Raw genomic sequence first — 56,704 nt, 5'->3', positions numbered from 1 at the left:
CGCCAAAAGCTCAGCCCTGCGATAACCAAGGTTGAATTTGCGCTTTTGGTATGAGGTTTGCAGACCCAACAACCCCGCCATCTGATGTGGGGCGCCTTCCTTGTCGACCAGAACTTCCCCCAATGCCATGTACCCCCCGCATTCACCATGCACGGGCCGCGTTTCCGCGTGTTTACGCAGCCCCGTCAAGAAGGTATCTGCTGCCGCCAATGTTCCTGCGTGCAGCTCGGGATAGCCCCCCGGTAGCCAGACCAGTTCAGCGTCTGCGGTTGGGGCTTCGTTTGCCAGTGGCGAAAAGGGCAGTATTTCTGCACCGGCGCTGCGCCACCCTTCCAGCAGATGCGGGTAAGTAAATGAAAACGCTGCATCACGGGCCAGTGCGATCCTCTGCGCCGGGGGTCGCGGCAACGCGGCTGACGATGGCCCAGCAGGGCCTGAGGAGGCCGCCCGTTTGATCGCATCCAGATCGACATGTTCACGCAGGAATGCGGCATATCCGGCGATTGCCGTTTCCAGATCCGGATGCTCAACCGCCTGGATCAGGCCTAGATGTCTTTCGGGCAGAGTCAGATCACCTCGGCGCGGAAGAACGCCCAGAACCGGCAATCCAGCCCGTTCCATGCCCAGCCGCGTCAGCCGCTCATGTCTTGGGCTGGCACAGCGGTTCAGGATCACCCCGGCAAAAGGTAGATCGGGGTTATACATCCGAAAGCCAAGCGCGGTCGCCGCCGCCGATTGCGCCTGTCCTCCGACATCCAGGACCAGAACGACCGGCCATCCCATGCGCAGCGCCGTTTCAGCGCTCGACCCATGCCCCAGCTCTCCGGGTTTGGCGACACCATCAAACAGACCCATCGAGCCCTCGGCCACTACAATATCCGCGCCCGTCGCCTGCTCAGAGATCGCGCTTAGCAGCGTCTCCCCCATCGCCCAGCTATCCAGATTGAACGAGGCACGGCCTGCCGCAGCCCGGTGAAAAGCCGGGTCGATGTAGTCCGGTCCGCTTTTGAACGGTTGTACGGTCAAGCCGTCCTCGGCCAGCGCCCGGAGCAATCCTAGCATGACTGTGGTCTTGCCTGTACCCGATGACGGAGCGGAAATCAGTATTCCGGGGGGGTTAGTCATCACCATGGCTCCAGCTCGACCACGGACTGTCGGCGCTTTGAGGGCGATAGCGGCGGTCATATGTCTTGGAATACAGACAGCTTTCGTCAAACCCTTCACCTGCAAGCGCCGGACCAACCATGATCAGTGCGGTGCGCGAGATGCTGTTGTCCAGTGCCTCCTTCAACGTGGCAAGCGTTGCGCGGATGATCTTCTCATCCGGCCAACTAGCGCGGTAGACCACGGCGACCGGGCAGTCTGTCCCATAGGCAGGTGTCAGGTCGGCGATGACGTTATCCAGATTTCCGATCGAAAGGTGGATAGCCAAAGTCGCACCTGTTTTAGCGAAGTTTTTCAGTGTCTCGCCTTCCGGCATCGAAGACGCACGCCCGGGCGTGCGGGTCAAGACCACTGATTGCGCCAGACCGGGCAGTGTCAGCTCGGTCCCGAGCGCTGCAGCCGCAGCCGCAAACGAGGGTACACCGGGCGTGACGCTGACCGGGACACCCATCTCTTTCAGACGTCTGATTTGCTCACCCATCGCCGACCAGACCGAGAGGTCCCCGGAATGCAGCCGCGCCACGTCCTGTCCAGCTTTATGCGCTGCTTCGATTTCGGCCATGATCTGATCCAGATCCATGGGTGCGGTGTTTACGATCTTCGCGCCTTCGGGGCAGTGGCCCAGAATCTCCTCGGGTACCAATGAACCCGCATAGAGGCACACCGGGCAGGAGCCGATGATATCGCGCCCGCGCAGGGTTAGCAGGTCGGCGGCGCCCGGTCCGGCGCCGATGAAATGAACGGTCATGTCTGTCCTCCGATGGCGACGGCGCAGGTTGCAAGCCTGTCGTCCGAGATTTGTCTGGGTGAAATCAGCCGCGCGCCATGTCCGGCGGCAGCAAGAGCGGATGCTTCGGCCACGCTGCCGGTGCCATATGTGGCGCGACTGCGGGCTGAGCAAGTAAGTGTGCGTTGTTCGGCAAGATCATTTGCCGGAATGAAATGTATCGGCAGCTCAGTTGCTTCTGCAAGCGCGGCAAGTGCGGCGTGTCCGTCCTTGTCCGCAACGGTCGCAAGGGCATCGACAGTTTTTCCTGTCGAGGCAAGCTCGAAAGCGGCACGAAGACTGGCCAGCGTAGCAGAGGATGAGAAACCTAACCCCGCGACGATCATAACGTGAGGCTCCACTGCACCACTGGGTAGGCAGATTTCCAGCCTCGCCGTGGACCAAGCGCAGCTGCCTGCGCCAGTTCGATGCGCAGCAGGTCTCCGCCGAGCTTGTCGTGCCATTCAGCTAGTAACGCTTCGCTTTCCAATGTCACCGCGTTGGCGATCAGCCGCGTGCCGGCCTGAAGATTAGCGTGTAGCCAGTTCAGCAGATCCGCACTCAGACCGCCACCGATGAACACCACATCGGGTCGGTCAAGATCAGCCAATGACTCTGGTGCCGAACCGTGCACAACGCACAACCGATCCTGCCCTAACGTATTGGCATTGCGGCGAATGCGTTCGGCCCGATCAGCACGCGGCTCGATAGTCGTTGCAGTTAGCGTCGGATCGCACATCAGCCATTCGATGCTGATCGAACCGGTGCCGCCGCCAATATCCCACAGATGCTCACCCCGCTGAGGGGCAAGCGCCGACAGGGTTAGCGCGCGAATGGGGCGCTTGGTGATCTGGCCGTCGGTTTCAAAGATGTCATCGGGTTTTCCCGAGGCTTTGGGAAAGGCACGCCCAGTACCCGCGACATCAAGACCGACACAAACCGGATGTTCGAAGGTTCCAAGCAACGCCGCGGTCAGCGACATGCTGCGCGCGCGTTCACGGGGGCCACCGAGCGCTTCCATGACGTGTAGAGTGCAATCGGCAAAATCGGTTTCGCCCAGATAGGTCGCAAGCTCGGCTACGGCTTTGCCATCGCGCAGCAAGAGAATCGCGCGCAGGCCGGGTGCCAAGTGAGGGCGAAGGCGCGTAAGAGGCGCGGCATGTAGCCCGAAGGTCAACGTGTTTTCAAGCGGCCAACCAAGCCGCGCAGCAGCAAGCGAAAAGGTCGACTGGCCGGGTAGGGCAATCCATTCGTTCGTTCCGAAATTGCGCGCGATAACGGACCCGGCCCCGAACCAGAACGGATCACCCGAGGCCAGCACAACGGTCTGCCGACCGCGCAATCCGGTCAGAATTGGCAGGCCATCGGCAAATGGGACCGGCCATTCAATCCGTTCCGCCGCGCTGTCTGGGATCAACGACAGGTGGCGTGTCGGACCCATGACAATCTCAGCGCGGTCCAGCACTTGACGGCTTGCAGGGGACAGGCCATCCAGTCCATCTTCGCCCAAACCCAAAACAGTCAGCCACGGAGTTTCAGACATGCCCAACCTCCTGATTCTTGGTGGCACGACCGAGGCGAATGCTCTGGCAAAATCGGTTGCCGATCAAGGCATTCCCGCTACATATTCCTACGCTGGACGTGTCGATAACCCGCGCTCGCAACCCGTGCCGATGCGCGTGGGCGGGTTTGGTGGTGCAGCGGGACTGGCGCGGTACATTCACGAGCACGGCGTCAGCCATGTTGTCGATGCGACTCATCCCTTTGCGGCACAGATGAGCCGAAATGCGGTGGAAGCCTGTGCGGGGGGCGCAACGCCCTTGGCCGCTTTGACGCGACCTGCTTGGGTCGCGCAAGACGGGGACAACTGGCAGCACGTACCGGATATTGAAGGTGCGGTTGAAGCTCTGGCCGGTCCAGCCCGCCGTGTCTTCCTGGCAGTTGGCCGCATGCATCTTCATGACTTCGCAGCCCAACCTCAGCATCACTATCTTTTGCGGCTTGTAGACGATCCGGACGCATTGCCGCTTCCGAAAAGCGATGTGATCGTTTCGCGGGGCCCGTTTTCTGTTGAAGAGGACCGGGCCTTGATGGAACGTCACCATACGCAATTGATTGTATCCAAGAATGCGGGTGGCACCGGCGCGCGGGCCAAACTGGATGCCGCAAGGGCGCTGGGCTTGCCGGTTCTGATGATAGACCGTCCGACCCTGCCGAAACGGACCGAGTTGGCAAATGTCACGCAGGTCTTGGACTGGCTGGCGCATACTTAATCCTTGGCCAGCGTGAATCTCGGGGTGTAGACGATCGGGGCGCTGTTGCGCTCGACTATGCGTGTCAGGGACGAGCCGACGATGACGACGGTCTGCATGTCCGCCATATCTGCCGTGGCTTCTTCCAGAGTTGAAATCCGCAAAGCCTCATCCTCGCGGGATACAGCGCGTGCGAACAGGATCAGGCGTTCCGGCTCACATTCCTCCCGCAGGATTTCCAGCGTTTTTTCAAACCCTTCCGGTCGAGACTTCGAGCGAGGGTTATAGAACGCCATGGCGAAATCGCCCTGCGCGGCAAGTCGGAGGCGCTTTTCGATCAGTGGCCATGGCTTCAGGTTGTCGCTCAGGTTGATGGCGCAGAAATCATGCCCTAACGGTGCCCCAGCGCGGGCCGAAGCCGCCAGCATCGCAGTGATCCCGGGCAACACTTCGATCTGTATGTCGCGCCAGTCATTCGGCCCGTTTTCAAGCGCTTCAAACACCGCTGCGGCCATCGCAAACACGCCGGGATCCCCTGACGAGACTACAACGACGCGCTTACCGTCGGCCGCCATTTGCAAAGCGTGCTGAGAGCGGTCGATCTCGACACGGTTATCGCTGGCGTGCAGGGTCAACCCCTCTCGCTCGGCCACCCGAGCAACATAAGGGATGTAGCCAACCACGTCCGTCGCTTCTGCCAGCGCGGCAGTGACTTCGGGAGTGACCAGTGCTTCGTTTCCAGGCCCAAGGCCAGCGATCTTGACCCAACCGCTCATGGTCGGCGTCCCTGTCCATGAACCAGAATGATTGAGAAATAGGGCGTGATCCCTTCGCAATTATCAGACAGTTTGCAGACCCGTTGGTTCGGCATCTGAGCGTATTCGACGATCCACGCGCGGTCATACAGCCCGGCCTGTTTCAGCGCGCGCTTTACCTTGTCGAAGTTCCGCCCGATCTTCATGACAACCAGCGCGTCGGTCTGGGTCATGCGTTCAGTCAGAGTATCCTCGGGCAAGGTTCCAACAAGAACCGTGAGGACATCGTCGCCCCAAGTTATCGGGTCACCGGTTGCGGTCCAAGCGCCGGACATGCCGGTTATGGCAGGTACGACTTCGACTTCAGATATGTCTCGTAGTCGATTGTAAAGGTGCATAAATGATCCATAGAAGAACGGATCGCCTTCGCACAGAACCACTACATCCTCACCATTTTCGGTAAGTGATTTCAGATGTGCGGCACAGTCTTCGTAAAACACCGAAAGGAGTTCATTATACCTTGGATCCGTCACCGGGATTTCGGTTGTTACCGGATACTCCATTGGAATCTCGATGGCATCGCCGGGGATCATTCCATTGACGATCTTGCGGGCCTGACCTGTGCGGCCAGGTTTGCGAAAAAACGCCACATGGCGGGCATTGCGCAGCAGGCGGTCCGCACGGACACTCATCAGGTCCGGATCGCCGGGGCCGAGGCCCACGCCGTATATTTTACCCCCGCTCATTCCGTGCGGCTCGCGATAGCATTGATGGCAGCAACTGTGATCGCACTGCCTCCCAAACGGCCTTTGACGATACAGGATGGTACTGGCTGCGCTTCCCACAAGGCATCCTTGGACTCGACCGCTCCGACGAAGCCCACCGGGCAGCCGATAATGGCAGCGGGGCGTGGGCAGTCGGGATCTTCCAACATGTTCAGAAGGTGGAAAAGCGCGGTAGGGGCGTTACCGATCGCGACCAGTGCTCCTTGCAGATGCGGACGCCACAGCTCTAGCGCGGCGGCAGAGCGCGTGTTGCTCATTTCGGCAGCCAGAGGGCGCACGCGCTCGTCATGCAGGGTGCAGATCACTTCGTTATCAGCGGGCAGGCGAAAGCGGGTGACGCCTTCGCTGACCATGCGGGCATCACACAGGATCGGCGCGCCATTTTCCAGCGCGGAACGCGCTGCCGAGACAAAACCGTCCGAGAAATGGACGAACTCTTCCAGCCCGACCATCCCTGCGGCGTGGATCATCCGAACGGCGACCTGTTCTTCATCGGCATCGAACCGGGCCAGATCAGCCTCGGATCGGATGGTGGCAAAGCTCTGCTTGTAGATCGCCGCGCCGTCGGTTTCGTATTCATAGGGCATCAGGTGAAGTCCATGGTCATGAGTGTTTCTTCGGTCAGGCCGCGTTGGCAGGGCTCATCCCCCGCACGGCCTTGTTTGACAAGGTCAAATCGTCCGGAATTGCCAACCAAAGTGACATCGGCCGGACCCATTCGGGCGCATCCCTTGGCGCAGCCCGATACATGCAGGCTGCCTGCAACGCGCGCGGCCAGGGCGCGCGCCACACCGCGGGTTTCGACCTGCGCCTGCGGGCAGTATGGCGCGCCGGGGCAGGCGTCGGTTGTTCTCAGCGGGTCGGTGCCATCTGTGACAAAGTCAAGGGCGGGTATCGCCGTCCCGCCTTCCAACAGGAACAGCCGCCATGGTGTGACCCGCAGGGCAGTGGCGTTGCTGTTTTCGATCAGCAAATGGAGTTGCCGCGCCGGTAGCTGCCCAAAGGCAGCGCCATAGAGTGTCCCCTGCACGCAGGCTCCCGGCTGAAGAGGCACGCCAATGGGGCCGGGCGCGCTGCCTTGCCACTCGCTGGGCAAACCATATGTGGCAACGGTCCGCGCCATGCGGCGGGTCTCGGTTGTGTGGGTTTGCGCAAACCACTGCGCCAACGCGATCATTAGGTCGATGGCTTGGGCTTCGCTTACCGCTCGCCCGGTTTCAGCCCCGTCCGCGCGCAAGATCAGGCCGCCTGAACCGAGTTCAAGCCGGATATCAGCCGAGTCATCGGCCAATAAACGCTCGGAACCTGTGTCGATTGCAAAGCCGAACTTGGCAGGTAAATCCGGAAGCTCGGCCAGACGCTGGATCAATTCCTGTGTCAGCCGAGCGGTCAGATCACCGGCTTCATAGAGTGGCGAGACCAGAATGTTGCGGCGAATTTCGATTCCGGGTTCGGCGTCCAGAAGGTTCAGCGAGGAAAGCGCGGCCAACAAGGATTGATGGTCGGTTTCCTTTACTCCACGCAGCTGAAGGTTGGCGCGGTTGGTAAGGTCGATCGTGCCATTGCCGAACCGTTCCGCCAATTCGCACAGCCCTATCGCCTGTTGGGCATCCAGGCGCGCCAGCCGAGGGCGCACACGCACGACCAGCCCATCACCGGACATCATCGGGCGATGGGCACCGGGGCACCAGCCCTGCACGATGGGCGCACTCATCCCAACCCCTCCAGTTCGGCGCGGATCGAGTTCCGGCGGGTATGCCATAGCCCTGCCTCCAGCAGTGCCCGGAACCGATCCTGCATGGCCTGATGTGCTTGCGGGTTTGCCTGTTGCAGGAAGGCGTCGACCTCTTCATTGCCCAGCGTGGCGTCGTGGTACAGATCGAACAGATGCGGTGCGACTGTGCCGGACAGATGCGCGAAAGATGCCATATGATCCAGCGTCGCCGCGATTTCAGCGGCACCCCGAAACCCGTGCCGCTGCATTCCGGCAATCCATCCCGGGTTGGCGGCGCGGGCATAGACGACGCGGCTGATTTCCTCGGGCAGGGTGCGGGCGCGCGGGTTGTCCGGGTTGGTATTGTCCAGATGATAGAGCTGTGCGGTACCGCCGGTGATTTTCTTGGCGGCGGCAAATCCGGCCTCGTGCGTGGCATAGTCGTTGGCCAGCAGCAGATCGGTTTCGGTCAGGTCCTGTAGGTGCACAAAGCTGTCGGCATTGGCGACGCGCTGAGAGATGCCGTCCTTATCTTGCGCTATATGCTCGCCTTCCAAAGCGAAGGAACTGGCATCAAGCCAAGCCTCACCCGCTTGCACGCGTGCCTCATCCGTATAGATTTCGGACAGATGAGTCATGTTCAGACCATAGCTGCCGGGGGCTGGCCCATAGACCCGCGCCGCAGGCTCCTGACCGGCGTAAGGATTCCAGTCGGGTGCTTCATCTCGTTTGGTCAATGCGCGAACAGCCTGACCGTACAGCGCTGAAAGCGTCGGGAACACGTCCCGGAACAGGCCAGAGACGCGCAATGTTACGTCCAGACGCGGGCGGCTGAGATCGGTGATCGGCAACACTTCGATGCCCGAGACCCGCTCAGACCCTTTATCCCAAACCGGCTTCACTCCCAGCAGGTGTAGCGCCATGGCGAATTCCTCGCCCGCTGTGCGCATAGTGGCCGAACCCCATAGATCGACGATCAAGCCCTTGGGGTAGTCGCCTTCTTCTTGCAGGTGCCGCCGAACCAGTTCCTCGGCGAGCTTGACGCCTTGTGTATAGGCCGCGCGCGTGGGAACCGAGCGTGGGTCGGTCGTGTAAAGATTCCGCCCGGTCGGCAAAACATCCGTACGCCCGCGATAGGGGGAACCGGACGGCCCGGCCTCGATCCGTTTGCCCGCTAAAGCGTCAATCAGGGCAGAGCGTTCAGCTTGGGCTGAGGGGGCAGCGTCGAAATTGCCCGTCTCATCGGGGACGCGCCCAAAGATATGCAGCCCATCACCGAACTGGCTTTCCTTGATGTCGCAGACAAATCGGTCAATGCGCGTGATCGCCTCGGCGGTACAGGTGGCCTGATCGAGGCCAAGATCGCTTTCCAGCCCGATCGCCTGCGCCTCGTCCCGGATATCTTCCTGCAGGCGGTCACGGCGTTTGGGGTCGAGGCCATCCGCATTCGAGAACTCGTCCAACAGCGATTCCAGTCGCACCATGCGATCTGGTGTGCCGCTTTCCTTCATCGGGGGGGGGATATGGCCCAACGTGACCGCCCCGATCCGGCGCTTGGCCTGCGCGGCCTCGCCGGGGTCGTTGACAATGAAGGGGTAGATCACCGGCAGATCGCCGATTAACGCCTCGGGCCAACATTCGTTGCACAAGGCGACTGATTTTCCCGGCAACCATTCCAGCGTGCCATGTGCGCCGATATGGATCAGCGTATCCGCGCCCAATCCTTTGCGCAGCCACAAGTAAAAGGCGACGTAGGCGTGGCGCGGTGTGCGCGACAGATCGTGATAGTCGTCATCGCGCAGTTCGGGTGTGCCGCGTTCGGGCTGCAGCGCGATCAGAGCCTTTCCGCGACGCAGCGCAGTGAAGTGGAATGCGCCGTTTGTGAAAGCAGGGTCGTCTTCGGGAGTGCCCCAAACCTTATTGAGATCGGCGCGGAGTGTTTCCGGCAGCGCCGCCAGCGCCGCCTGATAATCCTCTAGCGGCCATGAAATCCGGGCATCAAGAAGAGTTTCAGCAATTGGCTCGGCAGGCGCGGTGTCATACCCTTCGCCTTGCAGATCGAGCAACATTGCCTCAGCCGAGGCCAGCGCATCCAGACCCACTGCATGTGCCATCTGCCAGTCTTTGCCGGGATAGGTCGATAGTACCAGCGCCGGAACCTGCTCCGCTTTGGGTTTGTCGTGAAGGTTCAGCCAGCCGGAGATGCGGTTGATGATGGCTTCGATCCGTTCGGGTTCAGCCCGATGAGCGAAGCGAGAATATTCGAGATGCGGGTCGCGTTTGCCCGGCTCTTTGAAGGATACGATGCCCGCGTTGATCCGCCCGTCCACTTCCGGAAGGACCACATGCATGGCAAGATCAGCTGGTGAAAGGCCACGTTCCGCTTCGGCCCACGCTTTGCGGCGTGAGGTGGCCAGCGCGACCTGAAAGACCGGCACCTCTGCCACATCGAGAGGTGAGGTGCCTGATGCGCCCTTGCCAGAGAATGAGGTGGCGTTGACGATCGCCGAAGGCTTCAGCGCCACAATAGTCTCGCGCAGCCAATCGGCAGCATTTGGTGCTTTGAGCGACGGGGCAAACAGGCCGACTGCCTCAAAACCCCGCGCGCGCAAGCTGCGGATCAGCGCTGCGATTGGGGCTGTGTCCGCCGAGGTCAGATAAGCACGATAGAGGGTTACGATGATACGTTTCGCATCACCGGGCAGAGCGTTTTCTGCAGGGATCACACCGCGATCCGGGCACCAGGCGCCGCATTCAGGGATGGTCTTCGCGCCCATGACCGGACCTGCATACAACCCCGCAGCCAGTGCCATCTGCGCCAGAGCGGCCTGCGCCGCGACCTCACCGCCGGTGTCGCACAGATGCGCCAGCCGCCGCAGGGTCGAGACAGGCAGGGTAGAGTAATCATCCAGCCGCGTATCCTCGCGACCGTCTGCGGGCAGCACGGCCAGTGCAATCCCTTTGGCCTGCGCCAGCGCCAGAACCTGCTGCAAGCCGTACGCCCAATAGGGCACTCCACCGATCAGACGGATCAGGATGCCCTTTGCGCCCTCCAGTGTCTGCTCGACATATGTGTCGACTGAGAGGGGATGCTTCAGCGCCGTCAGATTGGCCAGCCGCATCGTTGGCATGCGTCCTTCAGGCCCACCTCCACGATGCCATCCCGCCGCGAAAGCGCCAAGGTCACTGTCGGAAAAGGACAGCACCACCAGGTCCGCCGGGCTCTGACCCAGATCGGTCGGGGTCTCGGTTTCTTCGAGCCCATGGCTTTCGCGGAAGACGACGTGCATAGGTCTTACTCGGCAGCCTCGGTTACACCCACGAGGATATCCCGGATCTCGGCCTCTTTGATATCGTCATGCTCGGCAATGACCACAAGGCGCGAGCGACGGTCTTCGCGGGGCTCCCATGGGCGGTCATATTGGTGACGCACGCGCGCACCGACGGCCTGAACCAGTAGGCGCATGGGCTTGCCCTGAACGGCGGCATAGCCTTTGACGCGCAGGATATTCAACTCGTTGGCCAATCGTTCAATCTTGGCGACCAGATCAATCGGATCGGTTTGCTCGGGCAGTTCAACGATGATGCTTTCGAAATCGTCATGCTCGTGATCGTGATGGCCGTCGTGATGGCTGGGACGCGCGTCCATGTCATCCTCGGCCGCGGCTTCTAGACCCAGCACGACGCGGACGTCCACGGCACCCTCAGCCACTTCGACTACGGGCAGAGGGCGGGGCGCTTCGGCGGCGATGATCTCTTTCGCTTTCGCAACGCCTTCCGGGCCAGCCAGATCAGGCTTGGTCAGCAGAATGATGTCGGCGCAGGAAATCTGATCCTCGAACACCTCGGACAAGGGAGTTTCATGATCAATCGAGTCATCTGCCATGCGTTGCGCATCCACCGCCTCGACATTCGGAGCGAACCGACCAGCGGCCACGGCCTCGGCGTCGGCCAGAGCAATCACGCCATCGACGGTTATTTTCGAGCGGATATCGGGCCAGTCGAACGCCTTCAACAACGGTTTAGGCAGGGCAAGACCGGAGGTTTCGATCAGGATGTGATCGGGGCGCGGCTCTAGTGCCATCAGGGCTTCAATGGTCGGGATGAAATCATCGGCCACGGTGCAGCAGATGCAACCATTGGCCAGTTCCATGATGTTTTCCGCGGGGCAATCAGGAATGGCGCAGGACTTCAGGATATCGCCATCGACGCCGACATCGCCGAATTCGTTGACGACCACCGCCAGACGCTTGCCCTGCGGGTTCTGCATCAGATGGCGCACCAGTGTGGTTTTGCCCGAGCCCAAAAAGCCGGTGATCACAGTGACGGGGAGTTTTTCGAGATTGCTCATTTCAGGGCTCCAATCGGGGGAATGCGGGCCGCACAGTTTTTGCGGAAATGTTCGGGACGTTCGCGCCATTTGACCAAACCGTCCTCGGTGGCGAGGTATTTGGCTGCGCCTTCGACGATGGTTTCGACATGGTCGATCTCGTTCAGATGCTCATACACGAAAGTCCAGCGATCCGGTCCTCCGCGTAGCACGATCGAGCAGCCTTCATCGCAATTCGACAGGCATTCCACAGCTTTCAAGGTAATGCCTTCGGGCAGGCCCGCCTGTTCAAGCGCCTTGTGCAGCAACGTGCCGGGGCGCTGGGCGTCATCCTCGACAGGCAGCCCGCGACGGCAGGTAGTGCAAACCAACAGTTCGACCGGTGCGGTCTCGGTCATGTCTCTCATCCCCCCAAATCCTCTTCGTGGGGGACGGGGTTTCATGCGGGCCGATCACAGCCCCACACCGGAACACCCCGTCCGGTTTCATCTTCGGGCGTTGGCAGGTCTCCCGGCTTGCGGATGTCAGAGGAGGCCTCTGTCGGATGTCCCGCCTTCCCGGCCATACTGCCAGTGGCTTTGGGCACCCTCTCCGGTCACGGTCGCGGGGGCGGCTGCGTTTGACGGCAAAAACCGCTGACGCATTCCCTTTTCATCTGCTCTCGCAGACACCAACGAAAGGGACATGCGGCAGGGCAGGGTTGCTTGTCAAGCGAGTCGCGCCGATCCGTGAAAAAGCGGATAAAAAGCGACCTGTCGGGGTCGCTGGGCGGCATGATACTTCTGCAACGACATGCTGGCATGGCAGCAAGATGCGAACAGGAGGATACCGCGCATGAAAGTAGGGTTTATCGGGCTGGGGAATGTAGGGGGCAAGCTATCTGGATCGCTGCTACGAAACGGTATCGATCTGACGGTTCATGACCTGAACCCGGATCTGGTGACCGAATTCGTCGCCAAGGGTGCCAAAGCCGCCAAAAGTCCGGCGCAGCTGATGCGTGATTGCGATGCGGTGATAACCTGTTTGCCTTCTCCTGCGGCCTCGGATGCGGTGATGCAGGAAATGTTGCCAGAGGTCGGCCCTGGCAAAATCTGGATGGAAATGTCGACCACCGATGAAGCCGAAGTCAAACGCCTTGGCGCAATGGTCATTGAACGAGGCGGGGCTGCAGTGGATTGCCCGGTTTCCGGCGGATGTCACCGGGCAGCGACGGGTAATATCTCGATCTTCGCAGGCTGTGATCGTGAGACTTTTGAACGTATCCTGCCATTCCTGACCACCATGGGGCGGCGCATTTTGCACACGGGCGATCTGGGCTCGGCCTCTGTTCTGAAGGTGTTGACCAATTATCTGGCTACCGCCAACCTGATCACCTGCGCCGAGGCATTGGTGACAGCCAAGGCCGCCGGCATGGACCTTGGAACCACCTATGAGGCGATTAAGATATCGTCAGGCACATCCTTCGTGCACGAGACCGAAAGTCAGGTCATCCTGAACGGCTCGCGCGATATTTCCTTCACCATGGACCTGGTGAAAAAAGATATCGGTCTGTTTCAGGAGGTCGCCGACCGTGCCGGAGTTCCTCTTGAGATAAACCCATTGATGATCAAGATTTTCGAAGATGGCATCGCGCGATATGGTGAGCGTGAATTGTCCCCGAACATCATCAGGCGGCTAGAGGACGCGACCGGACTGGAGATCCAGGCGCCAGGGTTCCCAACCGAGATGCTGGACGACGAGCCAGAAGAACCGGGTTATGAGGTGATCCCACAGAATCGGTAGATAGATTAATCGGCAAGCATTGCGGCTGTCTGGCGACCTGGTTGGACAAAATTCTGGTGCTATTCTAAATAGGTCGACAGGAGTCCGACACCGGCACAGGCAAGAGAACAACTTATGACGAATGAGACCTTTCTCATCGTAACAACGATGAAAAACGAAGGGCCTTTCATGATCGATTGGGTGGCCTACAACCACGCAATCGGTTTTGATGACATTCTGATTTATACCAATGATTGCGCTGATGGTACCGATGCCATGGGTGACCGGTTGCAAGTGCTTGGCTGGGCTCACCACCAACGAAACAGACTGGGTCCGCGCGCTGCGCCTCAGGTTCGTGCATTTTCGCTTGCGCGGAATCACCCAAGCTATCTGTCTTCGGATTGGATTCTCAGTTTGGATGTGGACGAGTATATCAATATCCGTTTGCCCAATAGTGATATAAGAAGCCTCGTTGAGGCCAGCGGCGTGGCGGACGCGATCTCGATCTGCTGGCGCATGTTCGGAAACGCGGGTCAGAACGATTTCGTTGATCGACCCGTACCTGAGACTTTCTTTCTGGCCGCCACCGAAGACGGCTATCCGCATCATCGGACCAAAGGGTTCAAAACGCTGTTCCGCAACAACGGAAAATTCAGCCGTTTTCGCGCCCATCGTCCCAGGATCAATCCAGAAGATGCACCGAACCCTGACGCGCCATACGAAGGCGTGTTGTGGCGGGATTCGGGCGGGAACCTCTACCCAGCAGACCAAGTGAAATGGAAAGCATGGCGTGGTTTCAGCCATGAATTCGCGCGCATTCATCATTATGCTGTGCGCAGCACTGATAGCTTTTTAGTCAAGCGCGACCGTGGGCGCACCAATCATGTGGGGCAGGATCAAGGGTTCAAATACTGGCTCATGATGAACCACAATGATGTTGAGGATCGCTCAATTCTGGAACACATGCCGGCTATGCACGACATCAAAGCTGAGATGATGGCAGATCCGCAATTGGCTGATCTTCATCATAAAGCATGTGAGTGGCACAGGTCGAAAGCCGAAGAATTGAGAGCCAGACCGGATTGGGTTGATCTGGTTGAAGCGTTGCAAAATTCCTCAACCGGAGAAGACGTCTATGGGTGAAGCTGTATCTGCTGAGGATCGCCGCAAGAAGCAAGCTGAGCAGCGCGAGCGGAAGGATTCCCTGCGGCGCGAAATGCTCAAGACCATGCCGCATGGACGGCTGAGCGTTGAAATTGGCGTTTGGAAGGGCGAATTTTCGCGGATTCTGCTGGAAGAGCTAAAGCCCTCGAAATTGTGCCTCATCGATCCCTGGCAAGTACAGCAAGACCCAGATGGCGGTGCTTCGCTTGCCGGAGCGCGCACGCAGAAGGATATGGATCGAATATACGAGGCAGTAACGGGTAAATACAGCACCGAGATCGCCAAGGGGCAAATTTCGATCATTCGCGACTATTCGCGACCGGCGCTAAGCCTGTTTGAAGATCAGAGCATCGGGTTTGCCTATTTGGACGGCGACCATTCCTACGAGGGCGTAAAAACGGATCTGGATGCTTTGCTGCCCAAGATGATCGAAGGCGGCGTAATCATGCTTGACGATTATCACAGGCGCGGTTGGTGGAAAGATGACCTGATGCGTGCGTTCCACGAATTCCTCGGGGCAAATTCTGCGGGGCTGCGGCTCAAGGCCATCATGGGGGCGCAGGTGGCCGTCGAGAAACTTTGAGCCGAGATCATTTTTCTGACTATAGATTCGTGCGACGTAACCCAGGCTGGCTAGTGTCTTCCAGCGTCAACAGTGTTTAGCAACAAGTTCAGCGATGACGGATAGGGTTGTTGTCTAAGTCCGATCATCTTTGAATAGCGGCACTTTCCCAGGCAGACAGGAACTTTCTGCGCTTCAGCGTATCGAGGAACGTCAACAACGCAGGGTCCAGCGCTATCGCTGCGCTTTCGGTCGTGGAGTCCTGCGTGTCCAGAAGTGGCAGTGCTGCCATTGATTCCGGATTCAGCGTGGTCAGGTGCCGGACAAAGGTTTCCGCTTCCTCCGGCAAGCGGCTTTTGCCAGTTACCATGGCGGTTCGCATCATCGTCGTCTGAAAATCGGAAGGCAGAATGATCTGAAGGGCATCCTTTCCTTCTGTTCGTACCGCCGCATAACTGCCAAGCACGTTGTAGGCCACCGCGATTGTACCATCCGCCAGGTCGTTAATCATGTCGCCCGAACAACAATACAGCCGCACATCCAGGCCGCCCAAAACCTCCATCAAGCGCCAATAGGTTTCCGAGGCGCGGGCGTCCTGCGTGGCGAACAAATAGCCCAATCCCGACTGGCGCACGTCATAAGTGCCGACTTTGCCCCGAAAATCATCCGGGCGGGCGCGCAGCGCTTCGATCAGTTCCTGCCGTGTTTGCGGTATTGGTTGTCCTTCGAACGCGGTGCGATTGACAACGATGGTTGCGGGTTCCGAAGTGAAGGCGAACAGACTTTGATGCCATTGCGCCCAAGGGGGGTGCGGAAGATCGTTAAGCGCCAGCGCATATCCGTCATTCGCGAGCTTCAGTTGCAGGTCCATCGCGCTGGAAACGACCACGTCGAACGCTTCTGGCGTGGCTCGGACGCGTCGATCGATATCTGCCGTGCCTGTCACCAGATATTCGACCGATATCGCTGGATTCTGGGCGACGAAATCCTCGATCAGCGGCGCAAACAGGGCGGTATCGGTGCTGGAAATGACCCGCAGTCGGGGGCCGTCGGCACTTTCGTTGAATATTTGTCGGTCTTCCCAATCCTGAGCCCCTGCGCCGCTGGCGAACAGGCACAGGATCAGAGTGACAAGATAACGCATGCGCCGCCCTCCGCTTTGTTTGACAGTACCAGCGTGCCGCCATGGGCGACCGCGACGTCCTGGGCAATGGTTAGCCCGAGGCCCGATCCGATGGTTCCCGCCGCGTTCTGACCACGTTCGAAACGTCTTGTGAGCGTTTCGATTTCATCTGGCGGAAAGCCTGGCCCCTGGTCACTGACCGTGATCCGGGCTGTGGGTGACCCTGCGACATCGATGACTACGGTACTGTCCGCTGGCGCATATTTAAGCGCATTGTCTACCATGTTCCGCACCGCATTTTGGATGAGGATGGGGTCGCCCGAATACATGACCTGCGGATCGCCGCTCAAAGCAAGCGAAAGGTCTTTCATTTCAGCGATGGGCGTCAAGCGCTGGACAAGCTCTCGGATCAGAGTCACCAGATCGATATCCTCGCGCTCCAGATGGTCGGCGCGGAATGTGATCATGGCGTGATCCAGTAGTTGCCCCGCAGCCCGAGAGCTTTCGTCGATGGCGCGCATCATTGATCGTAACGCCTCGCGGTTGTCTTCTCTCTCGACCCGTTGCAGCGTCGCCTCGGCATAAGACCTGACCGTTGCCAGCGGGGTGCGGACCCTATGAGCGGCCTCGGCGATAAAGTCCTCGGATTGGCTGAGAGACTGGTCCAGGCGTCCCATAAGCGAATTCAGCGATGACACCAAAGGCGCCATTTCACGCGGTACTGGTTTTTTGAATGGGCTGAGATCTTGCGGTCCCCGACGGGTGACGGATGTCGTTAATCTGTCGAGCTGACCAATGGTGGCCGAACTCACCCAGAAAGACAATAGAGCCGCAAGTACAAAGAACCCCAATCCCAAAAGGCCGGCATTGCGTGAGATTTGATCCAGCGTCTCCGACAGCGCATCTTGGGTCTGTCCCAAGGCCACTTCGATTTCTGTCTGATTTCCCAGCCCGACCAGTGTGCGGCTGGCACTGACCTGACGAACGTTTTCACCACGCACCTCACCGAAGCGAAAGGTCCATTTTCCATCAGCGGGTCCTTGAGTTGGGGTCAGGTCTTCGTAGCCGGACAGGAACTCGCCATCCTGAAAGATCGCATAAAACACTCGGTCGTCCGACGGCGTGCTCAGCATTGAAAAGGCGGCATAGGGGATATCGACTTCAAGCTCGCCTCCACGCAGCGCCGCGGCATCGAGGATCGAGGTGACTGAGGCACCCAGAATGTTGTCCTGACCTTGCTGGGCAACCTGAACTGCATAGTCGCGGACAGCAAAGAACAGCACGAGGGCCAGAATCGCGGCACCGCCGATTAGCGTTAGCGCAAGACGGTTTCGGAGTGATCCGGAAACGTTTGGATTAGTTGCCATGATCCAGCCTGTATCCCAAACCGCGCAACGTTGTGATCCTGAGCTCCGATTTTTCCAGATGCTTGCGCAGCCGGCCGACATAGACCTCGATGGCATTGTCCGAAACACTGTCGTCGTAGGAGAACAACCGGTCCGCCAGCTTCTGCTTAGAAAACACCTGACCCGGGGCGTTGATCAGCAGTTCCAACAAGCGCAGTTCGCGGTTGCGAAGCGAGACGATATCGTCGCCCACCGTCAAATGACCTGCAACCGGATCAAAGACGACGCCGCCAATTTCAATCGTCGTTTTGGTCTTGCCGGATTTGCGTCTCAGCACTGCGCGGCAGCGCGCCTCAAGTTCGGCATGGTCGAAGGGTTTGGTGACATAATCGTCCGCCCCAAGATCGAGTGAGCCGATTCGATCCGACACTTGACTGCGGGCGGTCAGAACGATGACAGGTGTGTCCAGATGGCTGGCGCGATGCCGTTTGAGGAAATCCCGCCCATCCCCGTCGGGAAGCATGATGTCCAGCAGGATCAGGTCATACTCATCGATTTCAACAAAGGCCACAGCATCTTCTATTTTCTCTGCGTGATCAACCACATGCCCGTCCAGCCGCATGCGCGAGCTTATGGCATTGGCGAGGTCCAGATTGTCTTCGACCAAGAGGAATTTCATCGGGATCCAATAGTAATTTCACCCATGACAGGTTGATGTCAGGTTGATGTGTTTAGGTTTCGAATAATCTGAGCCGCACTGCGGCCGGTTGTCAAACGGGAGGAATTCATGACGACAATCAAACTGGGCCGTCGCGCCCTGATCGCGGCTGTGACCGCTATTGGTCTGGCTGGACCGACTTTCGCTGAAGAGGTCGTAGATAGCATCCACTTTCTGATCCCCGGTGGCGCAGGGGGCGGCTGGGACGGCACTGCCCGTGGCACAGGTGAGGCGCTGACGAATGCGGGTCTCGTGGGAACTGCATCCTACGAAAACATGTCGGGCGGCGGCGGTGGTAAAGCCATCGGATATCTGATCGAAAACGCCGACAGCAACCACGGCACGCTCATGGTCAACTCGACCCCGATCGTGATCCGCTCTCTGACCGGAGTGTTCCCGCACAATTTCCGCGACCTGACACTGGTCTCGGGCACGATCGGTGATTACGCGGCGATTGTTGTGGGCAAAGACAGCCCCATCAATTCAATGGCGGACCTGCTAGCCGCGTATGACGCCGATCCAAGTACAACGGCCATCGGCGGTGGTTCTGTGCCGGGTGGGATGGACCATCTGGTCGCGGCGATGGTTATGGAAGCGGCAGGCAAGGACGCTTTGGGCGTGAAGTACATCCCCTATGATGCAGGTGGCAAAGCGATGGCCGCGCTTCTGTCCGGTGAGATTGCCGCGCTGTCGACCGGTTTCTCGGAGGCTGTCGATCTGGCGAATGCGGGTGAGGTGAAGATCATTGGCGTCACCGCAGAAGAGCGCGTGGATGCAGCCCCTGATGCGCAGACCATGAAAGAGCAGGGCATCGACACAACTTTCGTGAACTGGCGTGGGTTCTTTGCTGCTCCTGGTCTGCCAGAGGACAAGCTGGTCGCTTATCAAGAAGCCATCGCCAAGATGTATGACACACCTGAATGGGAAGAGGTCCGCGCCCGTAACGGTTGGGTGAACATCCACAACTCGGGTGCTGATTTCCAATCGTTCCTGGAACAGCAGGAAAAGCAGATCGGCGATCTGATGAAAAAGTTGGGTTTCCTGTAAGGATACCTCGGGCAGAGCGGGCAACCGCTCTGCCTCAACCAACAATAAATCAAAGGAGGGGGAAACATGGCGCTGGATCGCTGGATCGCGCTCGTTTTGCTGGGCATATGCCTGACATATGGCTACACCGCCTGGTTCACGATGGATGGCAGTCTGCCCCCCTTCATGCAGCGCAACCCCATTTGGCCGAGCACCTTTCCCAAGGTGCTGTCGATTTTGGGGATAATTGCCACAACGATTATTCTGCTGGGATTTGAAAAGGCTGAGCCCAAAGAGGCTGATATCGATTATCGGAGGCTGGGCGAATATCACTTGGGCCAGGCGCTGCTGTTGCTGGCTTTGATGGTTGCCTATGCGCTGTGCCTGCGTCCGGTTGGATTTCTGATCTCGACATCCGGGTTCCTGATCCTCGGTTCTTTCATTCTGGGCGAACGCAAATGGCACGTCATGCTGCCGGTTGCCATAATCGCTACAGGTTCAGTCTGGTACCTCGTGCAAGAGGTTCTTGGCATCTACATGCGACCCTTGCCGGGCGTTTTCGGAGGCTGACATGCTTGAAGGATTGTTGATCGGCCTACAAACGGCATTCTCCATCCAAAACTTGTTGATGGTCATAGCGGGCTGTCTGATTGGTACATTCATCGGCATGCTTCCCGGTCTTGGGCCGATGTCGATCATCGCCATAATGATTCCGGTCGCCATTTCGATGGGCGATCCCTCCGCCGCATTGATCCTGCTTGCCGGTGTCTATTACGGCGCGATCTTTGGTGGCTCGACATCTTCCATTCTTCTGAACGCGCCGGGGGTCGCGGGAACCGTGGCCTCAAGCTTCGACGGCTATCCGATGGCTCGCCAGGGCAAAGCCGGGAAGGCGCTCACAGTTGCCGCTATCGCCAGTTTCGCCGGGGGTACGATAGGTGCGCTGCTACTGATGGTCTTTGCGCCTGCATTATCCTCGGTCGCACTGCTGTTCCACTCGGCTGAGTACTTTGCCTTGATGGTAGTGGGTCTGTCCGCCATCGCCGCTTTTGCGGGAACCGGACAGGTGGCCAAGGCAATTGTCATGACCATTCTCGGGCTGATCATGGCCACCGTCGGCGAGGGCGCGCTGTTCAACTTGCCGCGTTTCACGATGGGGATCATGGATCTGCAGTCCGGCTTTGGTTTCATCACGCTTGCAATGGCGATGTTTGCCCTGCCCGAAGCGCTGTTTCTGGTTCTCAAACCCAAGGACCTGCAAGGCGACGAAGGCGAAATCAAGGACCTGCGCATCACAGGATCCGAGGCAAAGGCCATCGCTCCGGTGGTTGGTCGCCAATCTGTGCAGGGTTTCTTTATCGGTGTGCTTCCGGGGGCAGGGGCAACGATTGCCAGTTTCCTTGGCTATGCGGTTGAACGCAATATTGCCCCGAAAGAAGAGCAGGAGGAGTTCGGCAAAGGCTCGATCAAAGGTCTGGCAGCACCCGAGACAGCTAACAATGCTGCCTGTACCGGTTCCTTTGTTCCGTTGCTGACGCTCGGCATTCCAGGTTCCGGAACTACGGCCATTTTGTTGGGCGCCCTGATCGCGCTGAATGTGACACCGGGTCCGCGCCTGATGATCGACGAGCCACAGGTATTCTGGGCTGTCATTATGTCGATGTTCATTGGCAATCTGGTGCTGCTGATCCTGAACCTGCCGTTGATCCCCTATATCGCCAAGGTGCTTGCAGTACCGCGCAACTATCTGATCCCGTTCATTTTGTTCTTCACCCTCATGGGGGCCTATATCGGGCAGAACAATGCCACGGAACTGCTGATATTGGTCGGCTTCGGCGTCTGCGCCACAGCACTGAAATTTGCCGATTACCCTCTGGCACCGCTGCTGATCGGTTTCATCCTTGGCGGCATGATGGAGGATAACTTCGCCCGTTCCATGCAGCTGTATGACGGCATCGCCTTTATCTGGGAACGTCCGATGACGCTGGGCCTGTTGGTGATTGCCCTCCTTCTGGTGCTGTTGCCCAGTTACCGCGCACGTCGCGCCAAGGCGCGAGCGGCAGGCGTGGCCGATGGCGACTGAGCCACTTTCAGGCATCCGGGTTCTTGACCTGACTAATGTCCTGGCCGGGCCGTATTGTTGCTACCAACTGGCCCTGATGGGGGCCGAAGTGATCAAGGTCGAACGCCCCGACAGCGGAGATCTGGCCCGTGTGCTGGGGGCGGATCCTGATCGGAACAAGGCCGGCATGGGCATCAGCTTTCTGGCGCAGAATGCAGATAAGAAATCCGTGACTTTGGATATGAAGGCTGATCGGGGAAAGGCTCTGCTCAAGCGGCTGGTCAAGACTGCCGATGTGCTGGTCGAGAACTTCCGGCCCGGCGTGATGGACCGGCTTGGGCTGGGGTATCAGGTTCTGCGCGCCGAGAACCCCAGACTGATTTATTGTGCCATCAGCGGGTTTGGTCAGGATGGACCACGCCGAGACGACCCGGCCTATGACCAGATCGTGCAGGGGATCAGCGGTGTCATGTCAATCACAGGTGCGTCGGATACCGCGCCTTACCGGGTCGGCTATCCTCTGGCAGATACCGTCGGCGGGATGACGGCGGCCTTTGCCGTAAGCGCGGCCTTGAATGCCAACCCGCGCGGGGCATTCCTTGATGTCGCAATGAACGAGACGGTGGTTTCGACCATGGGGTGGGTGGTGTCCAACTATCTGGTCGGTGGTGTGACTCCTGCGCCGCATGGGAACGAAAACACAACGTCGGCCCCGTCCGGAACTTTTGCCACATCCGACAACCCTATTAATATCGCCGCCAATCGCGACGAACAATGGCATGCGCTCGCCCAACATCTGGGCCGCGCCGACCTTTTGACGCATCCGGACTACCTAACCCGCGAGGATCGCAAGACCAACCGGCATGAATTGCGCCAAGAACTGGAACGCACGCTTTCTACCCGTCCATCCAGTGATTGGGTCCAAGAGTTGAATGCGTTGGGTGTACCGGCCGGGCCGGTTATGACGGTGCCGCAGGCTTTGTCCGACGATCAACTCTCAGGTCGCGGGCTGATTGGAACTCTGTCGGCGCACGGAGAGAGTTTACGCCTTGCGGGCAGCCCAGTGGTCATTGATGGCGCACGCCGCATGCCACGATCCGCACCACCGGATCTTGGGGCCGACAACCTCTCGATTTGGGCCGAGCTTGGACTGTCGGACGCAGAGATCGAAACGTTGCGACATGAGAGGGTGATATGAGCGATGTTGCCGATTGGTGGCGCACCGCCATCATCGATATGGAGCCCGGACGCATTGAACTGCGTGGCCAGCCGATTCAAGACCTGATCGGCAATCTGGGTTTCGCTGAAATGATCTGGTTGATGGTGCGGGGTGACAGACCGACACCTGCGCAGGCTCGATTGTTCGAGGCCGCTTTGGTCGCCGCCGTGGATCACGGCCCGCAAGCCCCCTCGATCGCGGCTGCACGAATGGCGGTGACCTGCGGGCTGTCTCTAAACAACGCGATGGCGAGTGCTGTTAACATGCTGGGTGACATCCATGGTGGTGCCGGCGAGCAGGCGATGGAGCTTTATCACTTTGTAGACGCCCATGCCGAAGGCCCAGAACAGGCATTAGACGACTGGATCGCCGAACGCGGGAAGATACTGCCGGGTTTCGGGCATCGGTTCCATACACCGACGGACCCGCGCGCACCCCGGCTGATGGCCCTGGTCGCTGATGCGGTCGAACAGGACGCCTGCGAGGGTCGGTTCATGAAAGTCGGGCAAGCCGTGGAAACCGACCTGATGCGCCGGAAAGGCAAGCCGGTGCCGATGAATATCGATGGTGTCACGGCAGTGATCTATGCAGAGCTAGGCTTTGCCCCGCCATTGGCACGAGGCTTATTTTGCCTTTCGCGGTCGGTCGGCATTCTGGCCCATGCCTGGGAGCAGACCCAGCAAGGCGGACGCAACAAAGGCCCTACGCCGCCCCACTATCGCTGGACATATCTAGGCGATGGAAGTTGAGGTATGCCGCCTGTCGTTTCTCATGGCTTCGGATGCCTTTTATCCAGATTCTGAAACACAGCGACATAGTTTGTGGCTAGAGCCTTCGCCTTGCGGCCAACACCGTCCAGAACTGCGTAGTACAGGAGCTGGATAATTTGGGTGAAGTGACGTCGCAGCTGACACAGGTAGGACTGGCGTAGCGTGTTGTCGTTTTCCAGGAAAATGCGCACAAGGCGGACAACGTAATCGCCCTAAGTCAATTATCTAGAGTGAATTGGAGGCGAGTACCGGAATCGAACCGGTGTACACGGATTTGCAATCCATACTAGAATGCTGTTTTTACTAAATAAATCTGTAAAATACGCCTCTTCCTGCCCATGAAAGATCAATGGTTTAGCAGCAGTGCGTAAAAGGGTTTCATTGGTTTTGTCGAGCCGCCAAGCTGCGGTGCTTCGAGACAAATTCGCATGATTGGCAATCAGCATATGGCCAGTCGCTGGCCAGCCTCAATTAGGCGCAGCGGGCAGTCATTGGGCGGGGGTCTCTATAGAAAGCGCCGATATGCCTTTCATGGCGGCTGTCCGCTATCAAGCTCTGTTCATTCACCTCATCGCCGGGGGCTATCGGCTCCTCCATTCTTGCGCTTGCTGTCCCGCGCCCCGGGTGGTGTGGGGTGCAAAAAAATCACCCCGATTACCCAAGAGCGGGAGACTAATGCGGCCTCTGCCGTAGTCCGGCAGAGAAGGAATGAGGCTAAAAACACCTCATCGGCGTCTAAAAGTCACCACAGTCACCACAAACTCACCACTATTTACCCTTCTAACTATTTGAAAATAAAGGATGGGGTGGAGGTGGTGAGGGTGGTGATAGCCCTATTATGCGTGAGAAAATTTATATATACTAAAAAAACTAAAAACATTGAGACGCACTCACCTCCACCACCACGCTCACCAGCCCAAGCCCAAGCCCGCATAGGTTCTTTGGCGAGTGATCTTTCATGGGTAATTCGAGCGCATGTGCCTCGTGAATTTTTTTATTTTCTGGTGGCGAGCACTTTGGGTTGTGGTTGTTGTTTTCCGCGATTGGTAGTTGGCATCAAGTTCAGTCGGCTTGCATCCGGCCCGAAGTCTGGGTCGGTCATGCAGACGCGCAACCAGAGACGTTTGTGGTGGCTGCACGTAACCTTGACTAGTTCTCGGGCGCGGGAAGAGTACCGCACCAAAAATTCTCAGTTTCGGACCGAACGCTCGCTCAAATCGGCGCAACAATCAAAAAAGTGGAGTATTTTTTATGCTCTACAGAGTTGAGGATAAGACGCTGAAACGTTCATCTTTTGACATAGAAATCCAACCAAATGGGAAAGACGAACGCAGATTGAAAATCTCGTTCTCTTCCGAAACCCCATACCTGCGCATAACCTAGACACGGGCGAGGGATTTTGGGAAGTTTTGGGGCACGGCACTAATGAGGTGGATTTGACCCGCCTGAATTCGGGCGCCGCTCCCCTTTTGAAAGACCACATGCCCGTTCTGGACTCCAAGATTGGTGTGATTGAACGGGCATGGTTGGGCGCGGGCAAAGGGCATGCTTTGGTGCGCTTTTCCGACACCCCAGAAGCCAACACCGTTCTGGTCCGATGCTGGTTTTGAGCGTGAGTGTTCAAAAGAGATGCGTCACATCACCGGTAAAGCACCGAACGGCCTACATGTGCCACCGGTCGCTTTGGCCAACCCCAGAATGTATGTCTTCACCGCCGTCGTTCTTAAGTTGATCGAGATACTCAATGCTGTTCTAAAAGCAGGAGAACCGGCGAGGCGGAACTGATCAGCATTGCGTTTGCCAACCTTCGGCGCGACATCTGCGTACTGGAAAGGCATATGAGCCTAAGTCGACAATTGTTCAGTTTCAAAGTTACTAAAATTCCGCCAGAACTCCTGATCTCCGGACCACGCGACAGCAAATTCCGAAATGTAGCGTTGGCCCAAGCTATCCTTTACCGCGTTATGCTCGTTGCATGGAAAAGCTTCCTGAAGCTGAACAAAACCAGGAGACCTGAGTACCTCGGAGAGAACGAGCTCTACAAAAATGATACTGCTAGTGGGTAGTAATATTTCAGTTGCTCGCACGGGCTGGCCGACACAAACATATTGAGGCAAACGGTATTTTTTCACTAATCGCCGCCACGCTACGTACCTGTCCCATCCATTTTTGTTGCCTAGTGTCGCTACTTCGGAAGTTGTTAGACTGCTTCGGGCTGCAGAAACTACTGCCGCATCTAACGAGATCCTTGGCAACTTACCTGTTTCATAAAGCTCTGAGGAAAGGTTCGGCATGGGATAGGCGAGTGAGGGACGCCCCAGAAGAGCGTTCAAATCGCAGAAAAACCTTTCTTCAGCTCGCAGCGCAGTAGGAGAAACCGCACTACGGGGACTGACGATGATCTTTGTTTTTCCGGAGGAGATTACGGGGCGATTGTTCAATCCGATCCCGATCGTTAATTTACCATTCTGCAAAGAGGAACTCACATCGGCCCAAGAGTGCTGTGAGTACACTGGGCGGCAAAGCGCGTTTGGGTTTCCACTTGCGGATACCGGCAGATCAAGAAATTTTAGATCTCTGTTCTCCGTCTCTAAACTCTCCAAACTGGCTCTTAGCCAAAAGATGAAATCATCAGCGGTGTCTGCACTCAAAACTGGCGAAAATCGCGAGTAGAATGCTGCGGGTTCGTGAGAAAAAGGTCCAAACCTGAAACTGTAACTGTCCCCCGCAACACCAATTCGCACCAACGCAGAGCCAGGAGGCAAGTCGTGGCGGTAGCTTCCACTATTGGAAGGAACTGAAACCTCGGCAAGCTTTCGAAACTGAGAAATCGTATCGTTGAGACCGCGAAAAAATTTTTTTAGTCTATCCGAAGAAAGTCCAACGCGTTTTGAGAATGCTATTACCTCACTATCCCAGCTATTTCCCCGAAGCGGAGTTGGAAATCTTTCGCCTTTCAATGACCTCAGTGTACTGTTGTCGGACTTTCCGATATTTTCGGACCGCGACTTAAATTGAGACATCATGGCTTCGGATTCTGCATGAGCGGCCATCTCTCCGATCCCGAATTTGTCGAAGTCCCAGGTCATTCTGATGTGTCGCTCTAGATCATCAAACACATCTCGTCTTATGCCCACCTCCAGTGAAGACTTTTTGTCTACAAACACTAATCGCTCGTTAGACCAGACCATCTTCTTTTCATACTCGGCATAGAGCTCATCAACAGACAGCTTAATCTGCTTAAGTGCACTTGAGACCGCATGGTGATCACTTTGAAGCGCGTATTGTGAAACATCTCTACAGTACCGTTGCATCTTCACTATGCATTTCTGCCAAGTTGTTTTCTCTGAACCAGGTAGATGGCTCACTAACACCTGAAGGGCATCCCAAGCGTCGGTGTAATGCTTTGGGATTCCCGGTACTGGATCGAAGATGTTCTTGGATATTAGAACGCGTACCAATTCCTCACTTTTCACGGAAACTGCACTGAAAGCTTCTAATAAGTCTGCATACTTGACCAATTGGTTATTGCCGAATTTCTCTAGAACGCCTTCTAGATTGCTGCATTCAAAATGATCGTTCAACTCTTTCAGACTCTGCCGCTTGAGCTCTCTGTAAAGCGGATACTTGGTTAATGTGCTGCCCCCAAATTGGAACTTATAGTGAAAGAGTTTCGCCCAGGGCGGGGTAGAGGAAACGTATGTAAACAATTCGAAAAATGGTTTAAGGTTTGGTGCAGCCAACACTCTTTCCTGTCCTTTGCTAACGGAAAGATGAGCTCTGTGATTGTCAAGGATAGTGGCTATTGACACTGCTGACCAAAGCCCATTTGGGGTAGGTCGCCCAACAGCTCTGAGAAGGTAGAGAGCTAGTTTGCGATTTAGTCGTTCGTTCAAAAAACTTCGTGAAGATGTTTTAATCGTATCGTGATAAATTGAAGGGCTCGAAGTACACAGACTTGTAAGAAACTTTGGATCGCAGGCTGTCTTGTGGAGAATTCTAGTGGCTGAAATTCTTCTCTGTTCGTACTCATCACGCAGGCGGGTAGTCTTGACCTGAAACTCTTCGCGACGGTTTTGTATGGATATTAGCTTTGTCCGAAGAATGTCGTTGATGCCTAGCACTCCACTTTCGCAGAGTGTTTCTTCCGACAAAGGAGTAAGCTCACGAGTTAACTGACGTTTAACATCCAAAAGTGAGGATCTTAACCGCTTACATTCGACGTCAGGTACTAATTTGTAGATCGCTTCGCATATAGATTGGCTGTCAGCTTGTAGTAGATCCTTCTCTTCAATCCAACGATCAGTTTCCGTTGCATAATCTTCGGTAAGAAAGGGCTGGATGGTGTCAATCGGGAATTCAGAAATTCTCGATACTATTGGGCCGATACAAGAATCGACGGAGGAGGTTGTTGGAGTTCTTTCCAATTCACTCTCCTTCATCTCCTCAGGTGACGGTCCGTTCGACTGGCAACGCCGCGCAGCCCTGCGTGCGGGTCCCATGCTTTCTCCATACAAGTGGACAAAGATCGAACCCATCGTGCCCCAAAACCAAATCGATTGAAGTGAAATATAGCATGGTGTGCAAGAAGTGCTCTCAGGCCTACATTTAGTTTACCTTCATTAAATGCGGCCAGCAGTGCCAAAGAATAGGTTCGATTTGCTATCTCGTAAATGTTCAGTACGTCTTCTAAAGCCGTGGCGCGTAGTCTTCCCAGACTTGGTTTGCGGCACTTAGCTTGAAGGCTAGCATTTGTTACGTTGACCCTCATGCCTGATAGAAAAGATACGTTATGCCAGACGTCGCAAACCTCGCCTGGATCTTGAAGCGTTCGGAAAAATAGATCGTTCAGCATTGCTATGGACACTTCGGCGAAAACACTCTTCCGCGGAACATACGGTCGCCCAAGGACCAATTGCATCCAAGCGTCAGTATCATCGCTCCAGTGCTTGTGTACATCCGGCATGATGTGCGGTCCACCAAGCTTTATGTGCTCTGGCTCGTAGATAGCCTTTGCGAAGGAAGCAATTTGATTTTCTGATTCGGCGAAATCCAATACGTCTACAATCTGCTTTAATATTACCTCCTCTGCCCCAGTTATTCTCAGGCGAATATCCGGCGGCTTCCGTTGGAAAAAAACGTCAGAGACGCTACCACAGAAACGGAGTCTTTTTAGTTCTGGCGCAAGACGAGAGAACAGTAATCGCGCGCTTTGCGAAGCGGTGAATTGACCGCGGTTCAGTTGGATATTGAACTGCACGGTTGTGATTTTGGGCATGAGCGAACAATACTCCCTCAATTCTTGCTTTCACCTAATCCCATGTTGGAATTTTGTTCCGTCCAATCTCTAAGTGAGCTCAAAGCTCTTTGCATCGGAAGGGCTTTGGAGACATCAGACCTGAGTAGTTTTTCTAGATGTTCAAGCGCGGCAAAGTCGTACATCGCCTGTACGAAGTCTGCGACAGTCACCTGTCGCTCGCGCAGCCATCGCTCGAAATGTTCACCCTCCAATAAATCGAATTGTTTTCTGATTCGACGAGAGACTTCACGCACAGCTTGATTTCCAATCTTTTGTGAGCTCCTTGCGACCTCAGCTCGAGAAAGGAGCCTCAGTAGGGCTTTTTTTTCGCTTACTGCAGTCGGCTCACGGCAAAACCAACTTTCTGAGCCAGCGAATTTGGATGTTTCTATTCGCTCGCGAACTTGGTTTCGGGATGCTTGAAGCAACGCAGTATCATTCTTGGTAAGTTGTTTTCTCGCATCGTAAAGACGCGAGTGTTCCACTAAAGCGCTTTCAGCTAGCCTAGAGCTCGGGCAATCTTCAGCCAGCACAAATGCTAGTGCTTTGTGAAATTCTCGAGTGTTTTCCGGGAGCGCGTTGCTCAATATTTGGGAGATGTCGCGATCCAAACGGTGGGTTTGCAGGGTGAATTCGCGAATTCGTGTGAACGAAGAACGCGATAGATGTCCTGCTTCGTATGCGCGTTCGCAAATAGAACAGATGTCGTAAACTGATTCAGTTAGCCGAGAGTAGTCTGCCTCCTCGGATCCATGCGTGTGCATTACGGCTTCTAAGCTGGGAAGAAGTCCTAACTTATCAAAATCAACTCTATTCCCCAGCAAGCCTAGGCAACTGTCGTAGAAGTCATGGAGCACAACATTTCCTGCCGCACCGCCAGCATATACTTTCGTACCAGATGCTGCCAGCGCGCCTGCCTCACTTCGAATCTTGTCAAGTGAACCAACGTCACTATCGATATCGATAATTGTAATCGACCTTAAAGATGCTAGGTTCAGCGATCTGATCTTAGTGAGCTGCCCGGCTTGCAACGGAGGCAAATAAGCCGCGTTTGCTACGCCACGAGCCGCACGATGGTCCAGAGACGGACCCAGGAAAACTATGTCCATTTGCGAAGCTAGACCCGCCCGCTTAGGAGGCGATTTCGACTAGCCTACCAGGGACACATTACCGTTCCGGCGGCGAGGTCGTCATCGATTACCGACTTATCGATCCTCGGGCACTTCATTACGCCACCAACGGCGCGGAGAGCGGATGGGGCAATTTCGTCTAGACCAGCCCTTAGTTTCTTTACGTCTTCATCCGCCATTCGAGTGCGCTCTAAAACCTCGGGCCTCAAGTAATAGTGGCGGCCCTCATCATCGGTAATGATCAATCCGAATTCTTGGTCACCTTTTTCAGCCATTTCAATTCCTCCAACATCTCAATAACGACAGTATCTCACGATTCGCGGAGGGCAACAAACTTTAGTATCGAAAGAGCCAAACTACTCAACGACAATGTGCTGAGAACACTCCATCTAATCTCCGTGCGACGAGATTCATTCGTGTCATTTTCAGATGCTGTCTAAGGCCTGGGCTTAAACTGAAGCCAAGTATCGTGTAACTACCAGATTGACTCGAGTTAAGAGCTTAACCGCAGCTGCAAGATTCGCGCGCGCAAAAGCCCGTCTATGAATTCACGGACCGTGTCCGGCATCAATAAACCATCACCGCTTAACAATGAAATTCGTTCGGCTAACCCAGAAAGGTTCACAGGTCTTGAGGAAACCAAGCCCAAGTAGAAGTGTTCCTCAAGCTCTACCGATCCCCATCGAGAGTTGACGATTGTTTGGTCGCCATTTTTTCTGTGATAGGCTGCCGGATTCCATTCCAAAGTGAATTTGCTGTCATTTCCGCTTGGAAGAAGCGTTCGCCACTCAAAGGGTGCTTCGGGGTAAAACTCGCTATAAAGAATGGAATGCTCTTCTAGTGGAGGCCAGAGCGGGATTGGAGCATTATTGAAATCGCCATACGTCTTCATGAGAGCTTCGTAAAACTCTCTGATCAGCTTTGCGACCTCACTTTGCTCAAGGCCCCGAGTATTGGTCCACTCAGATCGCTCCAAGCCAATATTGAAATCGTTGTTTAGAGCCGATTCATCGATTTCAATACCAAGCTCGCGTCTTCGATCGAAGTACGCGGTTCGAAGTTCAAGTCCAAACGGATGAATATCAAAGCTATTTCCTGCCTTTGAAATCAAATCAGAGTTTTCATAAAAAAAACTGAATGTATTCCGCGCGCTCTTCTCTCTTTCTTCAGGAAATCCAATTATTGAGAATACATGAAAATTTATTCCTGCTTGACTGCATGCTTCTAGAACACTTCTAACGTTCGAGAGTTGAATCCCTTTGTCCATATGGTCCAAAGTTTCTTGGTCACCGGACTCCAGTCCAAAAAACAGTTTTCTAAATCCCATTCGGAATAGTTTTGAACAAATTTGCTTCGTGAAGCCAGGCTCGAGTCGCGCATATCCCGTAAATCTAAAATCTCGCTCACTGTAAGGCTCCAATGCATCACTAAGAGAGCTCAACAACTTCGGTGCTAAAGCCTCGTCAGTTATTTCAAAGTGACGACACTTGTGTCGCTCATTAAGCGACAAGATGTCTTGCTTAATGAGTTCTGTACTCCTGATGCGGTAGGGCTTTTTTGAGATATGATTGACGAACGGAATATCACAGAATTTGCAGCGATTGAAGTAACACCCCTTCCCAACAAGTATTGGGAGAACCAAAGATGGGGCAAGATATTTTTTGAGGGGCAATCCCTCGAAATCGGGAGTCGGTAAGTCGTTTACGTTTTCAACATGGGGTTTTGTAAACTGAATTGAGCCATCTTTTGAATAGAGGCAATTGGGGACCTTGGAAAAGTCGTGTTTGCCATCCAGTTGGTTTGCGAGCTCAACGATTGCCGTTTCCCCCTCATAAACGATGACTGCATTACAAAAGTTGTCAAAGAAAGAGGGCATCTTTTGAAGTTCTTCTGAGAACTTACTAAACACTGTACCGCCGACTACCACAAAATGCCCGCGTTGCCGAAGACGTTTTGCGAGTGTAAGTCCAGGGAATATCTGCTGCCTGTTCGTAATCGTTATGCCAACAATGTCCGGGTTGGTGGCGTCTAGACGCGGAACAAAGTCTCGCTGCCAATAATCTTCGAAGATATTTGCTGACGGGATAGAGGCCACACTGATGAGATCCGAGAGTTTCCTCTCATCATACTGCCCAATGCCGTAGGTGATGGGATGTATGCTGTACTTGATTTCGTAGGGAGAAGCCATGCTCGCTAGATCAGTGCAATCGAAAATAACTTCTCTAGCGGCATGAAACTTGTGTGGATCATAGAAATCCTTAGATCGAAGAACTCCTAACGCCCATGTACTCATCCCGATTAATTCAGAGCCGTGATTGAGTAACCTATCTGCACTTTTCAGGTTTGCAACCGTGCCAAGGCTTTTCTTTTTTTGGAGCAACTTGAGGTTTTGGGATATCGTGTCTTTTTCCATCAACCACAGTAAACTTTCGAGATCTAGGTCGTACAAATCCGTCGAGATGTTTGCGTTGCGCAAAGCGCCAGCAAGCGAAGGTAGTGCCAGATGGGGCGCGCGCGGATCGGTTGCAGGGGGGAATACTAGGGCAGCTTTCATACGAGTTTTTCCTATCAGCTCTCTCTGACATCTGGAAAGGTCGGTCTTGGCCACATTCTGGTGGGATCTAGAGAAATTGGTCCGAGCGAATGAAGGAAAAACCTAGGGCAAAAGTAAACGTTCACTCTTGAACTACTTGCTCCTAAGTCCAATGAGATCCACCCATGCAGTCCGTTTGTGTTTCTATCTGCTTGAGCCTCTAAAGCTTCCAAAGCGGAAAGATAGCTAGATACTGGAAGAGAAAAAAGTTCCAATACTTCGGTTATCCTGTGCTGGATCTCACTGTCCTCAAACCCCGCGGTCGGGTAAAGCCTAAGATGACAAGCTAAGTTCGCCGGCTGCAGTTGTTCATGAGAGATTTCAAGCGCAGATATATTGCTGGTAACGATAGGTAGTTTCTCAGACCCAAGAATTGTTCTTGCAAACGTGCCAATTTTTTCGTGATCGGTAGAAGCGAACAGCCTTCGCGAATTTGTAACAACATCTTCAGCGCTAGTTGTCCTGTGGCGAACATAGAGTTTTACTCTGGCCTTGGCGTCTCCACGCAAATCAATGCTAATAAAGAGCAACTGATCGTTGTTAGAGAGTCGATTTCTTATGAGGTGCCACTGCTCCTCAAGCTGGAAATCCTGCATAATACTCTCGGCTGTCGCCGCGGAAAAGGCATAACCATTCGCCCAAAGATGGATGTAAGCTTTAAACCATACCGCTCCGTCATTTCCAAACTCTGCTCCAAACCACATCACGCCAGGCGATGCTTCGTCCAGATCCTTAAGTGATTTCGCCGCGAGATTGAGTTTGGTCAGATCCGCTTCGTACTTCCTTGCGACATGACGCGCCAATTCCATTGATGCTCTGTGATAGGAAGATGGCTTAGGCGGGTCCCCTTGACACTCGACTGTGACCCTCAATTTTGTACTGGTTCTCCGTATGGCAATCGAAAAATCGCATGCGCTTGCATCCGCTCCCAAACCGGACCAGCGGGGGATCTCTGCTAAGGAGCCATCGCCCCAAGTTCTTGTGATGTCGCGAACTACAGGCAACACATTCTGCTCAGGGTTTCGTAGGCCACAAATTTCGGCAAGAGGCAACAACTGCTCCTTAAGAGCTTCGAAGCGTGTAGGAATTTTCTCAGATTGAATAATGATTGCGGGCTCCCCCAAAGATTTGTTCGCGCTTAAGTGGTCATCACACTGTACGAAGACTTTCATGTCCCGCACCAAGTTCAGATACACCGTTCACCGGATCAGAGAGAGCCGCCGTTACTTTTGACGTAACTAATTTCTGGAAGCGTTTTTCTCGAAGTTCTGCGCCAATTTCGGGTTCAACAATTAAAGAAAGATAGCGACTTTCATGAAACGCCACCAACCGCTTTTCTACTAGGTCTTCAATTGCAGAAATATTTTCAAAGTCGATTGATCTCTGTTTTTTGGGGAAACTCAAGGCATTAATTATGCTCGTTGATTTTTCACTTATTTCGAATTCCTTCGGATTTCCAATATCGCGCGTATCCTTGATCACGGCTCCTCCGTTCTTCATGTGACGTATATGAAGGATGGGTGGTATTTTTGATTTCCATTCAGATTTCCATTTATTGATCGCTTCGTCCAATTGAAAGATGAGTTGAGGCGAGTCAAAGAATTCTGTTGAGTAATTTCCGAAAAAATGCATGGCCATATCGTCTGCATATTCGCCAAACAAACGGTAGTACCCTTTCCAAGGCCGAAGACCATCTATGCCGTAGTTCTCAGGCTCATTATGGTAAGGGCTGTATCTTGAAATCCGTATCGGCCCCCAACGTGTAGGCGGTGGAAGATGGGAAATCAGCGGAATTAACCTAAGCAGTTCTTCATAATCTTTTTTTGTTTCTCCGGGTATTCCTGTGAGTATATTCCATACAGTTTTCAAGCCCCTAGAGTGGCTATCGCGAATGACCCGTAGATTGTCCAACCCGGTCACTCCCTTTTTCATAAGTTTTAATATGTGTGTCGAAAAAGACTCGATGCCTGGCTGTATCTCGAAGATGCCAGCTAGCACGAAGTTGTCTAAGTCTTGCTGTGGAATGGGGGTCTTTACTTCATAGCTCAATGCAACATTGACGCCACGTTCTGCAAGTTTTCCGAGCACCATACTTGGAAGCTTCGGGGCCATGATATTGTCACTCGCGTAGAATCTTTCGACTCCGTATTTGTCGACCAGACTTTGAATTTCTGAGATAACTCTTTCAGGTGATTTTGCGCGATAATTTGTTCCAGGAAAGTTGTATCCACAAAATGTACAGTTTAACTTGTCACCCCACCAGCATCCTCTTGAAGACTCGAAAATTAGGAAATGGGGGGCCTTGTCGGCGGTTGGGTCATTCTGTTTCAGCGGCGTTAGCTCTCGAAAATAGTCATCGTAATCTGGTGAAGGAACCGCATCCAAGATTGGCACGCCCCTACCAGTTACTACTCCTCGTTCAGGCTTGCATCCTGACTGCAAATACTTTGCGCAGAACTCTGGAAACTCTTTGTCTACTTCGCCAGAGAATACTAAGTCGATCCAACTTGCCTGGGCAAGAATTGCAGAAGCTATTGGCTCTGCAGCGTTGGCACCCCCCATCACAACAAGGATACTAGGATCAATCTCTTTGAGTTTGCGCGCGATGGCAAGGCTGGCAAGTGTCTGTTGTACCATCGTCGAGAACCCAACGATTTTTGGACTTTGTGAAACTAGGTATTCAGCAGTTCTTTTTACGGTCTCCTTGGCTGCGCCGAAGCAAAGAGGTAGCTCGTCTTCGCTGATGGGTTGAAGTGACACTGATTGCCTCAACTTCGCATCCGCTTCGGAATCATTGAATAGTTCACGCATCAGCTCATACTTGTCCGAACCGTGGGCCGGAAAAGCCTCGTGGAGGAACAGTGCCTCCCCGATTAGGTTCTTTGCTGAAGCAAGCCTGGAGCATACTTCAAAGCCTGCGAGGGCCGCAAATGTTAGATTTGCGTAGTGGACACGGGCAGAGACGCCAAGTTCACGACATGCTGGGGCTAAAAGACTTGGTCCCAAAGTCGGAATTCCCGGATATAAGACCGGAGGGACCACTAGCATTAAATCGTGATCGGATTCAGACATTTCGACCTCTCCTCTCAATTACGAATGTTGCTCAATCTCGCGTTTGTCGGTGCGCAATTTTTTAAATAGATTTTGAAGGGTTGAGTAAGCCTTTTGGGTCGCAGTGCCGCTTGAATCGGTACTGCTTTTCGCCCATTCTTTTTATGCCTCCGCCTTCAATTGTGTAGGTATGTGGGTTAAAAACTCGCGCTCCTAATCGGATGTGGAACTCAATAATTTCGTTCAGCTTTTCTTTAGAGGTGAACTTTATGATCGGCAGGCCAACGCAAGTGAACGTACCCGTAAACCTGACGAACTCGAGGTGCACCATTACTTCTTCAGGATACATATCTCTAAGCTTCTGAACCAAGTCTAGCTGGTCTGGAAAGGGATACATTACTTGCAGGTAGGTAAGACTGGGGTCAGACGCGATCGCCTTTTGCGTAGTGTGCCCCCAAGTGAGTTCCAAAACCTGATTTAGATTTGGTGATTGGGGTTCGAGGACATCCTCAGTTTCAACTTCAACTCTTGCGTCGCGCCATCCCTTTGTCAGAGATAACAGTGCGTCCTTGCTGATGTCAGCAACTGCGACCACGACGATGTGATCCGTCTCCGTCAAATGCGAGCACAACTTCCCAAGATAGTGTTTGGGTATGGGCGCAGATAAGACGGCAAGCTCTTTCAAAACAATCCCGGTTTCCTCGCCTATGGTATTTGCGTACTCACATGCGCTACGGAAGTCCGTAAAAGAAAGCACAACACCAACCCAATTGTAAGCGGGAGCGAGTGGTAGAGTCAGCTCTGTAATGATCCCGTTTGTCCCGTAGGCGTGTGTCGCATAGTGTAATTTTTCTCCAGATAGCTCCAGAAGCCTCGGCTGACGCTCCATTGTGAGCAATTTGAGCGAGAAAATGTTTCCCATGTCTAGCAAGCCGCTCCATCGTACGGATCCGATTCCAGAAGCTCCGCCAGAAACAAAGCCCCCAATGGTTGCCGATTTGTAGGATGCGGGGATTATTCGGAGTTCCTTACCGTTTTTTTCTCTAGCAACCCTATCCACATCCTGAACAATGGTACCCGGCTCGACAGTGATGAGGTCGCTTTTAAATTGAAGAATTCGGTCCAGTTTAGCTAGTTCTAGTACTACCCCTCCTTCTAATGGCACTGCGCCACCATAGTTTCCTGTACCTCTACCCCTCGGCGTTATTGGAACCTCATTTTCGAAACACATTTTGAGAGTTTGTGATAATTCATCGACCGAAGTCGGCGTAACCACCAAATCCGCAAAGCAGTTCTCCAGTTTCTTCGACAATACAGGTGAAAAATAGTGTAGGTCTCTGCTTTTCCGTTCCACCACTCTTGGTGTGTCATCCCAGATGCTCTGTGGCAGATTCCTTTTAATTGCATCTATACGAGCCGCTTTGTTGGTATGCTCCTTTGGTCTGCGCTCAAGCATCGTTTTCAAAAACCGTTTTTTCCCGAGTCGATGCAGGTTAGCACGTCTATCAGGTCTTTCACTTTTTTTGTTGAAGGTTTCAGTGAGATGCAATGTGCCTTACTGCCGCCGCGCGGCTCAGCCGACTCTTGCAATGGGATCAAAAAGCGGAGACGAGTTAGGTAGCTTCCTGGTGTCCTTCAAATTGATCGTTTTGAAGAGGTGGCTTAAGCGCACTGACTGCGTGTCGCCGAGCTTTACAAACGGCGAGTAGGGAATTGCCTGCAACGGGATAACTGTTGAAGAGCTTAACTAAGCAGAGCGAACTCTTCGAGGGAAAATACCTTAGGGCTATCCAGTCCGCATTTTTTGGTGATTTTCTTGCATTCACCTAATGGCTTTCCGTGCGATACGAGATCCAGTTTTTCACTCTTGCAATCGGCCAGGACTTCAAAACGCTGCGATGGTGGACTCCATCCAAAAATTGATGCTCCGTATTTGTCCATTAGGCCCTCTTGGATCGGGTAGTGCTTGGCCAAAACGTTTTGGTATATGATGTAGATTGACAGAGTGGCCCAATCCTTTGCCAAACGCTGATAGGTGTTCGGTTTGGCATGAGGTACGGAGATGGAAATGAGGGAAGTTTTCAGCGGATCAGATGAAGAGCTTTACCGTCGCGCGCTAGCAGGTGCAGCACATCTGGTTGCCAATTTTGGCGACGAGTTTTTGCCCGCATATAAGTGTTTGGAGGAAGAAGTTCGGCGGATTGAACAGGACGCCGACATTAGGGCACGCGCATTGGAACTGGCGCGATCTTCAAGGTAGAAAAGCCCGCTGGGGCTATCTCCGAACCAGAAAATCCAGTAGGACCGTTTTGAAGTTGAGGTGCGCCCATGAAAAGCGACAAGCACGGTTCGTTCACGGTCGTAGGAGAGGCGCTAGGCTAGACTCTCTTGAACATTTAAGACGCTATGAGAAGACTATTCCGCTCCATGGCTTTTGGATTGACTCTTTTCGGTTTTCATTGGCCAATCCAATCGCCAAAGGGATCAAAGTTTTGATGCTGACGGCGGTTTGTAGATTGCCTCAACGACGCAGCTTTGGATCTCGTACCCGGTTTCAGCATTAACTTTTGCAACTCGCTCATAAATGTCGTTCAACCTCTCAACATCCGTTTCGTTGAAGGCGATGACCAAGAAGCGCCCTAGTTTTACCTCTTCGGCTTGAAGATATTTCGGTAGTTGCTTTTCTAGACCAGACCAAAACTTGGTGTTCTTGGCGAGCTTCATTTCTACCAGAGCAGTGAGCTTGGCTCCTTGCGATAGTTTGAAGTCTACCGGGCCAATCCCGATATTAACCTCGGGCGACACGTCGATGTTGTTTGCAAGGCAGTAGTGCCGGACAATCCCCAAGAACAATCGTTGACACGCGCTTTCGCTTTTTGGTCTGCCGTCGTCGTTGTAGATGAGTTCCCACCCGCCTTGGTTTTCGACGTAGTTTTTGAATACCGACAGCAACTTATCTATGAATTGTGGGAAGTCGGATGCATCCTTGAAATGCAGTTCTATCGGGTTTTCCTGAACAAATTCCCTGGACTTGTGGTACCATTTGACAAGTCCTTTTGGGTCTTCATCGAGATCATATGGCGCTCCGCCGATACGCTCTAGAAACGCAACATATTCTTCTACGCTGTCATAGTCGCCTAGTGCTTTTTCTAGTATCACTTCTTTTTTGACGTTGCGCGTAATTTCCTCACCCAACTCTGTCCGAAGTTCTTGGGCATTCTGATCAAAGCAGTATCCCCAAAAATCATCTGGATTCAGCGTCGGCAGCGGTCGCAGATACTGCTTTGGCACGAGCAGGACTTGCTTTTCGCTGTATGGGTTGATCGGGGCATCTACGACAATGCGTTCCCACCGCCGTGTGTCTGGATTGAAGCGACCACGGTAGTGTGGGCACGCTTTGGTGGGAACTCCATACCCATCGCAGACGGATTTTGTGTACTCGGCAAACCTGTGTCTGAGGATATTGCCAACTGCGTCACTTACCGTGTCTTCGGCTATACCTTCTTGAAAAAGTTGCACCGTTTCGAAGTGCTTTGGATTGGCAAGCCCGAAAAGCACTGCTTTGTGAAATGCTTCGGCGATGAGCTTTGCTTTTCCGCCTGCGGCGCCTGCACCTCTTGTGCCTGATGCCGTAACCCCCAAGCAAAACTCTTCAACTTCGGGTGTGCCTAGAATGGAGATCGCCTTTTTCCAAGGTCGATCAGATTTGGTTTCACCGGCTTCGGCAACGAGTTGGAAAGCGGCCTCATAAAAACTCACGATTTCTTCATGCGCACCGACAAAGGGGCCGAACTCGTCTTGAAAAATCAGGAACGGGTCAATGTACAGTTTCGTATCAAGGGTCAACAGAGGATCAAACCAAGGCTCTGTTCCATCTATGTGAATTCCAAATTGCTCTGAAAAAAGCAAGTTTTTCTCCAATATTTTTAAGTTCTTGCGAGACTCTATCCAACCTTTCCATGGGTTGCACCCCCTCAGTTCCGTTTCGCTTAATGATTGTGAAGGGGCACTTAGTTGAGGACACAAGCTGGCGGTCCCGAAACAATGCTGCACTGACATTCGTTTTACGGAATGCCGCAAGTCACTCGTGGTCAGTCTTGTTGCGGAATTCTGAGTTTTTGTTCGATACCAAGTAGTTGACGCAACATAACTCTACCTATGGTAATAAATTCACCATGCCTGTTGTAATTTAATATGCGTGGAGGTAGCGTTTCCCATGTCGTCCGAAGGGCTATATTTTCCTGCCGATAAGGCACTGATTGCGATGGGGAATACGTCTCGTCGCTGGCAAAACCACTTCGACATGAACAAGGTGTTCGTGCCGGAAGGGGTGAAATCCGTTGCATCAAGAGGACCGGGGCGCGGGAGGCTACGGCAGCTTTCGCTCGAGACAGTTGTGCAAGGGGCCATAGCGTTCGCACTGATCGACTGCGGAGTCGACGTTCGCGAAGCGTATTGGGCGGGAGCGCAGTTCGCCTACTATGGCCAGCAACCTAACCCCAATCAAATCCAGCCCAGATCAGCGCACATTCGGGCGCCGGGTAAGTTGTTCGCCGTTGGTGAGACATATCTGATCTTTGCGAATGAGGGGGCAGAGCGCCAGCAAAGCCAGTTGGCAATTGTATCAGACGCTGACTCTATGTTTGATCTGAATAAGATAGATAGTGTTCCCGGCGCAGTGATCGGGGCTGTCGAGGGGCGCGGGGCCGCGCCTCGGATCGTTCTAAACCTTTCCAATGTTTGCGGTCAGATTGGGGCGTCTCTCGGTCTCAGCTTCGCCGCCGTTTTTCTCACGGAGGCCGACAATGGATAACCTCGGCAGCTTCGGTATTGAACTGGTCACATCGGATGACCTTGCACACCGCCTTGGGTACTCGGGCACGAACGCTGCCTTTCGTGACTGGTGCGCTTCGATGCGCATAACGCCTGTTCCGGGGCGGCGAGGCTATTTTGATCCTGCTTTGGTTCGCCGCCGTCTTGATGAAGCTCAAGGGCTTCATTCTTCTGATAGCTGCGAGAACGATAGCTTGGTCGCAGCAAGGAGGGCTCGCCGTGCCGCGCGGTAACTTGCCCCCGGAGGTCCATCGCGTGCGAGCCAAGCTCGCCGATGGCTCTGTCTGTTACTATTTCTCGCTTCGTGGTCGCAAAGGAACTGGTTTTTGGAAAGACCCCCGGCCTTTTCCGAAAAATGCCGAGTTCTTTGCGGCTTACACCGCTGCGATGGCCGCCGCTGCGCCCAAGGTTGATCGGAACATGACTGAGGCTTTAGTTGAAGCGTACCTGCAGTCTGCAGAATTTCAGGCGCTCAAGCCGCGAACGCAAGCTGATTACAAGAAATGGGCGCTTCGGTTCTCAACGGAATTCAAGAAAGACCCGGTGGCTATGTTTGAGGAGGCCGCATCGCGTGCCGAGGTGAATGAATGGCGCGCGCAATGGGCTCACTCACCGAAACAGTATGACTATGCCGGAACCGTGGTAACCAGAATTCTGAATTGGGCGCGGGATGCTGGAAAGCTCGCCGATCACCATTGCAGTTTCAAAAAAGTGTACCGGTCTGACAGATCCGATGTTGTTTGGGCTCCAGAACACGTTGAGGCTGTCAAAAAGCTGGCGCCGGAATGGGTGGTGCGTATTTTGGTAACCGCCTGTGAAACAGGCATGCGCCCCGGCGATCTGATAAGGCTATCGCGCGCCCACGTTGAGCCAACGCCGGGCGGTCGTCGGATTCGCATCAAAACCAACAAGCGTGGCAAATCTGCGTTTGTGCCGGTCAGTCAAGCTATGGCCCAAGTGATTGACGCAACACCTGATGATCGACTGCTTATCCTGACCAACGCCAGTGGCAAGCCATTGACCGAGCATCGGGCGTCCGAGGGGGTGCGCCAGTGGCGCGACAAGGCAGGGCTAACACCTCAGAGCTTGGGCTATGACCTGCGGCTTTACGACGCCCGTGGTACGGCAGCCACAAGGCTTTTGCGGGCGGGTCTATCGCTCTCCCAGATCGCCGGATGCATGGGGTGGTCTCTGCGCACTGCTGCGGCAATGATTGAGCGTTACGCGCAGGTTTCGCCGGGTGAAACTGATGACGTTTTGACGCTTCTAAGTGAGGCCAAGGAGAGCAAAGCGTGAACGGAATTGTAAAATGGATTGTAAAATGCGCTTCGGCAGAAATTGCCAATGCTTCTAACCCATTGAAAAGTAGTGGAGGCGAGTACCGGAATCGAACCGGTGTACACGGATTTGCAATCCGCTGCGTCACCACTCCGCCAACTCGCCTTTTTAAGCAATATCAATAACTTGCCGTGGTGTGAGCGGCGTTCTATCAGCTTTCAGGATGAACGTCCATAGCCTTGAGGGCGATTATTTCTGTCTTGTTTGGAAATTTGACAATACCCCAATGGTACGTTTTTGCCGCGCCCGGAAATGCAATCTGGCCCGTTGCTGCAGGCAGGCGGATGTGGCAAAAGCCAGATAACAGTCTGATAAGGAATGAGCGATCACATGACAGATTTCGCAGCCCGGCGCCTTACGATGGTTGATACTCAGGTCAGGCCCTCGGATGTGACCAAGTTCCCTATCATTGATGCGATGCTGAGCGTTGCGCGCGAAAATTTCGTGCCGGATGCGCAACGTGAGGCAGCCTATGTTGGTGATCTGGTCGAGTTGGGTGATGGACGTTGTCTGCTTGAGCCCAGGACGCTGGCTAAGATGTTGGACGCAGTCAACATTTCCAATGATGAAGTGGTGCTGGATATCGCTCCGGGGCTGGGTTACTCAACCGCAATTGCCGCACGAATGGCAGAGTTGGTTGTGGCCGTGGAATCCGACCCGGCATTGGCGGCTGAAGCTCAGACGCTTCTGATGGAAGCTGACGTAGACAACGCTATTGTTCATGAAGGACCGCTTGAACAAGGCGCGGTTGAGCATGGACCCTACGATGTGATCATGATTCAGGGTGGGGTCGAGCAGCTTTCAGACACTTTGCTGGATCAACTCAAGGATGGGGGCCGGATCATTTGCCTGTTCATGGAGGGTGATCTTGGCACGGTTCGTATGGGTCTCAAGTCCTCAGGCCGTGTCTCGTGGCGATTTGCGTTCAATGCTAGCGCACCGATTTTGCCCGCATTTTGCGCTGAGTGTGCATTTTCGCTATAGTTGGCAATAGAAGTATTTTGATGCCTTGATTACTTGAAAACACCGGCGCAAACTGCGCTGGTGGTTGCGTAATTTCGATTTGAGAGGACTTAGTTATGCGCGGGACGACGACAGGAAAGCTGGTCAAAGGCCTGACTTTGGCTGCTGGTGTTGCATTAAGTGTGATGCCCGGAAGGTCGGTTTGGGCAGATAATCTGACCGATGCATTCATCGGCGCGTATAACACCAGCGGCCTGCTTGAGCAGAACCGTGCCTTGTTACGCGCAGCGGATGAAGATGTCGCCATTGCGCTCTCAGCGCTGCGTCCGATCATCAACTGGACCGTGCGGGTGAGCCGGGATTACACGCGCACCAACACGAGCAGCTTGATCACGACGCGCGAGCCTTCGAGCTTTTTTTCCGGTCTCACGCTGAGCCAGTTGATCTATGACGGTGGCGCTTCCATCCTTGGCAAGCAATCGGCGCAGGAAACTGTGCTATCCACCCGTCAGTCTCTTATTGATATTGAACAACAAATCCTGATCAGAGCCGCGAACGCCTATCTGGGTGTTCTGCTGCAGGAAGAGACGGTTGCGATCCGCCAGAACAACGTGGAAGTGTCGGCGGAAGAACTGCGCGCATCGCAGGATCGCTTTGAAGTAGGTGAGGTTACACGTACAGACGTTGCCCTGTCCGAGGCACAATTGGCCAGCTCTCAGGCTGATTTGGCGGTCGCACGTGGTAACCTGAGCATTGCTCAGGCTGAATACGTAAACGCCGTTGGCAAGACACCTGGGCGGACGGCTGGCCAGCCAAGGCTGCCCAACCTGCCGCGTTCAGAGGCGGATGCGGTGAATTTGGCTCAGCGTAACCACCCTGCGATTCTTTCCGCACAGCATCAGGTGCGTGCGCTGGACCTGATCGTGCAGCAGCAGCGTGCAAATCTGGGTCCGAATGTCAGCCTGAATGCGGATGCGGGCATTACCGAGAGCTACGACAATGACGATTACATCAACGATGCGACGATCTCACTGAACTTCAATCAGCCGATCTATTCCGGTGGCGGTCTGGCGGCAGCGGTGCGTCGTGCGATGGCAACTCGTGATGCGTCGCGTGCCAACCTTCTGAACGTTCAGAAAGACATCACACAAGGTGTTGCCGATCGCTATGCTGCGTTTCAGGCGGCAACTGCAAGCCTGCGGGCGTCAACAGAACGGGTTCGTGCTTCGCAGGTGGCGTTTGACGGTATTCGTGAAGAAGCAACGTTGGGTGCACGGACGACCTTGGACGTCCTGAATGCCCAGCAGGATTTGCTGGACGCGCAATTGGCCGAGGTAGCATCCCGGACCGAGCGGTCGCGGGCTGCATATGAACTGCTGCAAGCCCAGGGGCTGTTGACGGCAGAGCGTTTGGGTCTTGCAGTGCAGATCTATGATCCGACCCTGTATTACAACCTCGTGAAAAAGGCGCCGTCGCAGGTCAGTAAGCAAAGCCGCGATCTGGATCGAGTGCTCAAGGCATTGCGCCGCGACTAAAGGGCATCGCTACCTGTTGTGGCGCTGGCTCAGATTGGCTACAATCGGGCCTAGGTTAGAGCGGTAGAAAATAATGTCAGATCGTGTTGTAAGCGCCAATATTCAGGACGTTCTTTCGTCGGTTAAGCGAATGGTCGACGAGGACGCGCATGACGAATCAGAATTCATCTTTGTTCCGACGGCCCCGGCTGCTAAGCCGGGCCGATTGGTTTTAACGGATGCGCTGCGCGTCAGCAATGAACCGCTGATCGCCAAGAAGGCCGGGCCCTTGAAACTGATGCCCCAGCATAGCGCGGGTGACAGTACCCCAAAGCAGGCCGCAAATGCGCCAAGCAACCCTGCCGAACCGATGCGGCTGCAACCCAGCGATATTGTGCGCGCTGGTGATGTCGACGCCAAGGCAGACGCACCAAAGCGCGACCTAGCGGGAAGCCTCAGCGCCAAGATTGAAGCTTTGGAAGCTGCTATCGCGCGCACCGAGGATCAGTGGGAGCCTGATGGCGAGAGCGATGACGACTACTCTGGCACCAAGACGCAGGCTGTTGAATGGCCGGCAGACAGAGCTTTTGCGCAGTCTCAGGCGGCTGAACCAAAATCCGAAGCCACATTTATTCGCGACCCGGAGGTGGTGGAAGATATGGCACAGAAGCCGACCGATGTGACAATCGGAGAAGAGGAATTGCGCGAACTCGTCGCCCAGATCGTCCGGGAAGAGCTGCAGGGCGCGCTGGGCGAACGGATCACGAAAAACCTGCGCAAGATGGTTCGGCGTGAGATCACGCGGGCGATCGCCGCAGCGGATGTTGACTGAGGTCTAAATGGTGCGTGGCGTCTGCGCCATCGCGAGAAGCAGATCCAGATCCATATGCTGTTCCAGATGGTCGGCAAGGTCGTCCAGCACTTGTTCGACGCCGTCTTCGTAAGCTGTTTTCGATGTCACGCCCAGCTCTGCCAGATAGCTGGCGCGAAACGTGTCCGAGGTGAAAATCCCATGCAGATAGCTGCCGCGTATGCGCCCATTGGCGCTGGCGGCACCTTCCGGGCGACCTTCGATCTGCAGCCAGGCCCGAGCGCAATCCGGGCCATCAGTACGGCCCATGTGGATCTCATATCCGCTGACGGGTTCATGACCGGGCAGGGCGGTTGCTGAGCGCAGGATAACCTGCTTTTCTCCGGCCATTGTCGTGCTGACATCCAGCAATCCCAGCCCTTCGACCTGACCGGGGCGTCCATCGACGCCATCGGGGTCCGAGATGGTTTTGCCCAGCATCTGATAACCCCCGCACAGGCCCAGAATATGACCCCCGCGGCGGACATGGGCATAAAGGTCGATATCCCAACCCTGCGCCCGGAAATAGGCCAGATCGCCGATTGTAGACTTACTGCCCGGCAACAGCACCAGATCGGCATCTCCGGGCAGGGGACGGCCTGCTGGGATGATCTCGACCGTAACGCCCGGTTCGGCGGAAAGCGGGTCGAGATCGTCGAAATTGGCCATCCGCTCAAGCTGAGGCACAGCGATCTTGCATGCCCCTCCGGTATGAGAGCGGATGTCCATCATGTCTTCTGCCGGCAGCTTCCATGCATCATGGAACCAGGGCACCACGCCCATACAGGGCCAGCCGGTCCGGGATGCGATATCGTCGCGCCCTTCATCGAACAGGGAGACATCGCCCTTGAAGCGGTTGATGGCAAAACCCCGGATCATCGCAAGGTCCCCGGCCTCCAAGACGGCTTGCGTCCCCACGATCTGAGCGATCACGCCACCCCGATGAATGTCGCCCACCAGAACCACCGGAACCTGTGCGGCACAAGCAAATCCCATATTGGCGATGTCACCCTTGCGCAGGTTAGTTTCTGCCGGACTACCCGCGCCTTCGATCAACACCAGATCAGCGTCGCTGCAAAGCCTTTCAAAGCTTTCCAGAGCCGCACCCAGCAGCTTAGACTTGTCCTTGCGATAATCGCCCGCCTTCATTGTACCTGCGCGCTGGCCCTGAAGAATGATCTGCGCGCCGGTATCAGTTTCGGGTTTGAGCAGGATTGGGTTCATATCCGTATGCGTCGGTCGTTTGGCCGCCCGCGCCTGCAGGGCTTGCGCGCGCCCGATTTCGCCGCCGTTTTCCGTAACAGCGGCGTTGTTCGACATGTTCTGCGGCTTGAACGGAGCCACGCGCAACCCGCGTCGCGTATAGGCGCGGGCCAACCCGGCCACCAAAACCGATTTGCCGACATTGCTGCCGGTGCCTTGAATCATGATGGACCGCGCCATGGCCTGTCTCCTATGCTCGGGCGCAGATGACCTGATTTAAGGCCAAAGGAAAAGCCCCATATGAATACGCCTGCGCATCTTTTGATCGGTGCTGCTGTTTTTGCGCGCCCGGCCCGGGGCGCGACGCTATGGGCAGCTCTGTTTGGGTCCTTGTTGCCGGATTTGTCGCTATACCTGATGGCCGGCGTTTCGCTGCACATTCTGAACATCCCGGCACAGGTGGTGTTTGATCAGCTTTACTTTTCACCCGCGTGGCAAACCGTATTCGCCATCGATAACTCGTTCATTTTGTGGGGAGTGGCACTTGCACTCGGGCTGTGGCGCCGCTGGCACCTGGTGACTATTGGCGCATCCGCAGGGATACTTCATTTGGTGATGGATTTCTTATTGCACGCAGGCGATGGCCGACCACAGTTCTGGCCGATCAGTTCATGGGTCTTTCACAGTCCGATCAGCTATTGGGACAGCACACATCATGCGGCTTGGATCGCGCCGATCTCAGTGACGATTTGCATTGCCGCCTATGTGGTGCTTTGGCAGCGCGGCCTGTCGGTTTCGGCAAAACTGTTCTTTGCGCTGTTACTGGCGGCCGAGCTTTGGGTGGCGTGGCAATGGATCATGTATTTTTGATCTGACCAATCAGCCCAAAGAAAAACGCGCCCCGATGTCAGGGCGCGTTTTTTCAATCGGATGCGAGCGTCAATCAGGCCGCTTCGGCCTGCTGAGCCGCATTCCGGCGCTCGCTTTCTTCGCGGGACAGCGCGACAGACGTCCGTACGCCGCGACCAACAAATTCCATCAGCCCGCCAACAACCCGCTCATTGGGGTCGATGCCGGCGCACGATAGTACTTCGCGCCCATCGCGCGAACGCGCCCAACGGGCAATTTGTTCCGGTCCGTTGCCATACTTCTTGTCGTCGGCGATGGCATCATCCAGAGCAGCCAGTACAACGGCTGCGAAAAGTTTGCGTGCACGATTGCCTTGTTCGTTGTTAAAGGCAGTGCCGTCAACGAAATCTCTCATCTCGTCTTTCCTGTTTTTCTTGCTCTTGCAATTTTCGGCGTGACGGTCCTTATGACCTATTACATGCGATTCGGATACACCTAAAATGCATAGTTGCGTTGCGTCATTTGCATGGCTCGCTGCAGGTGCAGCACTAGGTTTCGTTGTCTTGTCAGGTGTGGTCACGCCAGATATAGGGACGAGAACTGACGCATCAACCGTTTGTGAAGGATTTAAGTCATGCCCAAGATAAATGGGAACGAAATTCGCCCCGGCAATGTGCTTGAGCATAATGACGGACTGTGGGCGGCGGTCAAAGTGGATCACGTAAAGCCCGGCAAAGGCGGAGCTTTTGCCCAGGTCGAGCTGCGCAACCTGCGCAATGGCTCAAAGCTGAACGAACGCTTCCGTTCGGCCGACAAAGTCGAACGCGTGCGCCTTGAGCAGAAGGATCAGCAGTTCCTGTACGAATCCGATGGCATGCTGGTGTTCATGGACTCCGAGACCTACGAGCAGATCGAACTGCCTTCGGAACTGCTGGGTGAGCGCCGCCCGTTTCTGCAGGACGGCATGACTATCGTTGTGGAGTTTTACGAAAGCGAGGCGCTGAACGCCACGCTGCCCCAAAAAGTGACCTGCAAGATCGTCGAGACCGAGCCGGTTGTGAAGGGTCAGACTGCGGCGAACTCGTTTAAGCCAGCGGTTCTGGACAATGGCGTCAAGGTCATGGTGCCGCCTTTTATCGGGCAGGATGAGATGATCGTAGTGAATACCGAGACCATGGAGTATTCCGAACGCGCGTAAGCGGACGATAGTTCGGTGCAAAAGGGTCGCTCTGCGGCCCTTTTTTAGGTCCGAATGCGATAGCGCTCGGGATGATCTCCAAACAGCTCCAGCATCAGTTCGTACTTGATGCGATTGGCGCTGACCTGTCGGTAGAATGCGATCAAGAAAGCGGTCGGGCCTTGAATGCGTCCGAGACCGCTTATCGCGGCCACGACGGTGCCGACATCGGTTTTACCCTGCAACACCAGCCAGCCGCCCAGCATCAGAATCCCAACAGTCCCTGCGCCATTGATGATACTCAGCAGGAACTTGGCCGAGAGTTTCCAGATGAACATCTTGCGGCGGGTCTCGAATATCTCGTCGAACTGTTTCTCAATCGCTCGCGATGCCGCCTCGATATCCTCGTGCGTCAAGCGGTCGGTCGCGCTGCGCAGGATTCGAACACGCTCGGCCACGAAGATGTTCACTTTTCGCTGAGAGGCCAGAACGATAATGATCTGCGGAACGATCATGGAAAGTGCGATCAAGCCCAGCCCCGGTTGGGTGGAAGAGATGTAGCCGATTACGCTGATCAATGTGCCGATTTGCACCACAGGATCGGAAAACGCACCGCCTGCGAACTTGCCCAGCTCTTCCGCCTCAGCAGATACGGCCGTTGTCATCGTGCCCGAACGAAGGTCTTGACCCTCTTCGCTGAGATCGATTGATCGGGCAAGCAACCGTCCCCGGATCAGTCGGATGATGTCCTCGCCCAGCGTTCCAGAGCGATACCCGAGCACCCATTTCAACGTAAGGCTCAACAGGATGACGCCCATCATCCCAGCGCCCAGCAACAGCAGGCGATCCACTTCGATGCTATCAGATGTCAGGTGATTGACGATGTCGCGCTGGAACTCAAGCGGAGCAGCCGCCAGCGCAGCCACCGCCAATGACAGCAGAATAAGGATGATTTGCCGTCCGGCGCTGACACGCCATATCGCGGTATAGAGGCGAAACATGCACGTATCCCGTTAGGCCAATTGCAGTCAGTGATACCGCGCGGCCCGGCCGCGTCAAATACGCAAACAGTTTCAAAAGAATGGGCGTGCCGGTTCAGCAACAAAATCAACCTGGCAGTTTTAGCGTCGCGCCACCTGCCTGCATCTCGTCCCCCGCGCGATCCAGCCGAAGGTATGCGATCGCCTTTCCGCCAGACTGTGTAAACAACACCCCGGCGGGTTTACCACTGGAGTGAATCTCGGTCCCGACCGGAGCGGTGCCCGCGATCTCGACAACGCGCAGACCTTTGCGCAACTCAGTCTTGTGCTTCATGCGCGCGGTGACCTCTTGTCCGACATAGCAGCCCTTCTTGAAGTCCAAGCCATTCAGCGCCTCGAACCCGGACTCAAGAATATAGCTGTCTGGCGTCAGTTCGATGCTGGTTTCGGGGATACAGTGACGGACGCGGATAGCATCCCAGTCCGTACCGTCATCACCTTCCGGAGCGGTAGAATAAGCGCGCCATCCCAGATCAGGATGCCGCGGGTCGGGTAGGGCGCCTTCGGGCGCGGGGCCGGTGCCGCGTTGTACGTTCAGGTCGGTCTGGTCGATGGTCACATCTGCACGCAGCTTGTACATCGTCAGTCGTTTGGCAAGCCCGTCGGCCAGCACTTCGGCCACATCCAGCAGCACCGACTCACCGTCTCGTTTGAGAAAGAAGTCAGCCAGGTACTTGCCCTGCGGGGTCAGAAGGGCGGCGTAGACCAGCCCGTCGTCCAGCCGCTGCACGTCATTTGTGATCAGCCCCTGCAGAAAGCTATCAGTATCGTTGCCGGTCAGGCGCAGAATGCGGCGATTGGACATGGGTTGATCCTCGTCAATTCGTCTGGCTTCGTGATATAGGAAATCGCGCTGCCATGACCAGAGGGTTTCAGACGTGTCCGCCCCGATCAGCATTGTGATTCCGACCCTTAACGCGGGGCATTCCCTGCCGGGAACGCTGCAGGCTTTGATGGAAGGGCTTCATTCAGGCCTGATCCGAGAGTTAATCGTGACCGATGGCGGCTCAGAGGATCCAACACTTGAGATGGCGGATGAAGCCGGAGCCATGATCGTAACAGGCCCGGCGTCAAGGGGAGGGCAGTTGCAAAGGGGGTGTGCCAAAGCATCTGGCGACTGGCTGCTAATCCTGCATGCCGACACCGAGTTGCAGTCAGGCTGGAGCGCCATCGTGGCAGAGCATCTGCGTTCGCACAGACCAGCAGCCTTCCGATTGCGGTTTCGCGTCAGTGGGATTGGTGCCCGCTGGGTTGCCGGTTGGGCCAACCTGCGTAGCAGAGTGTTTGGTTTGCCCTACGGCGATCAGGGGCTGTTGGTGCGTCGCAGGGAATATGACTCTGTCGGAGGATTCCCAGATCAGCCACTGATGGAGGATGTCGCCTTGATCCGCGCTTTGCCGCGCCCGGTGCTGTTGAAAGCAGACGCGGTTACGAGTGCGGAACGCTATATCCGTCAGGGTTGGTTTCGGCGGGGCGCGCGGAACCTTTGGACTCTGGCGCGGTACTTTCTGGGGGCTGATCCGCATCTGCTGGCGCAGTCGTATCGGCGTTGAAGGCTGTGCGTAGCTCAACGATGGATTTGCCCAGACGGAACGGTGCAGCAAAACTTACCAGACATAGGGCAATGATCTGCAGTACCAAAATATGCGCATTCGCCTGCAGATATTCCCATTCATCCTTGAGCTTGCCGACCTGTTCGATCAGATCGTCATAGCTTTGGGCCAGGATCAGATAATCACCAGCAATCGCAGGCACCTTGCGCCGCATGTTGTCAATTGCGGTTTGTGTATCATCGTCCAGAGATGTGAAGACGAGAAATTGATCGATGCTGAAGGCATCCGCTTTCGCGGCCATCTCGCGGGCCTCATCCATGTCATCACTCGACGTGCGGCCGAATAGAAAATGCAGGCCTTGAAGCGGGGCTACTTCGTTCGTGACCGCGATAAACAACGGTAAATCGGCATTGCTTGCGGTTGAGGCGGACAGAAACTCTACCTTTTCGCACAAAACAGCTGTATCCGGGTCGTAAGCGGGGTCACAGAACCTCAGCCGAAACCGCGCGGCATCACGGTCGAATGCAAGCGTGGCGGCATAAGCAACGTCGATCTGCCGGTCCAGCCGCGAACTGTCCGAGGTGTAAAGCCCGGCCAACACGGCGACCAGCGCACCGATCCCACCCAATACGACCCAGACCAGATCCGCCAGTTTCCACGCCCGATGCCCTGCAGGTTTGCGGAACAGAAATCCTGTGCCAAACAGGCCGATCATAAAGGCCAGTATCAGCAGAGGTAATTGGTTTTCAGCGATGAATGTCATACGCTGGAGTGTACGGTCTGCGCAGCGTCTGACAACAGGGCTCACGCGCAGTTGTACCTTATGAAACGTCGCTACCTGACGTCAGGACCCCGAGCTTTGGCCGAACTTGCGAAATAGCTTCGTCCGGTCAAAGGCCTGCTCTAACTCGTCCATGCGCTGCTTGACACTGTCCCAGAGACGTTCCTGCATTTCGGCAATGGCGCATTCCAATAGCACCATTAGCGAAGTCATGGAATCCCAGGCCGAAGGCACTGCGATCCTTACCGCAAAGGTGTGTTTCGCCAGCCGGTGGATGGGGGATCGCCATTGATCCGTCAGCAGGACAACCTCGGCCCCGCGTTCATGGCAAAGCTGTCCGATCAGCAAAGTGGTGTTCTCATAGCGCCGCACATCCAAGGCCACCAGCACGTCGCCTTCGCGCACTTCGAGCAGATCGTGAGTCCACGACGCTGCATCTGACAGCAGCTTCACATCAGGACGGATCATCTGCAGGTGGAGGTAGAGATATTGCGCCAGGGTCCCGGTTATGCGTCCGCCGGTGATGAAAACACGCCGTTTGGGATCGCAAAGCATACGGCAGAAACTGTCAAACTCATCCGGGTCGACCTCATCAATCGAACGCCGCTGGTTCTCAAGCGCTTGGCGGGAGTAGCGGTTGAGAATGTGTTCTTCAGGCAAGTCATTCTGCCAGACATCCCGTTTGGCGACGGGCCCCGAGATCATCTCTTTCACTTCGCTGCGTATCGCGGACTGAAACTGCGGATAGCCATCAAAGCCGGTTTTCTGAAGCATCCGCGCAACCGTGGCGGTGGAAACCGAGGCGATACTGGCCAGCTCGGTAATGCTGCCAAGCCCTGCCATGGGGTAATCATCCAGCAGCACGTTGACCAACTGCCGCTCGGTCGGTGTCATCATTTCGCGATGCGCAAGGAGCCTTTCTGTCACTCGCACGGAATACTCCTTTCCCTTTTACCCATGTTTATGTGGAAAATTTGACAATGCAATCTGACTTGGGGAATTTTATACAGGAAATTTATTGACAGGTTAAGAACCTCTGTGGAATTTTTTCCAAATGGAATCACGTAGCGCCTCTCTCACCTCTGCTCAGCCTGATTTCGGTCCCGTCGTTCACATCGACGACGCGCCGGAAGAGCCTTCGGTTGTGGTGGTGTGCGAACACGCCTCGCATCGTATCCCGGACGGACTGGGGGACATGGGGCTAAGTGCCGAGGCACTGCGCAGCCATATCGCGTGGGACCCGGGCGCGCTGCCGGTTGCACAGGCACTGGCCCAGCAGTTGAACGGCGTGCTGGTGCATGGCGGGGTGTCGAGGCTGGTTTATGACTGCAACCGCCCTCCCGAAGCCCCCGATGCTATGCCGGAATGCAGTGAAGACACACCGATCCCGGCGAACCTTGAACTGAGCGCCAATGCGCGTCAGCAGCGGATTGAAGGCGTATATGTGCCGTTTTGCCAAGGGCTAGAGGATGTTCTGATCCGTCATCACCGCACGCTAAAACTCATGGTGACGGTTCATAGTTTCACGCCGATATACCGCGGAACACCGCGCGATGTTGAGCTTGGTTTGCTGCATGGCCAGGACGCCCGCTTTGCCAAGGCGATGTTGGCCAGCGCCGAGCACGAGCTGCCCCTGGTTACTCGATTGAACGAACCCTATTCGGCGGCAGACGGGGTGGCGCACACTTTGGATATTCACGCAGCGCCCAACGGATTGTTGAACGTCATGATCGAGATCCGGAATGATCTGATTCAGACAGCCGAGCAGCAGCGGGTCATGGCCGATTGTCTGGCCCCGTGGATCAATCGTACCATTGCTCCGTTCTGTAGCGGGGTGGGCGAATGATCAAGGCAATGTCAGCATATGTGCGTGTAGTCGATGCGGTGAACTACCGGATCGGGCGGGTCATGATGTGGGGCCTGTTCGTGATGATGGGCATCCTGCTGTGGTCCTCGATCTCGAAGACCTTCTTTCTGCCTTCGCTCTGGACGCTAGAAATGGCGCAGTTTGCGATGGTGACTTATTACATCATGGGGGGGGCGTATTCGATCCAACTGGGTTCGAACGTTCGGATGGATCTGTTTTACCATAATTGGAGCCATCGCCGGAAAGCCTGGTTCGATGCCTTCACGGTGCTGCTGCTGATCCTTTATCTGGGTGTACTGTTCTACGGTGGGCTTGGATCCACGGCGTACAGCCTGGGCTATTGGGGTGATGAGCCTGTCACCTATTTCACAGGCCTTCTGACCGGCAGTGAAGAGATCGGGCGGCTGGAGCGTTCCTCCACCGCATGGCGGCCTTACATCTGGCCGGTCAAGGCGATCATGGTCTTCGGCTTCTTCCTGATGCTGCTGCAGGCGATATCAGAATTCTTCAAAGACATTGCGCGGATCAACGGGCAAGAGATCGGGGCAGCGCGGGCATGAGCCAGGAATTTATTGCAATCTTCATGTTCGCTTCGATGATGCTGATGCTGTTCACCGGGCAGCGCGTCTTTGGTGCAATTGGTGCCGTCGCAGCCATTGCGGCACTGGCGCTCTGGGGGACAGGCGGACAGGACATTCCGTTTTCGGCGGCGATGAAGCTGATGAAATGGTACCCGCTGCTGACCCTGCCGATGTTCATCTTCATGGGCTATGTCCTGAGCGAAAGTCGTCTGGCCGATGACCTCTATCGCATGTTCCACGTCTGGATGGGGCCGGTGAACGGTGGGCTTGCCATCGGCACCATCGGCCTGATGGTGCTGGTCTCGGCAATGAACGGGCTCAGCGTGGCAGGTATGGCCATCGGGGCGACGATTGCACTGCCTGAACTGCTGCGGCGCGGATACGACAAGACCATGGTGACGGGAGTCATTCAGGCCGGGTCGAGCTTGGGCATCCTTGTGCCGCCCTCGGTAGTTCTGGTGCTTTATGCCATGATCGCGCGGCAACCCGTCGGTCAACTTTGGCTGGCAGGCATTGTGCCGGGGCTGCTGATGGCGTCTTTGTTCATCCTCTACATCTGGATTCGTTGCCGGCTTCAACCGCATCTGGGACCAGCGATGGAAGACGCGCACGAGGTCCCGAGGTCCGAGAAACTCCGTCTGCTCTGGGCCGGGGCACTGCCATTGATGATTTTCGCTGCGATGATGCTGCCGTTCGTGAACGGTTGGACCTCATTGGTAGAAAGTTCGGCCATCGGAGCGTTGGCGGCGCTTGTGGCGTCAGTCCTCAAACGTCGGATGACGTGGAAGATTTTCGAGGACTGTACCAAGCAAACCTTGGCCATCTCGTGCATGTTCATGTGGATCATCCTTGCGGCGCTGGGCTTCGGCGCGGTGTTTGACGGGCTGGGCGCGGTCAAGGCCATCGAGAACCTGTTCACCGAGCAGTTGGGGCTGTCACCGTGGCTGATCCTGATCCTGATGCAGCTCAGCTTTATCATCATGGGCACGTTCCTGGACGATACCGCAATGCTCGTCATCGTGGCGCCACTCTATGTGCCGCTCGTGGGGGCGCTTGGCTTCGATCTGATCTGGTACGGTGTACTTTACACCATCACCACCCAGATCGCGTATATGACGCCGCCTTTCGGCTACAACCTGTTCCTGATGCGCGCAATGGCTCCGCCAGAAATCAGCCTGCGCGACATCTACCGCTCAATCGTGCCCTTTGTCGGGGTGATGATCCTGGCGCTCGCAATAATCATGATATTCCCCGAGATCGCCTTGTGGCTGCCCGGGTATGTTTACGGAAATTAACCAGAAGGCCCGACACACGGGCACCCAAACTTAAACGGAGAGGAAATTGACATGACGACAAGACGTAAGTTTCTGAAAACTGCGGGGGTAGGGGTTGCGGCGGCACCTTTGGCAACGCCTGCACTGGCGCAAAGCACGATCACATGGCGGATGCAGACATATGCCGGTCCTGCACTGGCCGAGCATGTGATCGACCCGGCTATTAAGATGTTCAACCAGATCGCCGGTGACCGTATGCAGATCGAGCTATTCTACGCCGATCAACTGGTCCCGACCGGAGAGCTGTTCCGCGCTATGCAGAAGGGAACCATCGACGCGGTTCAATCGGATGATGACTCGATGGCCTCGCCCACCGAAGTCACTGTTTTCGGCGGCTACTTCCCGTTCGCTTCGCGCTATTCGCTGGACGTGCCGGTGCTGTTCAACCAGTGGGGCCTGAACGAGATCTGGGATGAGGAATATTCCAAGGTCGGCGTCAAACACATCAGCGCCGGCGCATGGGATCCGTGCCATTTTGCCACCAAGGACCCGATCAACTCACTGGAGGACATGAAGGGCAAGCGCATCTTTACCTTCCCGACAGCGGGCCGGTTCCTGTCACAGTTCGGCGTGGTTCCTGTGACCCTGCCTTGGGAGGATATCGAGGTCGCCGTCCAAACCGGCGAGTTGGACGGTATTGCCTGGTCGGGCATCACCGAAGACTACACCGTGGGTTGGGCGGATGTGACTAACTACTTCCTAACCAACAATATTTCGGGGGCCTGGGCCGGCCACTTCTTTGCCAATATGGATCGCTGGAGCGAGCTGCCGGAAGATCTGCAGACGCTGTTCAAAGTATGCTGCGATCAGTCGCATTATTATCGCCAATGGTGGTATTGGGGCGGCGAGGCCAACCTGCGGGTTAACGGCACCAAGATGCAATTGACGACGATCCCGGACGAAGAATGGGCGACGGTGGAAGAAGCTGCGGTGAAATTCTGGGATGAAATTGCTGCGGAATCCGAGACCAAGGCAAAGGTCGTGGATATCTTCAAGCGCTACAACGCTGAAATGCTCAAGGCCGGGCGGCCCTATCGTTACGGATAAAACACTGGACCGGCCCGTTCTTTCGCGGGCCGGTCGTTACAGGGACAAAGAATTTTCGTCGAAAATTCTCGCATATCACAGAGGTATTGCATGCTGACATTTGAGCATTTGAAGGCTGAGGTTTCGTCTGGCGAGATTGATACGGTATTGGTTTGTCTGGTTGACATGCAGGGCCGTTTGATGG

At 55.2% G+C, this 56,704-nt stretch carries 51 protein-coding genes, 1 tRNA gene and 1 riboswitch (1 of these 53 cut by a window edge); of the genes, 23 read left to right on the top strand and 29 right to left on the bottom strand.

The window, feature by feature from the left end; translation table 11 throughout:
- The 4 genes in view from ACR0AH_RS09890 to cbiE are tightly spaced (each overlapping or abutting the next) and all read right to left on the bottom strand, a layout consistent with a single transcriptional unit that may run on beyond the window.
- On the bottom strand, positions 1-1,131 hold the 5' portion of the coding sequence (locus ACR0AH_RS09890; RefSeq protein ID WP_480586523.1) for a cobyrinic acid a,c-diamide synthase CobB. The gene continues 192 nt to the left of window position 1, outside the view; the window shows 1,131 of its 1,323 coding nt (coding positions 1-1,131); the start codon lies at positions 1,129-1,131; its stop codon lies beyond the left edge, outside the window.
- Positions 1,118-1,912: a precorrin-4 C(11)-methyltransferase gene (gene cobM / locus ACR0AH_RS09885; protein WP_480591752.1), complete on the bottom strand. Its 795-nt coding sequence runs from the start codon at positions 1,910-1,912 to the stop codon at positions 1,118-1,120. Before cobM ends, ACR0AH_RS09890 begins: the two co-directional genes overlap by 14 nt.
- Entirely contained in the window at positions 1,909-2,277 is a 369-nt protein-coding gene (locus tag ACR0AH_RS09880) for a cobalamin biosynthesis protein (RefSeq protein ID WP_170732869.1), read from the bottom strand. The genes cobM and ACR0AH_RS09880 overlap by 4 nt, the downstream gene beginning before the upstream one ends.
- On the bottom strand, positions 2,274-3,473 hold the full coding sequence (gene cbiE / locus ACR0AH_RS09875) for a precorrin-6y C5,15-methyltransferase (decarboxylating) subunit CbiE (RefSeq protein ID WP_480591749.1): 1,200 nt from the start codon (positions 3,471-3,473) through the stop codon (positions 2,274-2,276). Before cbiE ends, ACR0AH_RS09880 begins: the two co-directional genes overlap by 4 nt.
- Between cbiE and ACR0AH_RS09870 the strand changes: the two genes are divergently transcribed.
- Complete coding sequence (locus tag ACR0AH_RS09870; protein ID WP_170391851.1) at positions 3,472-4,203, top strand: cobalt-precorrin-6A reductase; 732 nt, start codon at positions 3,472-3,474, stop codon at positions 4,201-4,203. The two genes, cbiE and ACR0AH_RS09870, sit on opposite strands and share 2 nt — an antisense overlap.
- Here the strand turns inward: ACR0AH_RS09870 and cobJ are convergent.
- Genes cobJ through ACR0AH_RS09835 form a run of 7 tightly spaced genes read right to left on the bottom strand, consistent with a single transcriptional unit; the run spans position 4,200 to position 12,164 of the window.
- Positions 4,200-4,958 (bottom strand): precorrin-3B C(17)-methyltransferase, encoded by a 759-nt coding sequence (gene cobJ / locus ACR0AH_RS09865; RefSeq protein ID WP_170512163.1) that lies wholly within the window; start codon positions 4,956-4,958, stop codon positions 4,200-4,202. The two genes, ACR0AH_RS09870 and cobJ, sit on opposite strands and share 4 nt — an antisense overlap.
- The gene (locus ACR0AH_RS09860) at positions 4,955-5,683 is read right to left on the bottom strand and encodes a precorrin-2 C(20)-methyltransferase (RefSeq protein ID WP_170391847.1); all 729 of its coding nucleotides are present in this window, start codon (positions 5,681-5,683) and stop codon (positions 4,955-4,957) included. Before ACR0AH_RS09860 ends, cobJ begins: the two co-directional genes overlap by 4 nt.
- Entirely contained in the window at positions 5,680-6,309 is a 630-nt protein-coding gene (locus ACR0AH_RS09855; RefSeq protein ID WP_170594882.1) for a precorrin-8X methylmutase, read from the bottom strand. The genes ACR0AH_RS09860 and ACR0AH_RS09855 overlap by 4 nt, the downstream gene beginning before the upstream one ends.
- Positions 6,309-7,436, bottom strand: a complete 1,128-nt coding sequence (gene cobG, locus ACR0AH_RS09850; RefSeq protein ID WP_480591747.1) for a precorrin-3B synthase — start codon at positions 7,434-7,436, stop codon at positions 6,309-6,311. The genes ACR0AH_RS09855 and cobG overlap by 1 nt, the downstream gene beginning before the upstream one ends.
- The gene (gene cobN / locus ACR0AH_RS09845) at positions 7,433-10,726 is read right to left on the bottom strand and encodes a cobaltochelatase subunit CobN (protein ID WP_480591745.1); all 3,294 of its coding nucleotides are present in this window, start codon (positions 10,724-10,726) and stop codon (positions 7,433-7,435) included. Before cobN ends, cobG begins: the two co-directional genes overlap by 4 nt.
- A gap of 5 nt (positions 10,727-10,731) precedes the next feature.
- Complete coding sequence (gene cobW / locus ACR0AH_RS09840) at positions 10,732-11,787, bottom strand: cobalamin biosynthesis protein CobW (RefSeq protein ID WP_480567149.1); 1,056 nt, start codon at positions 11,785-11,787, stop codon at positions 10,732-10,734.
- A complete protein-coding gene (locus tag ACR0AH_RS09835; RefSeq protein ID WP_170391837.1) occupies positions 11,784-12,164 on the bottom strand; it encodes a DUF1636 family protein in 381 nt (126 codons plus the stop codon). Before ACR0AH_RS09835 ends, cobW begins: the two co-directional genes overlap by 4 nt.
- Positions 12,165-12,249: 85 nt before the next feature.
- A riboswitch (cobalamin riboswitch) is annotated at positions 12,250-12,456 on the bottom strand.
- A gap of 102 nt (positions 12,457-12,558) precedes the next feature.
- On the opposite strand from ACR0AH_RS09835, the gene ACR0AH_RS09830 reads away from it, so the two are divergent.
- The 3 genes from ACR0AH_RS09830 to ACR0AH_RS09820 all read left to right on the top strand — a co-directional run bounded on the left by ACR0AH_RS09830 (position 12,559) and on the right by ACR0AH_RS09820 (position 15,274).
- A complete protein-coding gene (locus ACR0AH_RS09830; RefSeq protein WP_480591742.1) occupies positions 12,559-13,548 on the top strand; it encodes an NAD(P)-dependent oxidoreductase in 990 nt (329 codons plus the stop codon).
- A 114-nt stretch (positions 13,549-13,662) separates the two neighbouring features.
- Positions 13,663-14,670 (top strand): glycosyltransferase family 2 protein, encoded by a 1,008-nt coding sequence (locus ACR0AH_RS09825; RefSeq protein WP_480591739.1) that lies wholly within the window; start codon positions 13,663-13,665, stop codon positions 14,668-14,670.
- Positions 14,663-15,274 carry a class I SAM-dependent methyltransferase gene (locus ACR0AH_RS09820; RefSeq protein ID WP_480591736.1) on the top strand — a complete coding sequence of 204 codons (612 nt, stop codon included), beginning with the start codon at positions 14,663-14,665 and terminating at the stop codon, positions 15,272-15,274. The genes ACR0AH_RS09825 and ACR0AH_RS09820 overlap by 8 nt, the downstream gene beginning before the upstream one ends.
- 124 nt (positions 15,275-15,398) lie before the next feature.
- On the opposite strand, the gene ACR0AH_RS09815 is transcribed toward ACR0AH_RS09820, so the two are convergent.
- The 3 genes from ACR0AH_RS09815 to ACR0AH_RS09805 are packed head-to-tail and all read right to left on the bottom strand — an operon-like array spanning position 15,399 to position 18,401.
- Positions 15,399-16,397 (bottom strand): ABC transporter substrate-binding protein, encoded by a 999-nt coding sequence (locus ACR0AH_RS09815; protein WP_170464927.1) that lies wholly within the window; start codon positions 16,395-16,397, stop codon positions 15,399-15,401.
- Positions 16,376-17,743, bottom strand: coding sequence for a sensor histidine kinase (locus tag ACR0AH_RS09810; protein WP_170625347.1), 1,368 nt, complete (start codon positions 17,741-17,743; stop codon positions 16,376-16,378). Before ACR0AH_RS09810 ends, ACR0AH_RS09815 begins: the two co-directional genes overlap by 22 nt.
- Entirely contained in the window at positions 17,733-18,401 is a 669-nt protein-coding gene (locus ACR0AH_RS09805; RefSeq protein ID WP_170609335.1) for a response regulator transcription factor, read from the bottom strand. Before ACR0AH_RS09805 ends, ACR0AH_RS09810 begins: the two co-directional genes overlap by 11 nt.
- Positions 18,402-18,509: 108 nt before the next feature.
- Here ACR0AH_RS09805 and ACR0AH_RS09800 point away from each other — a divergent pair, with 108 nt between their 5' ends.
- The 6 genes from ACR0AH_RS09800 to ACR0AH_RS09775 all read left to right on the top strand — a co-directional run bounded on the left by ACR0AH_RS09800 (position 18,510) and on the right by ACR0AH_RS09775 (position 25,127).
- Complete coding sequence (locus tag ACR0AH_RS09800; protein WP_170391824.1) at positions 18,510-19,487, top strand: tripartite tricarboxylate transporter substrate-binding protein; 978 nt, start codon at positions 18,510-18,512, stop codon at positions 19,485-19,487.
- 66 nt (positions 19,488-19,553) lie between these two features.
- Positions 19,554-20,036 carry a tripartite tricarboxylate transporter TctB family protein gene (locus tag ACR0AH_RS09795; protein ID WP_170391822.1) on the top strand — a complete coding sequence of 161 codons (483 nt, stop codon included), beginning with the start codon at positions 19,554-19,556 and terminating at the stop codon, positions 20,034-20,036.
- Between the two features lies 1 nt (position 20,037).
- Positions 20,038-21,549 (top strand): tripartite tricarboxylate transporter permease, encoded by a 1,512-nt coding sequence (locus tag ACR0AH_RS09790; protein WP_170391820.1) that lies wholly within the window; start codon positions 20,038-20,040, stop codon positions 21,547-21,549.
- Positions 21,539-22,726 (top strand): CaiB/BaiF CoA transferase family protein, encoded by a 1,188-nt coding sequence (locus tag ACR0AH_RS09785; protein ID WP_480591734.1) that lies wholly within the window; start codon positions 21,539-21,541, stop codon positions 22,724-22,726. The genes ACR0AH_RS09790 and ACR0AH_RS09785 overlap by 11 nt, the downstream gene beginning before the upstream one ends.
- Complete coding sequence (locus ACR0AH_RS09780) at positions 22,723-23,496, top strand: citryl-CoA lyase (RefSeq protein WP_170609333.1); 774 nt, start codon at positions 22,723-22,725, stop codon at positions 23,494-23,496. Before ACR0AH_RS09785 ends, ACR0AH_RS09780 begins: the two co-directional genes overlap by 4 nt.
- A 1,457-nt stretch (positions 23,497-24,953) precedes the next feature.
- A complete protein-coding gene (locus ACR0AH_RS09775; protein WP_480591731.1) occupies positions 24,954-25,127 on the top strand; it encodes a hypothetical protein in 174 nt (57 codons plus the stop codon).
- Positions 25,128-25,361: 234 nt separating this feature from the next.
- Here the strand turns inward: ACR0AH_RS09775 and ACR0AH_RS09770 are convergent, their stop codons facing one another.
- The 8 genes from ACR0AH_RS09770 to ACR0AH_RS09735 form a co-directional block, all read right to left on the bottom strand.
- Positions 25,362-27,959 (bottom strand): lantibiotic dehydratase, encoded by a 2,598-nt coding sequence (locus ACR0AH_RS09770; RefSeq protein WP_480591729.1) that lies wholly within the window; start codon positions 27,957-27,959, stop codon positions 25,362-25,364.
- Entirely contained in the window at positions 27,956-28,795 is an 840-nt protein-coding gene (locus tag ACR0AH_RS09765) for a thiopeptide-type bacteriocin biosynthesis protein (protein ID WP_480591727.1), read from the bottom strand. The genes ACR0AH_RS09770 and ACR0AH_RS09765 overlap by 4 nt, the downstream gene beginning before the upstream one ends.
- Before the next feature lie 17 nt (positions 28,796-28,812).
- Positions 28,813-29,925, bottom strand: a complete 1,113-nt coding sequence (locus ACR0AH_RS09760; protein WP_480591724.1) for a hypothetical protein — start codon at positions 29,923-29,925, stop codon at positions 28,813-28,815.
- Between the two features lie 514 nt (positions 29,926-30,439).
- The gene (locus tag ACR0AH_RS09755) at positions 30,440-32,500 is read right to left on the bottom strand and encodes a B12-binding domain-containing radical SAM protein (protein WP_480591722.1); all 2,061 of its coding nucleotides are present in this window, start codon (positions 32,498-32,500) and stop codon (positions 30,440-30,442) included.
- A gap of 14 nt (positions 32,501-32,514) precedes the next feature.
- A complete protein-coding gene (locus ACR0AH_RS09750; RefSeq protein ID WP_480591719.1) occupies positions 32,515-33,711 on the bottom strand; it encodes a tryptophan dimethylallyltransferase family protein in 1,197 nt (398 codons plus the stop codon).
- Entirely contained in the window at positions 33,689-35,611 is a 1,923-nt protein-coding gene (locus ACR0AH_RS09745) for a RiPP maturation radical SAM C-methyltransferase (protein ID WP_480591716.1), read from the bottom strand. The genes ACR0AH_RS09750 and ACR0AH_RS09745 overlap by 23 nt, the downstream gene beginning before the upstream one ends.
- A gap of 61 nt (positions 35,612-35,672) precedes the next feature.
- Positions 35,673-37,046: an FAD-binding oxidoreductase gene (locus ACR0AH_RS09740; protein ID WP_480591714.1), complete on the bottom strand. Its 1,374-nt coding sequence runs from the start codon at positions 37,044-37,046 to the stop codon at positions 35,673-35,675.
- A gap of 287 nt (positions 37,047-37,333) precedes the next feature.
- Positions 37,334-37,531: a hypothetical protein gene (locus tag ACR0AH_RS09735; protein ID WP_480591711.1), complete on the bottom strand. Its 198-nt coding sequence runs from the start codon at positions 37,529-37,531 to the stop codon at positions 37,334-37,336.
- 127 nt (positions 37,532-37,658) lie between these two features.
- Here ACR0AH_RS09735 and ACR0AH_RS09730 point away from each other — a divergent pair, with 127 nt between their 5' ends.
- Positions 37,659-37,850, top strand: coding sequence for a hypothetical protein (locus ACR0AH_RS09730; protein WP_480591709.1), 192 nt, complete (start codon positions 37,659-37,661; stop codon positions 37,848-37,850).
- A 224-nt stretch (positions 37,851-38,074) separates the two neighbouring features.
- Here the strand turns inward: ACR0AH_RS09730 and ACR0AH_RS09725 are convergent, their stop codons facing one another.
- Positions 38,075-39,499 carry a hypothetical protein gene (locus tag ACR0AH_RS09725; RefSeq protein ID WP_480591708.1) on the bottom strand — a complete coding sequence of 475 codons (1,425 nt, stop codon included), beginning with the start codon at positions 39,497-39,499 and terminating at the stop codon, positions 38,075-38,077.
- A gap of 307 nt (positions 39,500-39,806) precedes the next feature.
- Between ACR0AH_RS09725 and ACR0AH_RS09720 the strand changes: the two genes are divergently transcribed.
- Both ACR0AH_RS09720 and ACR0AH_RS09715 read left to right on the top strand, forming a co-directional pair.
- Positions 39,807-40,403, top strand: a complete 597-nt coding sequence (locus tag ACR0AH_RS09720; protein ID WP_480591705.1) for a hypothetical protein — start codon at positions 39,807-39,809, stop codon at positions 40,401-40,403.
- 239 nt (positions 40,404-40,642) lie between these two features.
- Positions 40,643-41,719 (top strand): tyrosine-type recombinase/integrase, encoded by a 1,077-nt coding sequence (locus tag ACR0AH_RS09715; RefSeq protein ID WP_480591702.1) that lies wholly within the window; start codon positions 40,643-40,645, stop codon positions 41,717-41,719.
- 73 nt (positions 41,720-41,792) lie between these two features.
- On the opposite strand, the gene ACR0AH_RS09710 is transcribed toward ACR0AH_RS09715, so the two are convergent.
- Positions 41,793-41,866: transfer RNA gene (locus ACR0AH_RS09710), tRNA-Cys, on the bottom strand.
- A gap of 225 nt (positions 41,867-42,091) precedes the next feature.
- Between ACR0AH_RS09710 and ACR0AH_RS09705 the strand changes: the two genes are divergently transcribed.
- The 3 genes from ACR0AH_RS09705 to ACR0AH_RS09695 all read left to right on the top strand — a co-directional run bounded on the left by ACR0AH_RS09705 (position 42,092) and on the right by ACR0AH_RS09695 (position 45,070).
- Positions 42,092-42,745: a protein-L-isoaspartate O-methyltransferase family protein gene (locus ACR0AH_RS09705; RefSeq protein WP_170401191.1), complete on the top strand. Its 654-nt coding sequence runs from the start codon at positions 42,092-42,094 to the stop codon at positions 42,743-42,745.
- A gap of 95 nt (positions 42,746-42,840) precedes the next feature.
- The gene (locus ACR0AH_RS09700) at positions 42,841-44,259 is read left to right on the top strand and encodes a TolC family outer membrane protein (protein ID WP_170391809.1); all 1,419 of its coding nucleotides are present in this window, start codon (positions 42,841-42,843) and stop codon (positions 44,257-44,259) included.
- 73 nt (positions 44,260-44,332) lie between these two features.
- Positions 44,333-45,070, top strand: a complete 738-nt coding sequence (locus ACR0AH_RS09695) for a hypothetical protein (protein ID WP_480591699.1) — start codon at positions 44,333-44,335, stop codon at positions 45,068-45,070.
- A gap of 3 nt (positions 45,071-45,073) precedes the next feature.
- On the opposite strand, the gene ACR0AH_RS09690 is transcribed toward ACR0AH_RS09695, so the two are convergent.
- Entirely contained in the window at positions 45,074-46,531 is a 1,458-nt protein-coding gene (locus ACR0AH_RS09690; protein ID WP_480591697.1) for a cobyric acid synthase, read from the bottom strand.
- Positions 46,532-46,591: 60 nt separating this feature from the next.
- Here ACR0AH_RS09690 and ACR0AH_RS09685 point away from each other — a divergent pair, with 60 nt between their 5' ends.
- Positions 46,592-47,161, top strand: coding sequence for a cobalamin biosynthesis protein CobQ (locus tag ACR0AH_RS09685; RefSeq protein ID WP_480591694.1), 570 nt, complete (start codon positions 46,592-46,594; stop codon positions 47,159-47,161).
- Positions 47,162-47,234: 73 nt separating this feature from the next.
- On the opposite strand, the gene ACR0AH_RS09680 is transcribed toward ACR0AH_RS09685, so the two are convergent.
- The gene (locus ACR0AH_RS09680; protein ID WP_008757056.1) at positions 47,235-47,555 is read right to left on the bottom strand and encodes a DUF6280 family protein; all 321 of its coding nucleotides are present in this window, start codon (positions 47,553-47,555) and stop codon (positions 47,235-47,237) included.
- Positions 47,556-47,774: 219 nt separating this feature from the next.
- Here ACR0AH_RS09680 and efp point away from each other — a divergent pair, with 219 nt between their 5' ends.
- Positions 47,775-48,338: an elongation factor P gene (efp, locus tag ACR0AH_RS09675; RefSeq protein ID WP_170391801.1), complete on the top strand. Its 564-nt coding sequence runs from the start codon at positions 47,775-47,777 to the stop codon at positions 48,336-48,338.
- 44 nt (positions 48,339-48,382) lie between these two features.
- On the opposite strand, the gene ACR0AH_RS09670 is transcribed toward efp, so the two are convergent.
- Both ACR0AH_RS09670 and ygfZ read right to left on the bottom strand, forming a co-directional pair.
- Positions 48,383-49,318, bottom strand: a complete 936-nt coding sequence (locus tag ACR0AH_RS09670; RefSeq protein WP_170594898.1) for an ABC transporter transmembrane domain-containing protein — start codon at positions 49,316-49,318, stop codon at positions 48,383-48,385.
- 106 nt (positions 49,319-49,424) lie between these two features.
- Positions 49,425-50,162 carry a CAF17-like 4Fe-4S cluster assembly/insertion protein YgfZ gene (gene ygfZ, locus ACR0AH_RS09665; RefSeq protein WP_170594900.1) on the bottom strand — a complete coding sequence of 246 codons (738 nt, stop codon included), beginning with the start codon at positions 50,160-50,162 and terminating at the stop codon, positions 49,425-49,427.
- 73 nt (positions 50,163-50,235) lie between these two features.
- Between ygfZ and ACR0AH_RS09660 the strand changes: the two genes are divergently transcribed.
- The gene (locus ACR0AH_RS09660; RefSeq protein ID WP_170512160.1) at positions 50,236-50,910 is read left to right on the top strand and encodes a TIGR04283 family arsenosugar biosynthesis glycosyltransferase; all 675 of its coding nucleotides are present in this window, start codon (positions 50,236-50,238) and stop codon (positions 50,908-50,910) included.
- Positions 50,911-51,754: 844 nt separating this feature from the next.
- Here the strand turns inward: ACR0AH_RS09660 and ACR0AH_RS09655 are convergent.
- A complete protein-coding gene (locus ACR0AH_RS09655; protein ID WP_480591689.1) occupies positions 51,755-52,618 on the bottom strand; it encodes a MurR/RpiR family transcriptional regulator in 864 nt (287 codons plus the stop codon).
- Between the two features lie 127 nt (positions 52,619-52,745).
- Here ACR0AH_RS09655 and ACR0AH_RS09650 point away from each other — a divergent pair, with 127 nt between their 5' ends.
- Genes ACR0AH_RS09650 through ACR0AH_RS09635 form a run of 4 tightly spaced genes read left to right on the top strand, consistent with a single transcriptional unit; the run spans position 52,746 to position 56,520 of the window.
- Entirely contained in the window at positions 52,746-53,537 is a 792-nt protein-coding gene (locus tag ACR0AH_RS09650) for an N-formylglutamate amidohydrolase (RefSeq protein ID WP_480591686.1), read from the top strand.
- Positions 53,534-54,118 carry a TRAP transporter small permease subunit gene (locus tag ACR0AH_RS09645; protein ID WP_480591683.1) on the top strand — a complete coding sequence of 195 codons (585 nt, stop codon included), beginning with the start codon at positions 53,534-53,536 and terminating at the stop codon, positions 54,116-54,118. The genes ACR0AH_RS09650 and ACR0AH_RS09645 overlap by 4 nt, the downstream gene beginning before the upstream one ends.
- Complete coding sequence (locus tag ACR0AH_RS09640) at positions 54,115-55,434, top strand: TRAP transporter large permease (RefSeq protein ID WP_170391787.1); 1,320 nt, start codon at positions 54,115-54,117, stop codon at positions 55,432-55,434. The genes ACR0AH_RS09645 and ACR0AH_RS09640 overlap by 4 nt, the downstream gene beginning before the upstream one ends.
- 51 nt (positions 55,435-55,485) lie before the next feature.
- Positions 55,486-56,520 (top strand): TRAP transporter substrate-binding protein, encoded by a 1,035-nt coding sequence (locus tag ACR0AH_RS09635; RefSeq protein WP_480591681.1) that lies wholly within the window; start codon positions 55,486-55,488, stop codon positions 56,518-56,520.
- The last annotated feature ends 184 nt before the right edge of the window (positions 56,521-56,704 follow it).

This window comes from Ruegeria sp. AM5, from assembly GCF_056540645.1.
Note: the sequence above shows the minus strand (reverse complement) of the source record. Positions and strands in the feature narration are given on the sequence as shown.

What these genes read in the sequence shown, in the direction of transcription:
- ACR0AH_RS09880 (WP_170732869.1), bottom strand. Translation starts at nt 2,277, where the DNA reads ATGATCGTCGCGGGGTTAGGTTTCTCATCCTCTGCTACGCTGGCCAGT.
- ACR0AH_RS09870 (WP_170391851.1), top strand. Translation starts at nt 3,472, where the DNA reads ATGCCCAACCTCCTGATTCTTGGTGGCACGACCGAGGCGAATGCTCTG.
- ACR0AH_RS09785 (WP_480591734.1), top strand. Translation starts at nt 21,539, where the DNA reads ATGGCGACTGAGCCACTTTCAGGCATCCGGGTTCTTGACCTGACTAAT.
- ACR0AH_RS09860 (WP_170391847.1), bottom strand. Translation starts at nt 5,683, where the DNA reads ATGAGCGGGGGTAAAATATACGGCGTGGGCCTCGGCCCCGGCGATCCG.
- ACR0AH_RS09855 (WP_170594882.1), bottom strand. Translation starts at nt 6,309, where the DNA reads ATGCCCTATGAATACGAAACCGACGGCGCGGCGATCTACAAGCAGAGC.
- ACR0AH_RS09720 (WP_480591705.1), top strand. Translation starts at nt 39,807, where the DNA reads ATGTCGTCCGAAGGGCTATATTTTCCTGCCGATAAGGCACTGATTGCG.
- ACR0AH_RS09705 (WP_170401191.1), top strand. Translation starts at nt 42,092, where the DNA reads ATGACAGATTTCGCAGCCCGGCGCCTTACGATGGTTGATACTCAGGTC.
- ACR0AH_RS09685 (WP_480591694.1), top strand. Translation starts at nt 46,592, where the DNA reads ATGAATACGCCTGCGCATCTTTTGATCGGTGCTGCTGTTTTTGCGCGC.
- ACR0AH_RS09830 (WP_480591742.1), top strand. Translation starts at nt 12,559, where the DNA reads ATGCTGGCATGGCAGCAAGATGCGAACAGGAGGATACCGCGCATGAAA.
- ACR0AH_RS09680 (WP_008757056.1), bottom strand. Translation starts at nt 47,555, where the DNA reads ATGAGAGATTTCGTTGACGGCACTGCCTTTAACAACGAACAAGGCAAT.
- ACR0AH_RS09820 (WP_480591736.1), top strand. Translation starts at nt 14,663, where the DNA reads ATGGGTGAAGCTGTATCTGCTGAGGATCGCCGCAAGAAGCAAGCTGAG.
- ACR0AH_RS09770 (WP_480591729.1), bottom strand. Translation starts at nt 27,959, where the DNA reads ATGAAGGAGAGTGAATTGGAAAGAACTCCAACAACCTCCTCCGTCGAT.
- ACR0AH_RS09780 (WP_170609333.1), top strand. Translation starts at nt 22,723, where the DNA reads ATGAGCGATGTTGCCGATTGGTGGCGCACCGCCATCATCGATATGGAG.
- ACR0AH_RS09815 (WP_170464927.1), bottom strand. Translation starts at nt 16,397, where the DNA reads ATGCGTTATCTTGTCACTCTGATCCTGTGCCTGTTCGCCAGCGGCGCA.
- cobJ (WP_170512163.1), bottom strand. Translation starts at nt 4,958, where the DNA reads ATGAGCGGTTGGGTCAAGATCGCTGGCCTTGGGCCTGGAAACGAAGCA.
- ACR0AH_RS09750 (WP_480591719.1), bottom strand. Translation starts at nt 33,711, where the DNA reads ATGAAAGTCTTCGTACAGTGTGATGACCACTTAAGCGCGAACAAATCT.
- ACR0AH_RS09695 (WP_480591699.1), top strand. Translation starts at nt 44,333, where the DNA reads ATGTCAGATCGTGTTGTAAGCGCCAATATTCAGGACGTTCTTTCGTCG.
- cobG (WP_480591747.1), bottom strand. Translation starts at nt 7,436, where the DNA reads ATGAGTGCGCCCATCGTGCAGGGCTGGTGCCCCGGTGCCCATCGCCCG.
- ACR0AH_RS09835 (WP_170391837.1), bottom strand. Translation starts at nt 12,164, where the DNA reads ATGACCGAGACCGCACCGGTCGAACTGTTGGTTTGCACTACCTGCCGT.
- ACR0AH_RS09690 (WP_480591697.1), bottom strand. Translation starts at nt 46,531, where the DNA reads ATGGCGCGGTCCATCATGATTCAAGGCACCGGCAGCAATGTCGGCAAA.
- ACR0AH_RS09640 (WP_170391787.1), top strand. Translation starts at nt 54,115, where the DNA reads ATGAGCCAGGAATTTATTGCAATCTTCATGTTCGCTTCGATGATGCTG.
- ACR0AH_RS09635 (WP_480591681.1), top strand. Translation starts at nt 55,486, where the DNA reads ATGACGACAAGACGTAAGTTTCTGAAAACTGCGGGGGTAGGGGTTGCG.
- ACR0AH_RS09740 (WP_480591714.1), bottom strand. Translation starts at nt 37,046, where the DNA reads ATGCTTGAGCGCAGACCAAAGGAGCATACCAACAAAGCGGCTCGTATA.
- efp (WP_170391801.1), top strand. Translation starts at nt 47,775, where the DNA reads ATGCCCAAGATAAATGGGAACGAAATTCGCCCCGGCAATGTGCTTGAG.
- cobW (WP_480567149.1), bottom strand. Translation starts at nt 11,787, where the DNA reads ATGAGCAATCTCGAAAAACTCCCCGTCACTGTGATCACCGGCTTTTTG.
- cobM (WP_480591752.1), bottom strand. Translation starts at nt 1,912, where the DNA reads ATGACCGTTCATTTCATCGGCGCCGGACCGGGCGCCGCCGACCTGCTA.
- ACR0AH_RS09645 (WP_480591683.1), top strand. Translation starts at nt 53,534, where the DNA reads ATGATCAAGGCAATGTCAGCATATGTGCGTGTAGTCGATGCGGTGAAC.
- ACR0AH_RS09765 (WP_480591727.1), bottom strand. Translation starts at nt 28,795, where the DNA reads ATGCCCAAAATCACAACCGTGCAGTTCAATATCCAACTGAACCGCGGT.
- ACR0AH_RS09790 (WP_170391820.1), top strand. Translation starts at nt 20,038, where the DNA reads ATGCTTGAAGGATTGTTGATCGGCCTACAAACGGCATTCTCCATCCAA.
- ACR0AH_RS09745 (WP_480591716.1), bottom strand. Translation starts at nt 35,611, where the DNA reads ATGTCTGAATCCGATCACGATTTAATGCTAGTGGTCCCTCCGGTCTTA.
- cobN (WP_480591745.1), bottom strand. Translation starts at nt 10,726, where the DNA reads ATGCACGTCGTCTTCCGCGAAAGCCATGGGCTCGAAGAAACCGAGACC.
- ACR0AH_RS09650 (WP_480591686.1), top strand. Translation starts at nt 52,746, where the DNA reads ATGGAATCACGTAGCGCCTCTCTCACCTCTGCTCAGCCTGATTTCGGT.
- ACR0AH_RS09670 (WP_170594898.1), bottom strand. Translation starts at nt 49,318, where the DNA reads ATGTTTCGCCTCTATACCGCGATATGGCGTGTCAGCGCCGGACGGCAA.
- ACR0AH_RS09760 (WP_480591724.1), bottom strand. Translation starts at nt 29,925, where the DNA reads ATGGACATAGTTTTCCTGGGTCCGTCTCTGGACCATCGTGCGGCTCGT.
- ACR0AH_RS09810 (WP_170625347.1), bottom strand. Translation starts at nt 17,743, where the DNA reads ATGGCAACTAATCCAAACGTTTCCGGATCACTCCGAAACCGTCTTGCG.
- ygfZ (WP_170594900.1), bottom strand. Translation starts at nt 50,162, where the DNA reads ATGTCCAATCGCCGCATTCTGCGCCTGACCGGCAACGATACTGATAGC.
- ACR0AH_RS09805 (WP_170609335.1), bottom strand. Translation starts at nt 18,401, where the DNA reads ATGAAATTCCTCTTGGTCGAAGACAATCTGGACCTCGCCAATGCCATA.
- ACR0AH_RS09800 (WP_170391824.1), top strand. Translation starts at nt 18,510, where the DNA reads ATGACGACAATCAAACTGGGCCGTCGCGCCCTGATCGCGGCTGTGACC.
- ACR0AH_RS09825 (WP_480591739.1), top strand. Translation starts at nt 13,663, where the DNA reads ATGACGAATGAGACCTTTCTCATCGTAACAACGATGAAAAACGAAGGG.
- ACR0AH_RS09730 (WP_480591709.1), top strand. Translation starts at nt 37,659, where the DNA reads ATGAGGGAAGTTTTCAGCGGATCAGATGAAGAGCTTTACCGTCGCGCG.
- ACR0AH_RS09700 (WP_170391809.1), top strand. Translation starts at nt 42,841, where the DNA reads ATGCGCGGGACGACGACAGGAAAGCTGGTCAAAGGCCTGACTTTGGCT.
- ACR0AH_RS09795 (WP_170391822.1), top strand. Translation starts at nt 19,554, where the DNA reads ATGGCGCTGGATCGCTGGATCGCGCTCGTTTTGCTGGGCATATGCCTG.
- ACR0AH_RS09755 (WP_480591722.1), bottom strand. Translation starts at nt 32,500, where the DNA reads ATGAAAGCTGCCCTAGTATTCCCCCCTGCAACCGATCCGCGCGCGCCC.
- ACR0AH_RS09735 (WP_480591711.1), bottom strand. Translation starts at nt 37,531, where the DNA reads ATGGACAAATACGGAGCATCAATTTTTGGATGGAGTCCACCATCGCAG.
- cbiE (WP_480591749.1), bottom strand. Translation starts at nt 3,473, where the DNA reads ATGTCTGAAACTCCGTGGCTGACTGTTTTGGGTTTGGGCGAAGATGGA.